At 62.4% G+C, this 57671-nt stretch carries 45 protein-coding genes, 2 tRNA genes, 3 rRNA genes and 4 pseudogenes (1 of these 54 running past the window's edge); 20 read left to right on the forward strand and 34 right to left on the reverse strand.

The genetic code is table 11. The features are described from left to right. Positions 1-48: 48 nt before the first annotated feature. The 5 genes from rrf to WJU18_RS00025 all read right to left on the reverse strand — a co-directional run bounded on the left by rrf (position 49) and on the right by WJU18_RS00025 (position 5311). Positions 49-161, reverse strand: a 5S ribosomal RNA gene (gene rrf / locus WJU18_RS00005). Positions 162-278: 117 nt separating this feature from the next. Then, positions 279-3148 (reverse strand): 23S ribosomal RNA (locus WJU18_RS00010). Positions 3149-3497: 349 nt separating this feature from the next. Beyond that, positions 3498-3573: transfer RNA gene (locus WJU18_RS00015), tRNA-Ala, on the reverse strand. Positions 3574-3596: 23 nt separating this feature from the next. After that, a tRNA-Ile gene (locus tag WJU18_RS00020) sits at positions 3597-3673 on the reverse strand. 109 nt (positions 3674-3782) lie between these two features. Further along, a 16S ribosomal RNA gene (locus WJU18_RS00025) occupies positions 3783-5311 on the reverse strand. Together the 16S, 23S and 5S rRNA genes with 2 tRNA genes alongside form the textbook arrangement of a ribosomal RNA operon. Before the next feature lie 747 nt (positions 5312-6058). Here WJU18_RS00025 and WJU18_RS00030 point away from each other — a divergent pair. Both WJU18_RS00030 and WJU18_RS00035 read left to right on the forward strand, forming a co-directional pair. Beyond that, positions 6059-7345, forward strand: coding sequence for a solute carrier family 23 protein (locus WJU18_RS00030; protein WP_423458141.1), 1287 nt, complete (start codon positions 6059-6061; stop codon positions 7343-7345). A 32-nt stretch (positions 7346-7377) separates the two neighbouring features. After that, positions 7378-7950 (forward strand): superoxide dismutase family protein, encoded by a 573-nt coding sequence (locus WJU18_RS00035; protein ID WP_423458142.1) that lies wholly within the window; start codon positions 7378-7380, stop codon positions 7948-7950. Positions 7951-8115: 165 nt separating this feature from the next. On the opposite strand, the gene WJU18_RS00040 is transcribed toward WJU18_RS00035, so the two are convergent. Continuing rightward, the gene (locus WJU18_RS00040; protein WP_423458143.1) at positions 8116-8694 is read right to left on the reverse strand and encodes a cob(I)yrinic acid a,c-diamide adenosyltransferase; all 579 of its coding nucleotides are present in this window, start codon (positions 8692-8694) and stop codon (positions 8116-8118) included. A 13-nt stretch (positions 8695-8707) separates the two neighbouring features. Next, entirely contained in the window at positions 8708-9544 is an 837-nt protein-coding gene (aroE, locus tag WJU18_RS00045) for a shikimate dehydrogenase (RefSeq protein WP_423458144.1), read from the reverse strand. Positions 9545-9693: 149 nt separating this feature from the next. On the opposite strand from aroE, the gene WJU18_RS00050 reads away from it, so the two are divergent. After that, entirely contained in the window at positions 9694-11133 is a 1440-nt protein-coding gene (locus WJU18_RS00050) for an FAD-binding oxidoreductase (protein ID WP_423458145.1), read from the forward strand. A 73-nt stretch (positions 11134-11206) separates the two neighbouring features. Here the strand turns inward: WJU18_RS00050 and WJU18_RS00055 are convergent, their stop codons facing one another. From WJU18_RS00055 to WJU18_RS00080, 6 genes are all read right to left on the reverse strand, one after another. Continuing rightward, entirely contained in the window at positions 11207-12112 is a 906-nt protein-coding gene (locus WJU18_RS00055; protein ID WP_423458146.1) for a CsgG/HfaB family protein, read from the reverse strand. Between the two features lie 273 nt (positions 12113-12385). Next, complete coding sequence (locus WJU18_RS00060) at positions 12386-14608, reverse strand: prolyl oligopeptidase family serine peptidase (RefSeq protein ID WP_423458147.1); 2223 nt, start codon at positions 14606-14608, stop codon at positions 12386-12388. A 115-nt stretch (positions 14609-14723) separates the two neighbouring features. After that, positions 14724-15698 carry an NAD(P)H-dependent flavin oxidoreductase gene (locus tag WJU18_RS00065; protein WP_423458148.1) on the reverse strand — a complete coding sequence of 325 codons (975 nt, stop codon included), beginning with the start codon at positions 15696-15698 and terminating at the stop codon, positions 14724-14726. A 37-nt stretch (positions 15699-15735) separates the two neighbouring features. Continuing rightward, entirely contained in the window at positions 15736-16380 is a 645-nt protein-coding gene (locus WJU18_RS00070; RefSeq protein WP_423458149.1) for a TetR/AcrR family transcriptional regulator, read from the reverse strand. Between the two features lie 23 nt (positions 16381-16403). Continuing rightward, positions 16404-17558 (reverse strand): aromatic ring-hydroxylating oxygenase subunit alpha, encoded by a 1155-nt coding sequence (locus WJU18_RS00075; protein ID WP_423458150.1) that lies wholly within the window; start codon positions 17556-17558, stop codon positions 16404-16406. Between the two features lie 179 nt (positions 17559-17737). Further along, the gene (locus WJU18_RS00080; RefSeq protein ID WP_423458151.1) at positions 17738-18934 is read right to left on the reverse strand and encodes an MFS transporter; all 1197 of its coding nucleotides are present in this window, start codon (positions 18932-18934) and stop codon (positions 17738-17740) included. 166 nt (positions 18935-19100) lie between these two features. Here WJU18_RS00080 and WJU18_RS00085 point away from each other — a divergent pair, with 166 nt between their 5' ends. Then, on the forward strand, positions 19101-19868 hold the full coding sequence (locus tag WJU18_RS00085; protein WP_423458152.1) for an AraC family transcriptional regulator: 768 nt from the start codon (positions 19101-19103) through the stop codon (positions 19866-19868). 83 nt (positions 19869-19951) lie between these two features. Here the strand turns inward: WJU18_RS00085 and WJU18_RS00090 are convergent, their stop codons facing one another. Next, positions 19952-22006: a peptidoglycan-binding domain-containing protein gene (locus tag WJU18_RS00090; RefSeq protein ID WP_423458153.1), complete on the reverse strand. Its 2055-nt coding sequence runs from the start codon at positions 22004-22006 to the stop codon at positions 19952-19954. Positions 22007-22199: 193 nt separating this feature from the next. On the opposite strand from WJU18_RS00090, the gene WJU18_RS00095 reads away from it, so the two are divergent. Both WJU18_RS00095 and WJU18_RS00100 read left to right on the forward strand, forming a co-directional pair. Then, the gene (locus WJU18_RS00095; RefSeq protein ID WP_423458154.1) at positions 22200-22649 is read left to right on the forward strand and encodes a MarR family winged helix-turn-helix transcriptional regulator; all 450 of its coding nucleotides are present in this window, start codon (positions 22200-22202) and stop codon (positions 22647-22649) included. Between the two features lie 94 nt (positions 22650-22743). Continuing rightward, the gene (locus tag WJU18_RS00100; RefSeq protein WP_423458155.1) at positions 22744-23169 is read left to right on the forward strand and encodes an organic hydroperoxide resistance protein; all 426 of its coding nucleotides are present in this window, start codon (positions 22744-22746) and stop codon (positions 23167-23169) included. Between the two features lie 60 nt (positions 23170-23229). Here the strand turns inward: WJU18_RS00100 and WJU18_RS00105 are convergent, their stop codons facing one another. The 9 genes and pseudogenes from WJU18_RS00105 to mnmG form a co-directional block, all read right to left on the reverse strand. After that, positions 23230-23541, reverse strand: a complete 312-nt coding sequence (locus tag WJU18_RS00105) for a type II toxin-antitoxin system RelE/ParE family toxin (RefSeq protein WP_423458156.1) — start codon at positions 23539-23541, stop codon at positions 23230-23232. Continuing rightward, positions 23538-23828, reverse strand: a complete 291-nt coding sequence (locus tag WJU18_RS00110) for a YlcI/YnfO family protein (protein WP_423458157.1) — start codon at positions 23826-23828, stop codon at positions 23538-23540. The genes WJU18_RS00105 and WJU18_RS00110 overlap by 4 nt, the downstream gene beginning before the upstream one ends. A gap of 36 nt (positions 23829-23864) precedes the next feature. After that, positions 23865-24838, reverse strand: a pseudogene (locus WJU18_RS00115) (ParB/RepB/Spo0J family partition protein). Positions 24839-24944: 106 nt separating this feature from the next. Beyond that, positions 24945-25496: a cysteine hydrolase family protein gene (locus WJU18_RS00120; RefSeq protein WP_423458158.1), complete on the reverse strand. Its 552-nt coding sequence runs from the start codon at positions 25494-25496 to the stop codon at positions 24945-24947. Positions 25497-25516: 20 nt separating this feature from the next. Then, positions 25517-26135 (reverse strand): annotated as a pseudogene (locus WJU18_RS00125) (RBBP9/YdeN family alpha/beta hydrolase). 22 nt (positions 26136-26157) lie between these two features. Further along, positions 26158-26943: a ParA family protein gene (locus WJU18_RS00130; RefSeq protein ID WP_423458159.1), complete on the reverse strand. Its 786-nt coding sequence runs from the start codon at positions 26941-26943 to the stop codon at positions 26158-26160. 22 nt (positions 26944-26965) lie between these two features. Then, complete coding sequence (locus WJU18_RS00135) at positions 26966-27580, reverse strand: LysE family transporter (protein WP_423458160.1); 615 nt, start codon at positions 27578-27580, stop codon at positions 26966-26968. A 1321-nt stretch (positions 27581-28901) separates the two neighbouring features. Continuing rightward, positions 28902-29546 (reverse strand): 16S rRNA (guanine(527)-N(7))-methyltransferase RsmG, encoded by a 645-nt coding sequence (rsmG, locus tag WJU18_RS00140; RefSeq protein WP_423458161.1) that lies wholly within the window; start codon positions 29544-29546, stop codon positions 28902-28904. Beyond that, positions 29543-31492, reverse strand: coding sequence for a tRNA uridine-5-carboxymethylaminomethyl(34) synthesis enzyme MnmG (gene mnmG, locus WJU18_RS00145; RefSeq protein ID WP_423458162.1), 1950 nt, complete (start codon positions 31490-31492; stop codon positions 29543-29545). The genes rsmG and mnmG overlap by 4 nt, the downstream gene beginning before the upstream one ends. A 264-nt stretch (positions 31493-31756) precedes the next feature. Here mnmG and WJU18_RS00150 point away from each other — a divergent pair, with 264 nt between their 5' ends. Further along, entirely contained in the window at positions 31757-33082 is a 1326-nt protein-coding gene (locus WJU18_RS00150) for a Glu/Leu/Phe/Val family dehydrogenase (RefSeq protein ID WP_423458163.1), read from the forward strand. 205 nt (positions 33083-33287) lie between these two features. Beyond that, entirely contained in the window at positions 33288-33569 is a 282-nt protein-coding gene (locus WJU18_RS00155) for a YkgJ family cysteine cluster protein (protein WP_423458164.1), read from the forward strand. A gap of 59 nt (positions 33570-33628) precedes the next feature. Here WJU18_RS00155 and WJU18_RS00160 read toward each other — a convergent pair whose 3' ends face one another. Further along, positions 33629-35914 (reverse strand): nitric-oxide reductase large subunit, encoded by a 2286-nt coding sequence (locus WJU18_RS00160; protein WP_423458165.1) that lies wholly within the window; start codon positions 35912-35914, stop codon positions 33629-33631. A gap of 9 nt (positions 35915-35923) precedes the next feature. Beyond that, positions 35924-36601 (reverse strand): iron-sulfur cluster repair protein YtfE, encoded by a 678-nt coding sequence (gene ytfE / locus WJU18_RS00165; RefSeq protein WP_423458166.1) that lies wholly within the window; start codon positions 36599-36601, stop codon positions 35924-35926. A 159-nt stretch (positions 36602-36760) separates the two neighbouring features. Between ytfE and norR the strand changes: the two genes are divergently transcribed. From norR to WJU18_RS00180, 3 genes are all read left to right on the forward strand, one after another. Continuing rightward, on the forward strand, positions 36761-38335 hold the full coding sequence (gene norR, locus WJU18_RS00170; protein WP_423458167.1) for a nitric oxide reductase transcriptional regulator NorR: 1575 nt from the start codon (positions 36761-36763) through the stop codon (positions 38333-38335). A gap of 64 nt (positions 38336-38399) precedes the next feature. Next, on the forward strand, positions 38400-39005 hold the full coding sequence (gene gstA, locus WJU18_RS00175; protein WP_423458168.1) for a glutathione transferase GstA: 606 nt from the start codon (positions 38400-38402) through the stop codon (positions 39003-39005). 43 nt (positions 39006-39048) lie between these two features. Further along, positions 39049-40146 (forward strand): hypothetical protein, encoded by a 1098-nt coding sequence (locus tag WJU18_RS00180; RefSeq protein WP_423458169.1) that lies wholly within the window; start codon positions 39049-39051, stop codon positions 40144-40146. Between the two features lie 5 nt (positions 40147-40151). Here WJU18_RS00180 and WJU18_RS00185 read toward each other — a convergent pair whose 3' ends face one another. The 4 genes from WJU18_RS00185 to WJU18_RS00200 form a co-directional block, all read right to left on the reverse strand. Then, positions 40152-40943, reverse strand: a complete 792-nt coding sequence (locus WJU18_RS00185; RefSeq protein WP_423458170.1) for a MetQ/NlpA family ABC transporter substrate-binding protein — start codon at positions 40941-40943, stop codon at positions 40152-40154. A gap of 48 nt (positions 40944-40991) precedes the next feature. Beyond that, positions 40992-41657: a methionine ABC transporter permease gene (locus WJU18_RS00190; RefSeq protein ID WP_423458171.1), complete on the reverse strand. Its 666-nt coding sequence runs from the start codon at positions 41655-41657 to the stop codon at positions 40992-40994. Then, positions 41650-42723: a methionine ABC transporter ATP-binding protein gene (locus tag WJU18_RS00195; RefSeq protein WP_423458172.1), complete on the reverse strand. Its 1074-nt coding sequence runs from the start codon at positions 42721-42723 to the stop codon at positions 41650-41652. The genes WJU18_RS00190 and WJU18_RS00195 overlap by 8 nt, the downstream gene beginning before the upstream one ends. Before the next feature lie 158 nt (positions 42724-42881). Further along, positions 42882-44108 carry a YbfB/YjiJ family MFS transporter gene (locus tag WJU18_RS00200; RefSeq protein ID WP_423458173.1) on the reverse strand — a complete coding sequence of 409 codons (1227 nt, stop codon included), beginning with the start codon at positions 44106-44108 and terminating at the stop codon, positions 42882-42884. A gap of 121 nt (positions 44109-44229) precedes the next feature. Between WJU18_RS00200 and WJU18_RS00205 the strand changes: the two are divergent. The 4 genes and pseudogenes from WJU18_RS00205 to WJU18_RS00220 all read left to right on the forward strand — a co-directional run bounded on the left by WJU18_RS00205 (position 44230) and on the right by WJU18_RS00220 (position 47942). Beyond that, a pseudogene (locus WJU18_RS00205) lies at positions 44230-45356 on the forward strand (alkene reductase). Next, positions 45356-46762: an MFS transporter gene (locus WJU18_RS00210; protein ID WP_423458174.1), complete on the forward strand. Its 1407-nt coding sequence runs from the start codon at positions 45356-45358 to the stop codon at positions 46760-46762. The pseudogene WJU18_RS00205 and the gene WJU18_RS00210 overlap by 1 nt, the downstream one beginning before the upstream one ends. Positions 46763-46769: 7 nt before the next feature. Then, positions 46770-47018, forward strand: a complete 249-nt coding sequence (locus WJU18_RS00215; RefSeq protein ID WP_423458175.1) for an ATP-binding protein — start codon at positions 46770-46772, stop codon at positions 47016-47018. Beyond that, positions 47019-47942 (forward strand): LysR substrate-binding domain-containing protein, encoded by a 924-nt coding sequence (locus WJU18_RS00220; protein ID WP_423458176.1) that lies wholly within the window; start codon positions 47019-47021, stop codon positions 47940-47942. It begins immediately after the preceding gene. Between the two features lie 3 nt (positions 47943-47945). Here WJU18_RS00220 and WJU18_RS00225 read toward each other — a convergent pair whose 3' ends face one another. The 5 genes from WJU18_RS00225 to WJU18_RS00245 form a co-directional block, all read right to left on the reverse strand. Beyond that, complete coding sequence (locus tag WJU18_RS00225) at positions 47946-48941, reverse strand: Bug family tripartite tricarboxylate transporter substrate binding protein (RefSeq protein WP_423458177.1); 996 nt, start codon at positions 48939-48941, stop codon at positions 47946-47948. Positions 48942-48965: 24 nt separating this feature from the next. Then, complete coding sequence (gene argH / locus WJU18_RS00230) at positions 48966-50525, reverse strand: argininosuccinate lyase (protein ID WP_423458178.1); 1560 nt, start codon at positions 50523-50525, stop codon at positions 48966-48968. Between the two features lie 216 nt (positions 50526-50741). Next, positions 50742-50960: a hypothetical protein gene (locus WJU18_RS00235; RefSeq protein WP_423458179.1), complete on the reverse strand. Its 219-nt coding sequence runs from the start codon at positions 50958-50960 to the stop codon at positions 50742-50744. Positions 50961-51094: 134 nt separating this feature from the next. Further along, positions 51095-51928: an S-formylglutathione hydrolase gene (gene fghA, locus WJU18_RS00240; protein WP_423458180.1), complete on the reverse strand. Its 834-nt coding sequence runs from the start codon at positions 51926-51928 to the stop codon at positions 51095-51097. Between the two features lie 73 nt (positions 51929-52001). Next, a complete protein-coding gene (locus WJU18_RS00245) occupies positions 52002-52808 on the reverse strand; it encodes an IclR family transcriptional regulator (protein WP_423458181.1) in 807 nt (268 codons plus the stop codon). A gap of 93 nt (positions 52809-52901) precedes the next feature. Between WJU18_RS00245 and WJU18_RS00250 the strand changes: the two genes are divergently transcribed. From WJU18_RS00250 to WJU18_RS00270, 5 genes and pseudogenes are all read left to right on the forward strand, one after another. Then, positions 52902-54014 (forward strand): nitronate monooxygenase, encoded by a 1113-nt coding sequence (locus WJU18_RS00250; RefSeq protein WP_423458182.1) that lies wholly within the window; start codon positions 52902-52904, stop codon positions 54012-54014. Next, positions 54011-54622: pseudogene (locus WJU18_RS00255) on the forward strand (HpcH/HpaI aldolase/citrate lyase family protein); the annotation flags it as partial. The gene WJU18_RS00250 and the pseudogene WJU18_RS00255, both read left to right, overlap by 4 nt. A 262-nt stretch (positions 54623-54884) precedes the next feature. Next, positions 54885-56156, forward strand: a complete 1272-nt coding sequence (locus WJU18_RS00260; RefSeq protein ID WP_423458183.1) for an acetyl-CoA hydrolase/transferase family protein — start codon at positions 54885-54887, stop codon at positions 56154-56156. 33 nt (positions 56157-56189) lie between these two features. After that, complete coding sequence (locus WJU18_RS00265; RefSeq protein WP_423458184.1) at positions 56190-56957, forward strand: enoyl-CoA hydratase/isomerase family protein; 768 nt, start codon at positions 56190-56192, stop codon at positions 56955-56957. Positions 56958-56982: 25 nt separating this feature from the next. Beyond that, on the forward strand, positions 56983-57671 hold the 5' portion of the coding sequence (locus WJU18_RS00270) for a Bug family tripartite tricarboxylate transporter substrate binding protein (protein ID WP_423458185.1). 289 nt of this gene lie beyond the right edge of the window; the window shows 689 of its 978 coding nt (coding positions 1-689); its start codon is at positions 56983-56985; its stop codon lies off the right edge, out of view.

Consider the following 57671-nt stretch of genomic DNA (forward strand, 5'->3'; position numbering starts at 1 on the left):
CAAAACCCCCAGTCACTTGAATGACTGAGGGTTTTGAGGGCTGTAGAAGCCTGACGATGACCTACTTTCACACGGGAATCCGCACTATCATCGGCGCTAAGGCGTTTCACTGTCCTGTTCGGGATGGGAAGGAGTGGTACCACCTTGCTATGGTCATCAGGCATAACTTGTTGTCGGCGAGTTTTTTGAACTTGCTGACGAATTCATAGAGGTTGAATCAGTGTGAATTTGATTGCGTCTTGGCATAACTGCTTTGATGGTATTTACATCAAAGTTATAGGGTCAAGCCGCACGAGCAATTAGTACTGGTTAGCTTAACGCATTACTGCGCTTCCACACCCAGCCTATCAACGTCCTGGTCTAGAACGACTCTTCAGGGGCTCAAGGCCCCGGCAGATCTTATCTTGAAACGAGTTTCCCGCTTAGATGCTTTCAGCGGTTATCTCTTCCATACTTAGCTACCCTGCGATGCCACGGGCGTGACAACAGGTACACCAGAGGTATGTCCACTCCGGTCCTCTCGTACTAGGAGCAGGCTTTCTCAAATCTGCAGCGCCCACGGAAGATAGGGACCAAACTGTCTCACGACGTTTTAAACCCAGCTCACGTACCTCTTTAAATGGCGAACAGCCATACCCTTGGGACCGGCTACAGCCCCAGGATGAGATGAGCCGACATCGAGGTGCCAAACACCGCCGTCGATATGAACTCTTGGGCGGTATCAGCCTGTTATCCCCAGAGTACCTTTTATCCGTTGAGCGATGGCCCTTCCATACAGAACCACCGGATCACTATGTCCTGCTTTCGCATCTGCTCGACTTGTCAGTCTCGCAGTTAAGCACGCTTATGCCATTGCACTATCGTCACGATGTCCGACCGTAACTAGCGTACCTTCGAACTCCTCCGTTACGCTTTGGGAGGAGACCGCCCCAGTCAAACTGCCTACCATGCACTGTCCCCGATCCCGATAAGGGACCTAGGTTAGAACCTCAAACACACCAGGGTGGTATTTCAACGTTGGCTCCATATGATCTAGCGACCATACTTCAAAGCCTCCCACCTATCCTACACAGATCTGTTCAAAGTCCAATACAAAGCTACAGTAAAGGTTCATGGGGTCTTTCCGTCTTTCCGCGGGGAGATTGCATCATCACAAACATTTCAACTTCGCTGAGTCTCAGGAGGAGACAGTGTGGCCATCGTTACGCCATTCGTGCAGGTCGGAACTTACCCGACAAGGAATTTCGCTACCTTAGGACCGTTATAGTTACGGCCGCCGTTTACTGGGACTTCGATCAAGAGCTTGCACCCCATCAATTAATCTTCCAGCACCGGGCAGGCGTCACACCCTATACGTCCACTTTCGTGTTTGCAGAGTGCTGTGTTTTTAATAAACAGTCGCAGCCACCTATTTTTTGCAACCCGTTCATGCTCAGTTGTTCACCTCACACTAAAAGGGCACACCTTCTTCCGAAGTTACGGTGTCAATTTGCCGAGTTCCTTCTCCTGAGTTCTCTCAAGCGCCTTAGAATACTCATCTCGCGCACCAGTGTCGGTTTGCGGTACGGTCGTGTATAGCTGAAGCTTAGTGGCTTTTCCTGGAACCCCGTTCAGTCACTTCATGGGCAAGCCCACTCGATCGGCAGCCTCGGTATATGACAGGCGGATTTGCCTACCTGTCGCCTACTTCTGCCTAAACCAGAATCCAATAACTGGATGACCTATTAGAATCCGTCCCCACATCGCACTATACATCGGTACAGGAATATTGACCTGTTTCCCATCAGCTACGCATCTCTGCCTCGCCTTAGGGGCCGACTCACTCTACGCCGATGAACGTTGCGTAGAAAACCTTGCGCTTACGGCGAGCGGGCTTTTCACCCGCTTTAACGCTACTCATGTCAGCATTCGCACTTCTGATACCTCCAGCAGCCTTTACAAGCTACCTTCACAGGCTTACAGAACGCTCTCCTACCACGCACAGTAAACTGTGCATCCGCAGCTTCGGTAACTGGCTTAGCCCCGTTACATCTTCCGCGCAAGACGACTCGATCAGTGAGCTATTACGCTTTCTTTAAATGGTGGCTGCTTCTAAGCCAACATCCTGACTGTTTTAGCCTTCTCACTTCGTTTCCCACTTAGCCAATTTTAGGGACCTTAGCTGGCGGTCTGGGTTGTTTCCCTCTTGAGTCCGGACGTTAGCACCCGGTGCTCTGTCTCCCAAGCTCTACTCTTCGGTATTCGGAGTTTGCCTTGGTTTGGTAAGTCGCCATGACCCCCTAGCCAAAACAGTGCTCTACCCCCGAAGGTAATACTTGAGGCACTACCTAAATAGTTTTCGGAGAGAACCAGCTATTTCCAAGTTTGTTTAGCCTTTCACCCCTATCCACAGCTCATCCGCTAGTTTTGCAACACTAGTCGGTTCGGACCTCCAGTACCTGTTACGGCACCTTCATCCTGGCCATGGATAGATCACTTGGTTTCGGGTCTACACCCAGCGACTAATTTCGCCCTATTCGGACTCGATTTCTCTTCGGCTTCCCTATTCGGTTAACCTCGCCACTGAATGTAAGTCGCTGACCCATTATACAAAAGGTACGCCGTCACCCCGAAGGGCTCCGACTTTTTGTAAGCATGCGGTTTCAGGATCTATTTCACTCCCCTCCCGGGGTTCTTTTCGCCTTTCCCTCACGGTACTAGTTCACTATCGGTCGATGATGAGTATTTAGCCTTGGAGGATGGTCCCCCCATGTTCAGACAGGATTACACGTGTCCCGCCCTACTTGTCTCTAGCCTAGTACCACACGGGCGCTTTCGCATACAGGGCTATCACCTGCTATGGCCGGGCTTTCCATCCCGTTTTGCTAACACTCGTGCTATCACTAGAAGGCTTCTCCGATTTCGCTCGCCACTACTTTCGGAATCTCGGTTGATGTCTTTTCCTCGAGCTACTGAGATGTTTCAGTTCACCCGGTTCGCCTCTGCAACCTATGTATTCAGCTGCAGATACCTTTCGGTGGGTTTCCCCATTCGGAAATCTCCGGATCAAAGCTTATTTGCCAGCTCCCCGAAGCTTATCGCAGGCTATCACGTCCTTCGTCGCCTATCATCGCCAAGGCATCCACCACATGCTCTTAGTCACTTGACCCTATAACTTTGACGTTTCTCACGAAACTCAAAATCCATCAAGGACCTGTCAGGTCTCTCACCTGACGCGTTATGCCGTACCCAAGAATTAATAAATTAACCTCGGAATACTCGAATTCAACAAGCTAGTTGTATTCGTTTTGACGCAATCAAAAATTCTTGTTGCTAGCGGCACGGTGAGCTAAAACCTTGTACGTTTTGCTCTTTCCGCTAACAACGCTGATTCGACTCTATGAATTTTTAAAGAACAGCCGTGAGCCTTTCGACTCATTATTGACGTTATCGCCAATATCAAAACACCTGAAGTCTCTCCAGATGCTTTGATATGAACGCTAACTCGATAAGATGCGTGGTGGAGGATGACGGGATCGAACCGACGACCCCCTGCTTGCAAAGCAGGTGCTCTCCCAGCTGAGCTAATCCCCCGGGTATCCGTAGATGAAAGGGAATGGTGGGTCTGGTTGGTCTCGAACCAACGACCCCCGCCTTATCAAGACGGTGCTCTAACCAACTGAGCTACAGACCCGGCCGGTCGCTTCGGTTTCACTAAAGCTTTGCGCCTCAGCGTCGCTGGCGACATCCTTCCAACAACCGATAAGTGTGGACGTTTAAATTCGGAATAGCTTTTCTTCCAGAAAGGAGGTGATCCAGCCGCACCTTCCGATACGGCTACCTTGTTACGACTTCACCCCAGTCACGAACCCTGCCGTGGTAATCGCCCTCCTTGCGGTTAAGCTAACTACTTCTGGCAGAACCCGCTCCCATGGTGTGACGGGCGGTGTGTACAAGACCCGGGAACGTATTCACCGCGACATTCTGATCCGCGATTACTAGCGATTCCGACTTCACGCAGTCGAGTTGCAGACTGCGATCCGGACTACGACTGGCTTTATGGGATTAGCTCCCCCTCGCGGGTTGGCAACCCTCTGTACCAGCCATTGTATGACGTGTGTAGCCCCACCTATAAGGGCCATGAGGACTTGACGTCATCCCCACCTTCCTCCGGTTTGTCACCGGCAGTCCCATTAGAGTGCCCTTTCGTAGCAACTAATGGCAAGGGTTGCGCTCGTTGCGGGACTTAACCCAACATCTCACGACACGAGCTGACGACAGCCATGCAGCACCTGTGTTACGGCTCTCTTTCGAGCACTCCTCTATCTCTAAAGGATTCCGTACATGTCAAAGGTGGGTAAGGTTCTTCGCGTTGCATCGAATTAAACCACATCATCCACCGCTTGTGCGGGTCCCCGTCAATTCCTTTGAGTTTCAACCTTGCGGCCGTACTCCCCAGGCGGTCAACTTCACGCGTTAGCTTCGTTACTGAGAAAGTGAATTCCCAACAACCAGTTGACATCGTTTAGGGCGTGGACTACCAGGGTATCTAATCCTGTTTGCTCCCCACGCTTTCGTGCATGAGCGTCAGTGCAGGCCCAGGGGATTGCCTTCGCCATCGGTGTTCCTCCGCATATCTACGCATTTCACTGCTACACGCGGAATTCCATCCCCCTCTGCCGCACTCCAGCAATGCAGTCACAGATGCAGTTCCCAGGTTGAGCCCGGGGATTTCACAACTGTCTTACATCACCGCCTGCGCACGCTTTACGCCCAGTAATTCCGATTAACGCTTGCACCCTACGTATTACCGCGGCTGCTGGCACGTAGTTAGCCGGTGCTTATTCTTACGGTACCGTCATGAGCCCTCTGTATTAGAGAAAGCCTTTTCGTTCCGTACAAAAGCAGTTTACAACCCGAGGGCCTTCATCCTGCACGCGGAATGGCTGGATCAGGCTTGCGCCCATTGTCCAAAATTCCCCACTGCTGCCTCCCGTAGGAGTCTGGGCCGTGTCTCAGTCCCAGTGTGGCTGGTCGTCCTCTCAGACCAGCTACAGATCGCAGGCTTGGTGAGCCTTTACCCCACCAACTACCTAATCTGCCATCGGCCGCTCCAAATGCGCGAGGCCCGAAGGTCCCCCGCTTTCATCCTCAGATCTCATGCGGTATTAGCTACTCTTTCAAGTAGTTATCCCCCACATCTGGGCACGTTCCGATGTATTACTCACCCGTTCGCCGCTCGCCGCCAGGTTGCCCCGCGCTGCCGCTCGACTTGCATGTGTAAAGCATTCCGCCAGCGTTCAATCTGAGCCAGGATCAAACTCTACAGTTCGATCTTGAAAATTTATACTCTTTCGAGTTCACTCATAAAAACGGAATTGAAGTGAACTTCACTTCTATTTCCATGAGCGTTTGATAGTCTAAAAGACTTGGCTATTCACCTTTCAAACGCCCACGCTTATCGGCTGTATATTTTTAATGATCACGCAAAATAATCCCTTATTCCGCTCAGCTCGCTGCGATCAGCGAAGCCTTTGATTGTAGCACAGATTTTTAAGATCTGGCAAACTTTGTGGCTATTTTTGATTTTATCGATTACCTCGGCAATCAACTCAACCAACCCACTTGCAGCGAATTCTCAAACAAATCAAGAACTTACTGCCTTCACCGAGAACATTGATATTAATCAGCGAAGCCCTCGATTATGACACAGATTTTAAAGACCTGGCAAACTTTTTTCGATTTTGTCGAACCAGCTGAATAGCCAACCCAACACTATCTGCAGCGAGCCCTGGGAATCCCCAAAGAACCTGCCGCCGTCTCCGATCAACCAACTTGTTGTTGGCAGTGATCAGCGAAGCCCGCAACTATAGCACGGCTTTTTAAGCCGCATGGTGGATCATTGGGAAATTTTTGGTGGTTCTTGGCGTCCGGGGGAGGACGCGCGGTGAAAGCCCTCACCCCAACCCTCTCCCAGCGCGAGAGGGGGCAAGAGGGGCTCTTCTTTATAGAGGGGTGATCAGAAATGGCTAAACAGCCCTACTATCTCGCTACCGTCATAAAGAAGGAGTGAGAGGATATGAGCTTGTTCAGCTGGCAGGAGAGGCCTGCGACCGCTTTGAAGGATGCGGGGGTCATTGGTCCCGAGGAACGCTTGCCCTGGCCGCAGACGACCGCCATGGGGTTGCAGCACGTGGTGGCCATGTTCGGCTCTACCGTGTTGGCGCCGATCTTGATGGGGTTTGATCCCAATGTGGCCGTTCTCATGAGCGGCATCGGCACGCTGATCTTCTTTCTGCTCACTGGCGGCCGGGTGCCAAGCTATCTGGGCTCCTCTTTCGCCTTCATCGGAGTGGTGATTGCCGCCACTGCCTACGCGGGCAAGGGGCCGAACACGCAGATCGGCCTCGCGCTGGGCGGCATCATCGCTTGCGGGTTGCTTTACTTTCTGATTGGCGCGGTGGTACAAGCCATTGGTGCGAATTGGGTGGAGCGGTTGATGCCGCCCGTGGTCACCGGGGGCGTGGTGGCGGTGATCGGGTTGAATCTGGCGTCGATTCCCGTGAAGAACATGGCGGCCAGCAGTTTCGACAGCTGGATGCAGGCCGTGACTTTCGTCTGCGTGGCCTTGGTGGCGGTGTTCACGCGCGGAATGGTGCAGCGGCTATTGATCCTGGTGGGGCTGGCGCTGGCTTCCATCATTTACCTGATCCTCACCAACGGCATGGGAATGGGCAAGCCCATGGATTTCTCGGGTATCGCGAATGCGCCCTGGATCGGCCTGCCGAAGTTCACCGCGCCCGTGTTCGAAGCCAATGTCATGCTCATGATGGCCCCGGTGGCACTGATTCTGGTGGCGGAAAACCTCGGCCACCTGAAGGCGGTGACGGCCATGACTGGCCGCAACCTGGACCCTTACATCGGCCGCGCTTTCATGGGCGACGGCATCGCCACCATGGTCAGCGGGGCAGCGGGCGGCGGCGGCATGACCACTTATGCGGAAAACATCGGGGTCATGGCGGCCACGCGCATCTATTCCACCGCGGTGTTCGTGGTGGCGGCTGTTGTGGCGCTGGCCCTGGGTTTTTCACCCAAGTTCGGCGCGCTGATTCAGGCCATTCCGCTGCCGGTGATGGGAGGGGTGTCGATCGTGGTGTTCGGCCTGATTGCGATCGCGGGCGCCAAGATCTGGGTGGACAACAAGGTTGATTTCACCGATCCGGCCAACTTGCTGATCGCCGCGATCACGCTGGTATTGGGTACGGGCGATTTCACGCTGAAGTTCGGCAGCTTTGCGCTAGGCGGTATCGGAACGGCCACATTTGGGGCCGTTCTCCTACACGCGATGCTGCGCCGACGCTCCTAATATACGAAATGAAATCCAAGCAGGAGGTTTCCATGAGAACGATATCGCACACTCACCGATTAGCTGGCGTGTTAGCCGCTGCTTCTATCCTGGGGCTGGTAGCCACCGGTTGCTCAATCAATCCGGCCACCGGCTCTCTGCCTGAACAATCGGCGCAGGTTCAGTTGCGCGCCACTCGGGTGGATCAGCCGCTGGCAGCCAAGCCGGTGGAGGGAATGATCCGATTCGCCGAAATGAAGGATGGCTCCACCCGCATCACGGGTGAAGTGAAAAACCTCAAGCCGAACTCAATAGTCGGATTTCATATCCATGAGAAGGGCGATTGCTCTGCGCCCGATGGCATGAGCGCTGGGGCCCACTTCAACCCCACGGGCATGCAGCATGGAGCGCCCGGACACGGCCATATAGGCGATCTGCCCGCCTTGCAGGCCGACGCCATGGGAACGGCGAAGGTACAGTATGTCAGCCAGGGCATCAAGCTCGCCGGGCCGAACGGCGTGGTCGGCAAGGCGGTCATCGTGCACCGGGATCCGGATGACATCAATGCGCAACCGGCCGGGAATTCCGGGCCACGGCTGGCTTGCGGGGTGATCTCGGCGTCTTGAGCGCGGCGGTGCTGGGCGGGTTCTGTCGAGCGCGCTCAGGCCGTTGCCCCCTCGCTTCAAGCCTATTGCAAACACTGAGGTATCCGCGCTGGCTATCCCTGGATTCCGGCTTTCGCCGGAATGACGATACCGGGGCGGTTCAGCGGAAAAACGCGGATGCGTGCTTTATTCCTGGGCCGATTGGGATAGCCGTTCGCTTTTCCAGTAGACGTCGTCACCGGCGCGGCCATCCGCGCGGTGGCGGTTGAGAACCCGGGCCAGCACGAACATCAGGTCCGAGAGGCGGTTCAGGTACTGGCGCGGCGCATCGCGCAGCGTTTCAGCCTGCCCGAGCGCCACCACAGCGCGCTCGGCCCGCCGGGCCACGGTACGGCAGACGTGTGCCTGCGCGGCCGCGCGTGTGCCGGCCGGCAAAATGAATTCCTGCAAGCGCGGCAGCTGGCTGTTGTGGATTTCCAGAGCCTGGTCAACCGCCAGGAGTGCGTCGGCCTTGAGCAACTCGAAGCCGGGGATCGAGAGTTCGCCCCCCAGATTGAAAAGCTGGTGCTGGATATCGATCAGCAGTTCACGCACGTCGCCGGGCATGTCTTCGCACAGGAGCAGGCCGATATGGCTGTTGAGTTCGTCCACATCGCCCATGGCGTGCACCCGGAGGCTGTCTTTTGACACCCGCGTGTTGTTGCCCAGCCCTGTGGTGCCATCGTCACCGGTGCGGGTGGCGATTTGCGTCAAACGTTTTCCCATTTCAAACTTTCTTTCAGGCCAGGGGCACGGTCAGGCGCGCGATGACTTGGCGTGTGTCGGGGCGCACGCCGCGCCACCATTCAAAGGCCTCGGCCGCTTGCTCGGCCAGCATGCCGACACCGTCGACCACTTGGGCGCAGCCGGCGCTGCGCGCCAGGCGCAGGAACGGCGTGAGCCCCTTGCCGTAGACCAGATCGTAGGCCAACGCGCCAGGCGCAAAGACCGAGGGAGAGAGGACAGGCAGCTCGGCGCTCAAGGATGCCGACGTGGCATTGAACACGACATCGAACACCTGATCGTCCAATGCGTGGAGGCCGCAGCCCTGGACAGCCACGCTGCCCGCGTGCGGGCCGAAGGCCTGAGCCAGCGCATGGGCCTTCTCTGCCGTGCGGTTGGCGATGACGATCGCGGCGGCACCGGCGCGTGCCAGAGGCAGCAAGGCGCCGCGCGTGGCACCGCCTGCCCCGAGCAACAGCACCCGGCGGCCGGAGAGAGAGACGCCCAGGTTGCGCTGCACATCGCGCACCAGGCCAATGCCGTCGAAGTTCTGGCCCAGCACCCTGCCTCCCTCGAACTTCAGGGCATTCACGGCGCCGGCCAGTTGCGCATCGGGAGAGAGCTCGGTGGCGTAGGCGAAGGCCTCGGTCTTGAAAGGCACCGTGACATTCAAGCCGCGCCCGCCGGCCGCCCGAAAATCATCCACCGCGCGCGCAAAACCACCGGGCGTGGTTTCGCCCAGGAGTGTGGTGTAGTCCATGTCCTGGCCAGAAGCCTCTGCGAACAGGCTATGGATCAGCGGCGATTTGCTGTGGCTGATGGGGTTGCCGATGACGGCATAGCGGTCAATCATGGCGGAACTTTAGCGTACTGTTCGTGAGGCGGGAGATGTAGAGGGCGCGCGCGCCATGCGTGCGCACTTCGTGCACGTCCTACGGGGGTCGGGTTTGGCGGGTGCTTCTTGTTGGTCGTAAACTGGGCTCATACAAGGAGATGCTGTCCATGAACGCCCCCACCCAACTTGCCCACGTGGCCCCCGAAATCAAGCCGCGCGAGGCACCGCATGCACTGCTTGACGCGCTCAGTCAGCGCTTTGGTGCCCAGCTTTCCACGGCCATGGCGGTGCGCGAGCAGCATGGCCGCGATGAATCCGCTTTCACCACAGTGCCTCCGCCGGCGGCCGTGGTGTTTGCGGAGAACATGCAGGATGTGCGGGATGCGGTGAAACTGTGCGCCGCACATCAAGTGCCGGTGATTCCGTATGGCGTCGGCTCCTCGCTCGAAGGGCATCTGCTGGCGGTACAGGGGGGCGTGAGCATCGATCTGACACGCATGAACAAGGTGCTTTCCGTGAACGCCGAGGATCTCACCGTGACGGTGCAGCCGGGCGTCACGCGAAAGCAGCTCAATGAAGAAATCAAAAGCACGGGGTTGTTCTTTCCCATCGATCCGGGGGCCGACGCGAGCATTGGCGGCATGACGGCCACACGCGCCAGCGGCACCAACGCCGTGCGCTACGGCACCATGCGCGAGAACGTGCTGGCGCTGGAAGTCGTGACCGCCAGTGGCGAGGTGATCCGCACCGGCACACGCGCGCGCAAGAGCAGCGCGGGCTACGATCTGACGCGCCTGTTCGTGGGCAGCGAAGGCACGCTGGGCGTGGTGACCGAGATCACGCTGCGCATCTACCCCTTGCCCGAAGCCGTGTCGGCCGCGATCTGCAGTTTCCCCAGCATCGCGGAGGCGGTGAACACGGTGATTGCAACCATCCAGCTCGGCGTGCCGATCGCACGCGTGGAGCTGATCGATGCCAACAGCGTGCGCGCCGTCAACCGGCACAGCAAACTGACCCTGCGCGAGGAACCCATGCTGTTGATGGAGTTCCATGGCTCTCCGGCCAGCGTGAAGGAGCAGGCCGAGACGGTGCAGGAGCTCGCGCGCGACAATGGCGGGGCCGACTTTGAATGGGCCGACACGCCCGAGGAGCGCACGCGCCTGTGGACCGCCCGGCACAACGCCTATTTCGCGGCCGTACAGAGCCGCCCGGGCTGCCGCTGCATCACCACCGATACCTGCGTGCCAATCTCACGCCTGGCCGATGCGCTGCTTGACACTGTGCGCGAGGCGGATGAAAGCGGTATCCCCTATTTCCTCGTGGGGCACGTGGGCGATGGCAATTTCCACATGGGTTACCTCATCGACCCTGATGACGATGCCGAGCGCGCCCGCGCGGAGCAGCTCAATCATCAGGTGGTGACGCGGGCGCTGCAGCTGGGCGGCACATGCACCGGCGAGCATGGCGTGGGCCTGCACAAGATGGGCTTCCTGGTGGAGGAAGCCGGCGACGGTGCAATCGCCGTGATGCGCACGATCAAGCAGGCGCTGGACCCGGACAACATCATGAATCCGGGGAAGGTGTTCGCGGGGGTTGACGGCGGCTAGCCCTCACCCCTGCCCTCTCCCGCGTACGGGAGAGGGAGAAAAACAAGCCAGCGCTGAGACCAAGAGCGCGCGCTCAGCGCTTTTTCTTCCTGGTGGTGGTCTTGGGTGCGGTCTGCGGCGTGTAGGTCTGCTGCGGTGCAGCAGCGCCATCGACGCCCAGCCGGCCACCGCCGCCCAGGCCCTGCCCTTGCACGCTTTGCGCCTTGTAGTTGCGCAGGGCGCGCACCATCTGGTTGTAGGCGTCCATGAAGGCGGCGGTAATGACCTTGCCCTGCGGGGTGTTCTGGTAGCCGCCCAGGCCGGCCCCCACGCCCAGGGCGCTGCCGAGGCCACCGAACAGGTTCATGTCGGTCTTGGAAGCGCTGCCTTCCGAAGCAGCCACCTGGACGCCTGAACGGTTGTCGACCAGCGTCAGCATGGTGCTGGCTTCACGGGTCTTCATGCTGCCGCCCACGCCCGCCAGCACCGCACCACGGCCGCCGCCGATCAGCCCGCCCAGCGCGGCGATGCCGCCGCCGGTGTTGCCTTCACTGAAAATGATCTCGGGCGACATGCCGTAGTCGGACGCCACCATCTGGCCGCCGCCGAAGTTGCTGCCCTGGCGCATCTGGCCGGACCCCATGAGTTCACGCTCGCGGTTCATGGCGCGCATGCCGGCGGCGCTGCGCTCCACCACCACGAAACAGTTCGATTGCTGCACCATCAAGCGCAGCAGATTGGATGTGGGCGGCAGGCGGTATTCGTTGCGCAAAATGGTGTACCAGCCGGCGGTTTCGTTTTCCACCAGCGACACCGTGCCGAGCGGCGAGGCGCATTTCTCGAGCTGGGAGTTTTCTCCGGAGGTGGCGCTGCCGCCAGCCGCGCCCGTGGCCACGGTCTTGGCGTCCGGGCTGCCCATCTTCATGTTGGTGGTTTCGCAGCCCGCCAGGAGAACGGCCACGCCAGCGGCCGCCAGAACGGCCAAATTCCTCTTAAACATCTCTGATGACTCCATTGGTCGGCCGGATTGCTGCACTTGGCGATCCAGTCCGATAGTGCTTCTATCCCGGCTTATGGATTGCTTTTGACACCTGAAGCATGCGTAAGCCAGTTCCCTCCCACCCGGACACGGATGCCTGGCGAGTGTGCGGATGATAGCGTCTGAGACCGGCCTGCCGCGCTATTTCTTATGGCTAGGCCGTCCACCCTGAGGCGCGTCAGGGTGCGTGCACATGGAGAGCGAGTTCATGGCCCGAGTCCCTTCCGGGCGGCCTCAGTTCATAGCGTAGCGTGTGCCGGTATGGTGAAAAAACGCGGTCCACATATAGGTCAGATACTGCCGCCGATTGCTCTCCAGGGAGTGGCCATCCTTGGAGAACGAGTAGAGCAGGTAAGGTTGGTGGCCGGTCGCCGTGTTCTGCAGCGTGGCAGCATACTTGTAGCTGTGCGCCGGCATGACCCGTCCATCGGTCTTGCCGGTGAACACATAGGTCGGCGGATAAGGCTTCGGCTTCACATTGTGCAAAGGCGAGAATTTCATCAAGTTCTCGAATTGCGGCTGATCGGTGATCTGGCCGTAGTCGTCGTGCCAGCCAAAGCCGGACGAAAACAGGTCGTATCGCACCAGATCCAGCACGCCGACGGTGGGAAAGACGACTGCGAACAGGTCCGGCCGTTGCAGCCCGAGCACCGCCGTACTCAACCCGCCGTTGGATTCGCCCTGCATGGCCAGCTTGCCCGGTTGCGTGAGCCCTTCAGCGATCAGGCGTTCGGCCGCCGCCGCGATGTCGTCATACGTATTTTGCTTGTTCAGCAGGCGGCCGCCCTCCCACCAGGCAGTGCCGAACTCGGCGCCGCCGCGTACCTGGGCAATGGCATAGATGCCTCCGCTTTCCAGCAGGGGGATGTGTTTGGAACCAAAGGTTGGAAGAATGGGTACGTCGAACCCGCCATAGGCGTACAGCATGGCGGGTGCCTCCCCGTTGGGTTTCAGCCCCTTTTTGTGCGCGATGTAAACAGGGAATGAAGTGCCGTCCTTGCTGGTGGCCGTCAGGCGCCGCATTTCATATTGACTGGGATCGTAGCCCGCGTAGCCGATGGTGGACCCCTGAGTGGTCTCGTGTGTCGCGGGGTCGTATTGGTACATGGTGTAAGGCTGGACCAGCGACGAGTAGTCATAGATCAGCCCGTTTGTCTGCGGATCGCAGCTCATCGAGACGCTGCCTTCACCTGGCAGCGGGATTTCCTGCTTTCCACCGCGGCCGTAGTGAAACAGCTTGCTGCTGCCCTGAACCAGATGTTCGGCGTAATAGTGCGGGCCGCAATTGATGATGCTGTTGACGTATTCCGTGACGCCAGGCGGGCTGTTGGGCAGGATCTCCCGCCAGTTGCCGGATGCGGGGTGCTCGGGGTCGACTTCGATCAGGCGATTGAACGCAGCGCCTTGCGAAGTGCTGATCAGCATCTTGTCCGGATTGTCCGGGCTCAGTGCGACGGGAGAGAAGCTTTTGTTTTGCGCGCGGGCATCGAGGATCATCTCGGCGCTGCCCTGGGGATGCGCCAGGCTCAGGCGTCCCAGGGCAGCGCTGTTGCCCGTCGAAAGCGTGTAGTAGAGGTAGCCCTTGTGGACGAATCCCGGCGCGAGCTGGTCAAATGGCGCACCGTGCACCCACGCTTCGGCGGTTCCGCCGGAAAAGCGCTGGAAATACAGTGTCTGATCGGTATGCGGCGAGACGTGGGGATCGGTAGTGACGCGGGGGGTAGCGTAGGCGATGCCCTGATCGACCAGAGTGAATGCCCCGGTCCAGACGTTGGGAATGATCAGCACCGGACCATACGCAGGCTGTAGCAGATCAATGATATGCAGCTCCGCGAGATCGGCGTAATTACGCACCATGGCGTAGACCAGATAGCGGCCATCCTCGGAAATCTGGTGGTTCAGCAGCTGGATATGGTCGTCTGGATCGGTGCGCCATTCGTCGGCCTTTACCAGTGCCGTACCCTTTCCTGCCGCGCCGGCACTCTCGGCCACGTAGATGACGTTGTCTGCGGAAGCGAAGCCCTGCGACTGCTCCGGGCGCATGAAGTTTTGCTTGAGCTGCCGCTTCTGGATCTGGTAGTAGTACTTGCCACCCCGACCTTGCACCCCTTCGATGCGCTGCTCCTGTTGGCCCGAGCCGCCCTGCTTGGTGGACACCAACCCCGCCAGAGCGGCCACACGTTTGGAAAGCGCCGCGTAGTCCGCCATGCCGGTGATATAGCCATCCGTCAACTGGTTTTGCGCGCGCACCCAGTCGTCGGTTTCCGTGCTGGTGATGTTTTCAAGCCAGCGGTAGGGATCGGCGACAGTGCGGCCGAAGTAGACGTCGCTGTCGGTGCCGCTGCGGGTCTGGGGATACACCGGCCTGGAAGGCTCGGGAGCGGAGTCGTCTGAACCGCCGCATCCGGCAAGCGCAGCCAGCGCAAGGAGCGCCCAGGTAAAACGCACATTCGGCATGAATTCCCTCTGTAGTGGTTGACTTGAGTAACCGTGCGGCGCAAAAGGTTCCACTGCGGAGGGGCCGGCGCATAGCTGCCGGCCTGGGCGTCAGAGCGGATTCAAGGAAAGCCCCTTACTGGATTAGCCCAGCGAGGCGCTTGGCGATGAGTTCGTGGGCCTGCGCCATGATGCGGTCGATGAGTTCAGCGCAGCTCGGCACGTCGTGGATCAGCCCGGCGACCATGCCGCAGCTCCAGGCACCGGCGTCCATGGCGCCCTCGGTCATCACTTTCGGGTAGATGCCGGCGACCTGTTCCATGATGTCTTCGATCTTCAGCGCGTCGCCCTTTTCCTTTTCGATCTCGATCAGGCGCTCGACGCCGGCGTTGTTGATCACGCGCTCGGTGTTGCGCAGCGAACGCATGATCAGGCGCGTGTCGAGCTCGGAGGCATTGACGATGGCTTGCTTGACGTTGGCGTGTACCGGCGCCTCCTTGGTGGCGATGAAGCGGGTGCCCATGTTCATGCCTTCGGCGCCCAGCGCGAGCGCGGCCACGAGGCTGCGGCCGTCGGCCATGCCGCCCGAGGCCACAAAGGGCACCTTGAGCTCCTCGGCCGCGCGCGGCAGCAGGATCATGTTGGGTACGTCGTCTTCGCCAGGGTGGCCGCCGCATTCAAAGCCGTCCACGCTGACCGCATCACAGCCGATGCGCTCGGCCTTGAGCGCGTGGCGCACGGAGGTGCACTTGTGGATCACCTTGATGCCCGCGGCCTTCAGGGCGGGCATGTAGGCCTCGGGGCTGCGGCCTGCGGTTTCCACGGCCTTGATGCCGCCTTCGATGATGGCGGCGATGTACTCGGGATAGGGTGGCGAGGTAAAGGTCGGGAGGAAGGTCAGGTTCACGCCGAAGGGCTGGTCGGTCATCTCGCGGCAGCGCGCGATTTCACGGGCCAGCAGTTCGGGGGTTTTCTGTGTGAGGCCGGTAATGATGCCTAAGCCGCCGGCATTGGACACAGCGGCTGCCAGCTCGGCGAAACCGACATAGTGCATGCCGCCCTGGATGATCGGGTGGCGGATGCCGAAGAGTTCAGTGATGCGGGTTTTCAAAGCAGCCTTCCTTGGGTTGGAGTGGAGAGAAAAAAATTCATTCGGACAACGCGCCGTCAACGGTCACCACGCTCAGCACATCTCGCGCGACCATGGTCATCCAGGCCGGATCGCTCTTCAGCGCCGGCTCGGGGAAGGCCATGCTGAAAGTGGGTCGTGCGATCTTGGCGTAGTTCAGGGTCCCGAGAATGATCGTGAGGATGACGGTGGCGGAGAGCTCGCGGCGCATCACGCCGGCTGCCTGCGCTTCTTCGATCAGCGCCAGGCTGGCGCGCAAGGAGCCTTCGAGCGGACGGATTTGCGCGCGCTGGATGCGCTCGGCGTTGTCCATCATTTCACGCAGGAGGAGCTTGGCCCCTGCGGGGCGGGCGTGCATCCATTCGACCTGGAGTGTCACGAAAGTCAGCAGGCGGGCACGCAGGTGGCGGGTCTCGCGCGCTTCGTCGTCCGCCCATTGGCGCATGTGCGCCGCCAGTTCATCGGCATGTCTCTCCAGGACGGCACCGTACAGCGCTTGCTTGCTTGGAAAATGATGCAGCAGCCCAGGATTGCCGACTTCGCAATCGCGCGCGATAGCCGAGAGCGATGCCCCCTGGAAGCCATGCTCGGCGAAGTGCCATTCGGCCCGCTCCAGAATGAGTTCCTTGCGGGGAATGGGCTTGGACAGGGATTTGTCTGGCATCCGGAATCTTGGGGAAGAGACGGTCAATGGGCAGGCGGCACCGCAGCCATCTGCTGGCGCAATTGCGCATGAAAACGCGGCGCGCTGTACTCGAACGTGCCAAAGGTGAGCGCGTCGTTCGCGCCCGACGCGAAGCCGGCCTGGATGGATTCGGACAACGCATAATCTTCCTCCAAGGTACGCCGGTACAGCGCGACATTGGCCTCCCAATACGCCAGGGCTTTGTCCGTGGCGGGGGCCTCGGGAATCAAGGTGATTTCGTGCACGCGCGTGCGGTGAGCACCCAGTGGCTCCAGGCTGCTCAGTTGCGCATGGTCCGGCTGCACAAGGATGGTCGTGCTGGGAAAGAAGAAATAGAGCAGATTGCCGTAGCGCCGCGGTTCAAAGCCATCAGCGCCTGGCTCATCTCTCGAAAAATTGGATTTGACGAGATAGAGGCGCCGGTTCAGATCCTGCTCATCAATGATCTGGGTGTTGTTCTCGAACATGTGCGCGATGGTCTCGCGGTGAGCCACCTTGAAGTGATAGGCCTCGAAGGAACCGTCGATCAGCAGCTTCCAGTTGGCCTCGATCTCGTACGAACGCGGCGCGAAGCCGACGGGGTTGCGCAGCCCGGCCAATGATTCCAGGTGCGTCATCAGCGAGCCCAGGTGGGCATCGGGATCACTGCCTGACAGCAACGGATCGAGCATCACCCAGACCAGCCCGGCGCGCTCGGTAGCTGCCAACCGGCGCAGCCCCGACTCTTCCTGTTGCAAGGACGGGAAGCCGAAGGATTCCGGTACGCCCCGCAGCGCGCCATCAGGCCGATAGGTCCACGCGTGATAAGGGCAGACAAAAGCGTGGGCACCGCTGCCGCTCCCCTCGGCCACCACGCGCGCGCCGCGGTGGCGGCAGACGTTCAGGAAAGCCTGGATTTGCCCGTTCTCCTGACGCACCAGCAGCAGGGGCGTGCCGAGGTGGTTGAGCGACAGCCAGGCGCCGGGCAATCCCAACGATGCGCTGGCGGCCACGGGCTGGGGATACCGGCGTAACAGGCGCAGCTCCTGGCGCGCCATAGCCTCATCGGTGTACTGGCCAATGGGTATCCGCTCGCTCTGGCCCGAGGCATCCCCGCGCCCCGCCTTCAGGGCTGCGGTGGCCCGGCGATGGAGTTCAGTGGCGAATTCGTCGGTCATATGGATCTTCTGCTGGCTGCCGCACAGGCCCCCATGGGGCTTGGGCTTTCAGATTCATACTACCGACTGACTAGTCAGTATGTCAATGAGGTCGAATACGAATACCCTCTCGCACATGCCATATGCCGGCCGTGCGGAGGGAGAATGCCGAGCTGGAGCTCGGCGGTCTCAGGGAGGCCTCAGGCCTTTTTGTCGATCTTGGGCAGCAGCGCCGCGACCATGCCCAGCAGCGGCAGGAACGCGATGACCTTGTAGACGTAGTCGATGCTGGTGTGGTCGGCGAGCACGCCGAGCACCGCAGCGCCGAGGCCGCCCATGCCGAAAGCGAAGCCGAAGAACAGGCCGGAGACCATGCCGATCTTGCCGGGGATCAACTCCTGCGCGTAGACCAGGATGGCGGAGAACGCCGAGGAGAGGATCAGGCCGATCACGATGGTGAGCGCGACGGTCCAGAACAGGTTGGCGTAGGGAAGCATCAGCGCGAACGGCGCCACGCCCAGGATGGACGCCCAGATCACCGGCTTGCGGCCGATGCGGTCGCCCACCGGCCCACCCAACAGTGTGCCTAGGGCGGATGCGAACAGGAATGCGAAAAGCAGGACCTGTGCGTTCTGCACCGACACATCGAAATGGTGAATCAGGTAGAAGGTATAGAAGCTGGAAAGACCGGCGACATAGAAGTACTTCGAGAAGATCAGCACCAGCAGGACCGCCACCGCGCCCAGCACCGTGCGGCGCGGCAAGGGCGAAACGGCCGTGGAAGCAGCCTTGGCGATGCGGTGCTGCTGCGCATACCAGCGGCTGACTTTCGACAGCAGGAAGATGCCCAGCAGCGCTGCCAGCGCGAACCACGCCGCGCTATGCTGCCCGAAGGGCACCACCACGGCCGCCGCGAGCAAAGGCCCCAACGCGGTGCCGGTATTGCCCCCGACCTGGAACAGTGATTGCGCCAATCCATGCCGTCCGCCCGAGGCCATGCGGGCTACACGCGAGGACTCAGGGTGAAACACGGAAGAGCCCGTGCCCACCAATGCCGCCGCCAGCAGCACGGTGTGGAAATTGGGCGCAAATGCCAGCAGGATCAAGCCGCACAGCGTAAAGCACATGCCGATGGGCAGCGAATACGGCGTGCTGCGCTTGTCGGTGTACAAGCCCACCAGCGGTTGGAACAGCGAGGCCGTGAGCTGGTAGGTGAGCGTGATCAGGCCGATCTGGGTAAAGCTCAGCTTGAAGTTGCCTTGCAGGACAGGATACATCGCCAGAATCAGCGACTGCATCATGTCATTGATGAGGTGTGAGGCGCTGATCGCGCCCAACACGCCGAACGAGGCCTGCGGTTTGGCTGGCGCGCCGGATGGAACAGTGATGGTGGACATGCGAAGAAAGATTGAAAGGAAAACAGCGGCCTGATCCGGAGGTCGGGCGCGTGAACATTCCGTTCGCGCCCTGGTGCTTCACCTCTTGACAAGCGAAGAGCCGATGTTAGGCATAAGATGGGAACCCGTCTTGCGCCATTCAGTCCCCCACTTCCGCGAAAAGGACATGTCCATCTCCCCTCATCCGGACATTGATGCCAGCTTGCTGCCAGTGACCACCCGTGCCACCGATTACGCCGGGGGCACCTCCACAGGCGAGCATCACCATCCGAACCACCATCAGTTGATTCACAGCATGCATGGCGTGATGGCGGTCACGGCCGAAGCAGGCCGCTGGATCGTGCCGCCCACGCGTGCGCTCTGGATGCCGGCGGGCATGACGCACAGGGTCAGCTACCTGGGCGAGGTGCAGATGCGCAGCCTGTTCGTGCGGCCCGACGCCGCGCCTGGCCTTGCCAGCCACGCACAGGTGGTGGGTATTTCACCGCTGTTGCGCGAGCTCATCCGGGCCGCCATGGGCATTCCCCTGCCCTACGAAGCGGATTCCCGCGATGGCCGTCTCATGCGCCTGTTGCTCGATGAGTTGCGCGTCCTGCCCGTGCTGCCCATGCACCTTCCGCATCCGGCGGACCCGCGCCTGCAGCGGATCTCGCAACGGCTGGAGCAGCGGCCTGACGATCCGTCCACACTGGAGGACTGGGCAGAACGCATCCACGTGAACCCCAAGACCTTGCAGCGCCTGTTCGCGCGCGACACCGGCATGAGTTTCGGCCGCTGGCGGCAGCAGGCGCGCCTGCTGCATGCGCTGGAGCGGCTGGCGCAAGGCGAGCGCGTGATCGACGTCGCCCTGGCCGCGGGCTACGACAGCCCCGGGGCTTTCGCCACCATGTTCAAGCGGCACTTCGGGCAGTCGCCGAGCGCGTTTTTCAGGTGACGGATAAGACCGATGAAAGCCGCACACAGATCAACCGCCGTGAAAGCCCTCATCCCCACCCTCTCCCAGAGGGAGAAAGAAAATTACCTGGACACCCCCAGGGCCTGCACCGTGTCGACGTCCAGATAGCCATGGACCGGTAGGCCGCGCGCCTGCTGGTAGCGGGCCACAGCCTGGAGTGTCAGATTGCCCAGGACGCCATTGGCCTCCAGGGAATGGAAGCCGGCTCGTTGCAGCGCACGCTGGATTTCGGCAATCTTGCCTGGCGAGGTGTTCGTTTCGCACAGCACCGAACGGCGCTCCTCACGCGCCTCGGCGACCTTCACCTGCCAGGTGAGCGTGTCGTATACCGCGGGCACCTCCACCCAGCGCTTGCCGGCAGGCTGATCGACCACCTGCCGCGTCTCCGCACGGTAGACCGCCGGCACGATCTCTTCGCGCAGGCTGGCAGGCTGATCGACGACCTGGCGCTCGAATGCCTGCGTCAGCGCCGGCACTTCGATCTGGCGCAGGCTGGCGGGTTGGTCCAGGGTGCGCCTGGTCACGGCTTGCACCAGGGCCGGCTCCGCCACCTGGCGCGTGCTCTCGGGGCGCTCAAGCACCTGCCGGGACACCGTCTTGTAGGTGGCGGGCACCAGAACCGCCTCCGTCCTGGCCGGCGCCACCTCGACGCGGCGCTTGATGGTGCGGTAGACCGCCGGCACGTCGACCACGCGCACACCGGCTTCTTGCTCAGGCACATAGCGGTTGACGTTGCGGTAGACCGCGGGAATGCGCACTTCGCGCACCCAGCTGTCAGGCCCTGCGGCGCGGCTGGCCTGCATGCCCGGTTGGTCGGCCACCGCAGCGGCACGGATCAGGCGCTCGCCCTTGGGGGTGGCGATGGGCTCGCCAGCACTGTCGAACTGGTAGCCCTGCGCGCGGGCACGCTCGAAATCGACCTCCAGCCGGTGCACGGTCTGGTAGAGGGCCGGGACCGGCACGACGCGCTCTGTGGCGGGACGCTCGATCACTTGGCGGCTCACGTTCCTGTACTCGGCCGGGACGACGATCTCGCTGGTGGTGGCCGCGGCCTTGAGCACCTGCCGCGTCACGCTCTGGTATTGCGCCGGGATTTCAACCAGGCACATCACGTCGTCCTCGAGATGGCTGTTGTCCGAAGGCGTGGCCCCCGTATCGATCACGCCACGCGAGACACCGCCGCGGGCCGCGGCCACCGGCGCGCGCCCCTCCGCCACGGGATGGCCTTGAAAACGCCCCTCTGCATCCACCACGAAGCCGCGCAGCGGCACGACCTGGACCGCCTGGCCCACCCAGGCACGCCCGCGCCGCCATTCGCGATAGGACTCGCTGACCTTCACCTGGTCTGTGACGACCTCATAAACCGCCGGAATTTCCATCCGGCGCGTGGTGGCCGCGCGCACCTCCATCGGCTCGGTGACCGTGCGGGTAATCGCCGGCAAGGCCTCAATGCGTGTGGTGGCCTCACTGCGCAGATGTTGCCCGGCTACCTGTTTCATCGGCAGGCGTACCGGCACATATTGCACGATCTCAGGGCGCACCATGACGCGCTCCACCTCGGTCCGGTAGCGAGGGGGCACGGTCTCGGTCCGGGTGGTGGCGGAGCTGATCAGCACCTGCTCTTCCACTTCCTTGTAGACCGCCGGCACCGCGCGGGAGATGGTGTGCTCGGGCACGTCGACGACCTGGACCCGCTCGGTACGGTAAATGGCGGGCACCACCTCCACCCGGGTCGCCGCCTCGCGTGTGACGATCTGCTCGGTGGTGCTCTTGAAAGTAGCGGGCACGGGTTCGTCGCGCATGCCGGCCGGGCGCAGCACCACGTCTTCGGTGACAGTACGCAGGGTAGCGGGCACGGGCACCTGCCGGCGCATTTCAGGGCTGACCAGCACCTGCTCCGTGACAGTTTTGTAGGTGGCAGGCACCACCTCTTCGCGCCGTGTGGCGGGCGTCACCAGCACCTGTTCACTGCGGGTTTCGAAACGTGCGGGTATCAGGATAGTGGCCAGGCACTCATCGGGCGCGGCGGCATGGGCGCCGGCCGCCAGAGCCAGACCGCCGCCACACAGCAGCGCGGCATGCGCGAAGTTTCGAGTTTTGGGAGTGGGCTTGCTCATGGCGTCACGGTTTTTAGGCGGCTGGAATACGCGAAGGTTACGATAATTTGCATCTTTGAACACGTTCTCCTCTGCAGATGGCTTGTTGACCGAGTCTTCATGGAGCGTGGCTGGCCGCAATTTCCATTTCGCTGTTCCTCTTCATTTTCCATTTAAATTGCACACAATTAAATTGTTAGCTACAATTTATGTCATGCCAAACTCATTGCCCGCCAACGATCTGCTCAAGCTGGACAACCAGCTGTGCTTCGCCTTGTATTCGGCGTCGCTGGCCATGACCAAGCTCTACAAACCCTTGCTGGGCAAACTGGGGCTGACCTACCCGCAGTACCTGGTGATGCTGGCCTTGTGGGAAGAAGACGCTCAGATGGTCTCGGCCCTGGGCCAGCGGCTTTCCCTGGATTCGGGCACGCTCACGCCATTGCTCAAGCGCCTGGAAACGGCGGGCTTCGTGTCACGCATGCGCGATACCGCCGACGAGCGCCGCGTGCACATCATGCTCACCGCCGCCGGCCGCCGGCTCAAGGCCCGCGCCGCGCAGGTGCCTGAATGCCTGTTGGCCGCCAGCCAATGCTCCATCGACGAGCTGGTCGCGCTCACGCAACAGTTGCGCGGGTTGCGGGATCGGCTCAAGATGGCTTGAACCTGAAAACGGCCATTGACCATCCCGCAAGCGCTGCCTACTTTTCTCCCCGCTTCATCCCGAAGCACTTTCCACCACCACCGAAGGAACGACCATGACCACGCAACTCGACAAAGTCCTCTACACCGCGCAAGCCCACACCACGGGCGGCCGCGACGGCGCCGGCAAGACCAGCGACGGCGCGCTGGAAGTGACGCTCAGCTCGCCTGGCTCGAACAAGCCCGGCACCAACCCCGAGCAGCTCTTTGCCGTTGGCTATGCCGCTTGCTTCATCGGAGCGATGAAGGCGGTCGGCCCCAAGGTCGGCGTGAAGGTGCCCGATGATGTCGCCATCGATTCCAACGTTTCCCTGGGCCCGACCAATGGCGGCGCCGCCTACGGGATCGCCGTGAAACTGACGATCACCCTGCCCGGCCTGGATGCAGATGCCAAGAAGAAACTGGTGGAAACCGCCCACCAGGTTTGCCCCTACTCCAACGCCACACGCGGCAACATCCCGGTCGAGCTGGTGATTGCTTAACGGCCCGGCGCTTGGGGTGCATCAAAGGGCCGTGAACATTCACTATGTGTAGCCTTCAAGCTAATCGTAGCCATCTTCTCGCTGGTGACGAATAGCCGATATCACGACCTCCGTTTCGCTTAGGATGCGAAACAGCGCCACATACCCAGTAGAACCGAACGGGATCACCAGCTCCCGTTCAAACCGGTCATCAAGGGCAATACGGCAAGTAAACGGATTGCGCTCGAGGATCCTGAACTCTTGCCTGATAGCCCTCATCGCTCGGCTTGGCAAGTCCCAATCTCCTCGCTCGGCTGCCGCATCCAGAAGAAAGCTTTCCAGCCTTCCCAAGTCCTCTACCGCTTCTCGCGTGAGGCTGACCACATAAGTCACACTGCTTTGCGCTGGCGCCGCTGCGAAGAGGCCAAGCGTAAGTCGAGACGTTTCTGCATCGCGTCCAGGACATCCTTCGCGGTATAGAGCTCACCCGTGTCCAGTGCGCGGGCCAATGATGCCCGTCCGCGCGCAATGAACTCCGCCTGCCTTGTTCTCCGCTCGGCCTCCTCCGTAGCAGCTTGCTCGATGAATTGCGAAAGGGTTTCCCCTTGATGAAGGACGCCTTCGATCTGCCTGCGGACCAAAGGCGTGACGCGTACAGGAGGAAGCTGGGCTGTCTTCATGTGGCGATTGTAGTGCAATTGCTATGCAAATATAGCTTACCCGCGCAACCGCTCGATCAGGCCATTCAGCTCCTCCAGTGAGCCGAACTGCACGGCCAGTTCGCCCGCCTCCTCCAGCTTGCCGCCGCGCTTGGTCTTCTTCTTCACCCGCACTTCGACTTGCGCCATCAGCAGATCGGACAGCTCCTCCTCGACACGGCGGACATCGCCTGATTTTTCGTCCGCGTGGGAAGATTTCCGCGAAGCCGTGAGGTTGAATTCGGCGGCGAGGCGCTTGACCAGACTCTCGGTTTCACGCACCGACAGTTTCCTGGCGCTGACCTGGTTGGCCGCCGTGATCTGCGCCGCGCCTTCCAGTACCAGTAGCGCACGCGCATGTCCCATGTCGATGTCGCCAGCCATGAGCATGGTCTGGACCGGTTCGGCCAACTGCAGCAGGCGCAACAGGTTGCTGGCGGCACTGCGGCTGCGGCCCACAGCCTGGGCCGCCTGCTCATGGGTCAACTCGAACTCCTTCACCAGGCGCTGCAGGCCCTGGGCCTCTTCCAGCGGATTAAGATCCTCGCGCTGGATGTTCTCGATCAGCGACATCGCCGCGGCAGCTTCGTCGGGTACTTCTCGCACCAGCACCGGCACATCGGCCAGCCCCGCCAGCCGGGCAGCACGGAAACGGCGCTCGCCCGCGATGATTTCGTAGTGGGCGCCGGTATTGACCGTGCCCAGCGGACTGCTGGCCGGGGGGAAGAACGGTTGCCATCCAGGCGCCGGACCAGGATCGGCTGCATGATGCCTTGCGACTTGATGGACTCGGCCAGCTCGTAGAGCGCGCCCTCGTCCATGCGCGTGCGAGGCTGGTACTGGCCCGGGCGCAGGTCGTCGAGCGGCAGCATCATCGGCGTGCCGGCAGGCGTGTTGGGCTGGGGGTTGCTGTCTGAGGCTGTCGCGGACAGGCTGGGGCCAAGCAGCGCATCGAGGCCGCGGCCGAGGCCTTTGGGTTTCTTGGTGACCATTGGGATCAGGTTCTGGTTTTATGAGGCGCACGCATGGTCATGCTTGGCGCGGGTAGGAGGTGATGTGCCCCCATCGGATGCGGAAAAGTGGCAGTCCAGGAAAGCGTCATGCGTGCACTTTCGCCAATGCGTGCAGCAGCGCTTCGGTCGGCCAGGTCTGCACGCGCGGGCCGAAACTGCTGATGGCGGTGAGCGTGGCATTGTGGTGCGCAATCACCTGCTCCGGTGTGAGCACGGAGTTGCCGGCGGAGGTATGCGCATCCTGCGCCAGCAGCACCGGCCAGCCAAGGGCCAGTGCACGGCGGCAGGTGGTGTCCACGCAAAATTCGGTGTGCATGCCGCAGACGATCAGGGTGTCGACGGCGTGCTCTTTCAGCATCGCCTCCAGCGAGGTGCGGTTGAAGCTGTCAGGTGTGGTTTTGGACAGGCGCAAATCGGCCGCCTCTACCTCCAGGCCCTTCGCAAGCTCCCAACCGGGCGTTCCGGCCCGTAGCCGGCTTGAATCCTCGTGCTGCACCCAGATGACTGGCGCCTGGGCCACGCGCGCGGCACGCGCGAGTGCATTGATGCGCCGGATGACGCCACGGCTGTCGAAAGCTGCTCCAGGGCCTTGGCACAGGGCTTCCTGGACGTCGATGATGAGCAGAGCGGGTTTCATGAGCGTCTCCACCAAGCTGATCAAGAATGGCTCAAGTTTGCCAACAATGCATGCCCCTCTTCCCAATCACCCAAGCCTGAGTCGGCATTGATGTGCCCCTTGGCGCCCAGCCGATAGAAGCTGGCGCCCCAGTCGGCGGCGAGGCGGCTGGCATGGTCCAGGCTGCAGAAGGGATCATCGCTGCTGGCCACCAGCACGCTCTTGAAAGGCAAGCGCTGGCGCTGCACGGGTGTCCAACCGGGAATGGCCTGGCGGTTGTCGTCGCGCTCAATGTCAGGCGGCGCCACCAGCAGCGCCCCTGCCACACGATCCGTGTGCCGCGAATGTGCGGCCCACCAGGCCACGAGGATGCACCCCAGGCTATGCGCCACTAAAAAAAGACCCCCACGCTCCCCCGCTTCGCGAGGTCCGCTGCCCCCAGGGGGCGTCTTTTGTCTTGGGGCTGGCCGGCGACAAAAGAGGATCTCCGCCCTTCAACACCTCTTCTTCCAGGCGCAGCATCCAGTCGCCACGCAGCGGGCGCATCCAATCGTGCTGTTCGACGCGCTGATAGCCATACAGCACTTCCCAGCGGCTTTGCCAGTGCCCGGCGCCACTCCCCTGCCAACCGGGAAGTATCAGAACTTGTGGAATGGCCATCAGCTATCTATTTAATAGCAAATCAATCTCTCAGGCCCCGCGCCACCATCTCTTTGGCGAACGACAGGAATGCCTGACTGCCTTTGGCGGAGGGATCGAACACCAGGCCGGGCATTCCATAGCTGGGCGCTTCGGCCAGGCGCACATTGCGCGGGATGACGGTATCGAACACCTTGGAGCCATAGTGGCTCTTGAGTTGCTCGCTGACTTGCTGCTGCAAGGTGATGCGCGGATCGAACATGACACGCAGCAAGCCGATCAGCCGAAGGTCCCGGTTCAAATTGGCGTGCACCTGCTTGATGGTGTTGGTGAGGTCGGCCAAGCCTTCCAGGGCAAAGTATTCGCACTGCATGGGCACGATCACGCCTTGTGCGGCGCACAGGCCGTTGAGGGTCAGCATGCTCAAGGATGGCGGGCAATCGATCAGCACGAAATCGTAGTCGGCCTCCACCTTGGCCAGCGCGTCCTTCAGGCGGCGGTCACGGCGCTCCTCGCTCACCAGCTCCACCTCTGCGCCGGCCAGTTCGCGGTTGGCCCCGAGCACGCCGTAAGCGGCTCCGGCCTCCTGCAGTCTGGGCGGCACGATGACGGCTTCGGCTACGGTGGCGGATTCCAGCAGTACGTCGTACACCGAGAGCTCCATCGACCGCTTGTCGACGCCTGACCCCATGGTGGCGTTGCCCTGCGGGTCGAGATCGACCAACAGCACCCGCTGGCCGATCATGGCCAGGCCAGCCGCCAGATTGACAGTTGTGGTGGTCTTGCCGACGCCGCCTTTTTGGTTTGCGATGCAGAAGATTTGCGCCATGGGATATCCGGAAAGTGTTCGCTTACTTCGTCAAGGCCAGCCGTACACCGAACCCGATCAAGAAGATGCCTGCCAGCTTGGTGAAGATGCTTGAAATACGGGGGTTGGCGCGTACACGCTCGGCCATGTGGTGTGAAATTAGGGTCGCGGCCAGGCCGTAGAGAAAAGTCAGGGCGGCCACGGTCACCGCCATGGCTGCGAAGGTCAGCAGGCCTGGTTGCCGGGCAGGGTTGATGAACAGCGGGAAGAAAGCCATGTAGAAAACAATGGCCTTCGGATTCAGCAAGGTGATGAAAAAGGCCTGCTTGGCGAAATGATGAGGTGCCAGCTTGAGGACGCTGCCCTGCCCCGGCTTGGCCATCAACATCCGCCATCCAAGCCACGCCAGATAAGCCGCACCCAGCCACTGCACGGCCGCGAAGGCAGTGGGATACGCCTTGAGCAATGCCGCCACGCCGGCGACCGCGCACCACATCAGAATCTGATCACCCGCGATGACCCCCAGAGTGGCGGCCAAACCGCCTCGAATACCGCCTTGTGTTGTGCTTGAGATCAACGCCAGGTTGCCTGGACCGGGAATAGCCAGGAATAACAGAATGGCGATGACGAAGGCTGGGTAATCGGTGATGGCGAGCATGAGTGAGGAGTGTACCGGGCTTGAAGGGCTAAACCTTGGTTTGGCGCAATTAGTACCTCGGCGCGGGCGTTTTCGGGGCCGAAAACCTTCTATTTGTTCCACGTGAAACATGAGGTTGAAGGAATTGTGGAGTTTGGCCTTGAAGGGATGCATGGTGGGGTTGGAATCGGCGCCTTTCGGGGTCTTTGTCATGCGGGAGGGCTTGAGTGGGGGTTTCATAGCGGTTGGTCTGAATGGCATTCTGCTGTTGACCTACGGTCGGAGGCCGGGATTGCCCCCGGCGGTGCACCTACCTTTCTTTGCGTCGCCAAAGAAACGTAGGCCAAAGAAAGGCGACCCCACTGGACGTGTCCCTTCGCTTCGCTACGGGCAACCTGCGGTGCTCAATCGAGGGGTGGTGCTGCAGAACTCGCTACGATCGCTTCGCTCACTCCGCTCAAACAGCTGCAGCAAGTCAGAGCACGAAGCAAGGGCATCTTGCAGTGCCCTTGCCCACCCCTCGCTCTGCGCTCCTCGGCACGCCCAGAGGGGACCCGCGGCTCGGGCCATTGCTGCGCTCGGCCTGCGAATCAATAGACCTCGCACTGCTTGATGGTCTTGCTCCCTCCCCCTCTGGGGGAGGGTTGGGGGGCAGGCCATCCTGTGGGGGCTTTCACTGCAGTATCTGCACAACAAAAGCCCATTCGGATCAACCGCCGTGAAAGCCCCCATCCCTGCCTTCCCCCAGCGGGGGAAGGAGTAAATACAGCGAAGCCTGATCATCCGAGGGCCGAGCGAAGCAATGGCCCGACTCAGGCTCCTTGCCCCTCTGGCCGTGCCGAGGAGCGCAGCGCATGGGGCGGGCAGGAGCACTGCAAGATGCTCCTGCTTCGTGCTCTAGCTTGCCGGCGTTGTTCGAGCGACGTGAACGTAGTGAACATAGCGAGTTCGACGGCACCGCCCCATGCGTGAGCACCTCAGGTTGCCCGGAGCGTAGCGAAGGGACACGTCCAGTGGGGTCGCCTTTTCTTTGGTGTCTTTCTTTTGGCGACGCAAAAGAAAGATACTGCGCCGCCGGGCGCACATCCCGGCCAACCGACCGTAGGTCAACAGCTGAAGGCTATTAGAAGGCGCGGAGAACAAACACTCCCACTGCCCTCGCCCTCCCGGACTGCCGTACCCCGCAATCGGGAGAGGGAGAAAAAGACCCACACAAAAATCCAACAACGGCAAACAAAGCCACTTCAGCACCTTGATTGGTTTCACGTGAAACACTCAAGGTAAAAGACAAAAGGCCGCCTGTACCCGCGCATTAAGGACAAGGGCAGGCTTCACCCCTGCCCTAACCCCGCCTCATCCAAACAATACACCTCTCCGCCCCCAACCCTGGCACCCCAATGTGTTCCACGTGAAACACATCCACCTCAGATGAGAGGGCAGTCAATTCCTCATCCGGACGCTTACCCTTCATAGCCACCCAAACGCCCTGCTCCGCCAAAGCCCCTTTTGACCACTGAGTGAAATCCACCAGCGAGGCAAAAGCACGGGAAGTCACCACATCAAACTGCTGAGTGATGGATTCGACACGCGCATGCACGCCACGCAGATTAGGCAACGCCAATGCTCCTGCCGACTGCTGAATGAAGGCCGCCTTCTTGGCCACCGCATCGACGCAAGTCACATTCACCTCGGGACAACAGATGGCCACGACCACACCGGGCAAGCCACCGCCCGAGCCGACGTCCAGCAACTCGATCGCCCTGCCCTCCGTGTGCCGGCGCAAAGGTGCGATGACCGCAAGGCTGTCGAGCAGATGGTGCGTGAGCATCTCCTCCGGATCGCGCACAGCCGTCAGGTTGTAGACCTTGTTCCACTTCCCCAGCAAGCTGAGATAGTTGAGCAGTTGGTCTTGCTGCTGAGGGCTCAAGCTCAAGCCGAGTTCCGCAATGCCGCCGGCCAGCCTGGTACTCAGGGCAGGTTCGCTCACGCTTCCACCCGCTGCTTGGGTGCCGTTCCAGCAAAGCCTTTGAAGCCACTCTTCTTCAAGTGAATCAGCAGTAAGGACACCGCGGCTGGGGTGACGCCCGATATGCGTGAAGCCTGGCCCAGGGTTTCGGGCCGGTGTTTTTCCAGCTTTTGCCGGACTTCAATCGACAAAGCCGTCACTCCAAGGTAGTCCAGGTCTGCAGGCAGCCGCAGCCCCTCGTAGTGCGCAGCCCGCTCTACTTCGTCCTTCTGACGGTCGATGTAGCCCGAGTACTTGGCAGCAATCTCGACCTGCTCGATCACAGGGCCAGCCAAATCACCGAGTGTTTCACGTGAAACATCGGCACTGGCGTGCTTGCCGCCGTCGAGAGAGATCAATGCGGAATAGCCTACATCTGGCCGGCGCAGCAAATCAAACAGGTTATGTTCATGCTCGATTGCCTTGCCCAATACACGCTCGGACTCCGTCGCGGGCAGATTCCGAGGATTCACCCACGTGCTCTTCAGGCGCTCTGTTTCACGTGAAACAGCGTCGCGTTTACGGCTGAAGGCGTCCCAGCGGGCGTCGTCCACCAGTCCCAAGCGGCGGCCTGTCTCCGTCAAACGCATATCGGCGTTGTCTTCCCGCAGTTGCAGGCGGTATTCGGCGCGGCTGGTGAACATACGGTAAGGCTCGGTCACCCCCTTCGTGATCAGATCGTCCACCAATACGCCCAGATAGGCTTCGTCCCGCCGAGGTAGCCAAGCTTCCTCGCCCCTGCACTGCAGGGCGGCATTGATGCCGGCAAACAAACCTTGGGCCGCGGCTTCTTCGTAGCCTGTGGTGCCGTTGATCTGGCCGGCGAAGAACAATCCGGAGATCTGCTTGGTTTCGAAACTGCTCTTGAGCGAGCGCGGATCGAAATAGTCGTATTCGATGGCGTAACCAGGGCGCAGGATATGGGCGTTCTCCAGCCCCTTCATCGAGCGCACCAACTGGTATTGCACATCGAACGGCAGGCTGGTGGAAATCCCATTGGGATAGACCTCATGCGTGTCCAGCCCTTCGGGCTCCAGGAAAATCTGATGGCTTTCCTTGTCGGCAAAGCGATTGATTTTGTCTTCCACGCTCGGGCAGTAGCGAGGGCCGACGCCTTCGATCTTGCCGGTGAACATAGGGCTGCGGTCAAAACCGCTGCGGATGATCTCGTGCGTGCGCGCGTTGGTATGGGTGATCCAGCACGGCACCTGGCGCGGGTGCATGTCAGCCCGGCCCATGAAACTGAACACGGGCACGGGATCCAGATCGCCTGGCTGCTCTTCGCATTGGCTGAAGTCAATGGTGCGCCCGTCCAATCGGGGCGGCGTCCCTGTCTTGAGGCGGCCTTGAGGAAGCGTCAGCTCCTTCAAGCGGGCCGAGAGCGATACGGCGGGCGGATCCCCTGCCCTTCCGGCCTGGTAGTTGTCCAGCCCGACATGGATGCGCCCATCGAGAAAAGTACCTGCGGTGAGCACTACCGTGCGGCTGCGGAAGGCAATACCCACCTGGGTAACGGCGCCGACCACCTTGTCGCCTTCCACCATGAGGTCATCCACGGCCTGCTGGAACAACCAGAGGTTGGGCTGATTTTCCAGGCGGCGGCGGATGGCGGCCTTGTAGCGAATGCGGTCTGCCTGCGCGCGTGTGGCCCTGACGGCAGGACCTTTACTGCCATTGAGAATGCGGAACTGAATGCCGCCTTCGTCGGTGGCGATCGCCATGGCGCCACCCAGTGCATCCACCTCCTTCACCAAGTGGCCCTTGCCGATACCGCCGATGCTGGGGTTGCAGCTCATCTGCCCCAGGGTTTCAATATTGTGGGTGAGCAGCAGCGTGGCCGCGCCCATGCGTGCAGCGGCCAGGGCGGCTTCGGTGCCCGCATGGCCACCGCCGACGACAATGACGTCGAAAGTTTGAGGGTAGATCATGATCGGATGAATCCATCCCTCAATCAAGCGATCGTGCCTGCACCCGAAAGGCGGACACGAAGTACGCATAAAGGCATCTTCGGAGGCTTGTGCGTATGCACCTCGTGCACACCCGACAAGGATGCGTACATACGCGGGCCGAGGGAAGGAGAAAACCTGCGTAAGTACCCGAATTTTAACGGGTTAGCACATTTATAGGGGCTAAGGTGGTTTTCGTGGCGGACGAGAGTAAGCTCATGCTTTTGATACTCACGAGGAGACTCCATGGCCATCAAGAAAGCTGCCGCCAAAACCGCAGCACCGCCCGCTGCCACCACGCATGCGCTGCCTTCTTACCTCGATCCCGAGCATCTGGGTCCCTGGGGTATCTATCTGAAGCAGGTGGACCGGGTCACGCCGTACCTCGGCCCGCTGGCGCGATGGGTAGAGACGCTCAAGCGGCCCAAGCGCGCCCTGATCGTCGATGTGCCGATCGAGCTGGACAACGGCACCATCGCCCACTTCGAAGGCTACCGGGTGCAGCACAACGTGAGCCGCGGGCCGGGCAAGGGCGGTGTGCGCTTTCACCAGGACGTAACGCTCTCGGAGGTGATGGCCTTGGCCGCCTGGATGTCGGTGAAGAACGCCGCCGTGAACGTGCCCTATGGGGGCGCCAAGGGCGGCATCCGTGTGGACCCCCGAACGCTATCAAAAGGAGAGCTAGAAAGACTTACCAGGCGCTACACATCAGAGATCGGCATCATCATCGGCCCCCACAAGGATATTCCCGCGCCTGACGTCAACACCAACGAGAAGGTAATGGCGTGGATGATGGACACCTACTCCATGAACGTGGGCGCCACGGCCACCGGTGTGGTGACAGGCAAGCCTGTTGACATGGGCGGCTCCCTGGGGCGCCGCGAAGCCACCGGGCGCGGGGTGTTCACCGTCGCCGTGGAGGCCGCTGCGCAGATTGGCCTCACCATAGAGGGCGCGCGTGTGGCGGTGCAGGGCTTTGGCAACGTCGGCGGAACCGCCGGCAAACTGTTCTCCGATGCGGGCGCGTTGGTGGTGGCCGTGCAGGACCACACCGGCGCCATCGCCAACGACAAGGGCCTGAACGTGGCCAAGCTTCTGGAGCATGTGGCCAAGACCGGCGGCGTGGCCGGCTTCAAGGGGGCCGAAGTCTCCACGCCCGCCGAGTTCTGGGCATGCAAGTGCGACATCCTCATTCCCGCCGCGCTGGAAGGCCAGCTGACCAAGGACAACGCCGGCAAGGTGAAGGCCAGGATGGTGATCGAAGGTGCCAACGGCCCTACCACCCCCGAGGCTGACGACATCCTGCAGGACAAGGGGGTGCTGGTGGTGCCCGACGTGATCGCCAATGCCGGCGGCGTCACCGTGAGCTACTTCGAATGGGTGCAGGATTTCTCCAGCTTCTTCTGGAGCGAGGATGAGATCAACCAGCGCCTCGTGAAGATCATGAAAGACGCGTTCGCCACCGTATGGCAGACGGCCCAGCAGCACAAGGTGAGCCTGCGCACGGCGACGTTCATCGTGGCCTGCACGCGCATTCTGAATGCTCGGGAGCTGCGCGGGCTGTATCCTTGAGCCCCCCTGAGGCGCTTACGCGCCTTCCCCCCGTGGGGGGACGCACCCGGCGGCCTGGCGGAGCCAGCTCCGCGGGTGCCCTGGTAAGGCGCCGTGCTCCGGTGAGGGCGTGTTTACGATCTCCTCGCGAGGGGGTTAGCTCGCGGCGAGATCGTAAACACGTTCTATCGCTACCTCGCGGGTTTTGGGAAATTCAAGCTTTTAGATGATGGCTGCTTTCGATCTTTCTTGCCGGTCTGGCTGCGGAGCATGCTGTATTGCGCCTTCGATCAGTTCCCCCATTCCGGGCATGCCGCAGGGTAAACCGGCGGGAGTACCCTGTGTGCAGTTGGATGAGCATCTGGGCTGCCGCTTGTTCGGGCGGCCGGAACGCCCCGCGGTCTGCGGCGGGTTGCGTCCCTCGTTGGAGATGTGTGGCCCGCAGGAGGATGGCGGTGTGTATGCCATGCGCTACCTTCATGCGCTGGAGCGGGCCACGGCCAGCTAAATGCCTATGCGGAAGAAGGCATAGCCTCATTCCGCATAGGTGCCACACGCGGCTCGGAACTAGCCTACCGGCTTGTAGGGACGGGCTTCAAACCCGCCCACACCCCTGCCGCGGCCAGCCAGGCCCTTCACGACCTGTAGCGCCATGGCCACCGCACCGACGATGAACACCACGTCGCCGAAGGTGCGTATCCAACGCAGCGTCTGCAGCAGAGGCTGTTGCATGAAGGCCTCGCTGCGGGCGTACCAGAGGCCCTCGGTGACGCTGGCGTGGAACTGGATGAAGCCTATGGGCAGCAAGCTGGTGGCGATCATCAGTACCAGGCCGCCGTTGAGACACCAGAATGCCGTCTTCATCAGCCCTTCGCTGAATACAAGCTGAGGACGCACATAACGCAGCACCATCAGCGTGAAGCCCAGTGCCAGGAATCCATATACGCCGAACAGCGCGGCGTGCGCATGCACGGGCGTGGTGTTCAGGCCCTGGATGTAGTAGAGCGAGATGGGCGGGTTGATCATGAAGCCGAAGACGCCCGCGCCCAGCATGTTCCAGAACGCCACGGCCACGAAGCACGCCAGTGGCCACTTCAGGTTGGCCATCCAGGGCGCACGGGTCTTGAGACGCCAGTTCTCCCATGCTTCATGGCCGAGCACGATCAGCGGCACGACCTCGAGCGCGCTGAAGGCCGCGCCGACCGCCATCACCGGGGTGGTCGTGCCCGCGAAGTACAGGTGATGGAAGGTGCCCGGGATGCCGCCCAGCAGGAACAGCGAGGCCGACGCCAGGCTGGCCGAGGTGGCCATGCCGCGCGAGACCAACCCCATGCTGCTGAATACGAACGCCAGCGCCGTGGTGGCAAAAACCTCGAAGAAGCCTTCCACCCACAGGTGCACGACCCACCAGCGCCAGTACTCCATGACCGACAGGTTGGTGCGTTCGCCATAGAAAAGACCCGCGCCATAGAACAAGCCGATGGCGCCCACCGAAGCCGTGAGCAGCGCGAGCAGGTTCTTGTCCTCCTTGCTGCGCGCGAAGAGCGCGGGCAGGACGCCACGCAGCATCAGCACCAGCCACAACAGGATGCCGACCCACTTGAGAATCTGCCAGAGCCGGCCCAGATCGACGTATTCATAGCCTTGGTGCCCCAGCCAGAAACTCCACTCTGCCGGCATCTTCTGAGCGATGGCCAGGTAGTTGCCCACGAATGACCCCACGCAGACAAACACCAGCGCCCAGAACAGCACATCCACGCCGAGCTTCTGGAACTTGGGGTCCTTGCCGCCATTGATGACGGGGGCGAGGAAAAGGCCCACGGCCAGGAAGCCGGTAGCGATCCAGAAGAGCGCGCTCTGGATGTGCCAGGTGCGCGTGAGCGCATAAGGAAACCACTGCGACACATCGATGCCGTAGAACTTCTGGCCCTCGATGGTGTAGTGGGCGGTAAAGCCGCCGATGAAGACCTGGAACACAAACAGCGCCACCACCAGGAACAGGTACTTGCCCAAGGCGCGCTGCGAAGGCGTGAGCGCAAAGCTGGTCAACGGGTCCCGCGCGGGTGCGGCGGGCAGCGGCTCATCGTGCCGGCGCAAGAACGACCAGCCCCAGATGAGAAAGCCCACGCCCGCGAGCAGCACCACCACGCTGGCAATCGACCAGACCACGTTCTCGCTGCTGGGCGTGTTGCCGATCAGCGGCTCATGCGGCCAGTTGTTGGTGTAGGTCACCCGGCTGTCCGGACGCGCGGTGGCGGCCGCCCAGGCGGTCCAGAAGAAGAAGTGCGTGAGTTGCTGCCGGCGCTCGGCGCTGGGCAGCGTGTTCTCCTTCATCGCGAAACTCTCCCGGCTTTTCTGGAATGCGGGGGCGTCCGAAAAAAGCTGGTCGTAATAGGCGGCGGTCTGGGCCATGGCCTGGGCGCGGCGCTCGCTTACGACGAGGTCCCCTTTTGCATCGACGCCATTGCCGCGGTACTCGGCCTTGAGCTCCGCGCGCAATGCGCCTTGCTGGCTTTCAGTCAGATCGGCATAGGGCTTGCCGTGGCGCTCCCGCGCGGCCAGATCGAGCCAGGCGGAGAGTTCGCGGTGCAGCCAATCGGCCGTCCAGTCGGGCGCCTGGTAGGCGCCGTGGCCCCAGATGGAGCCGAGCTGCATACCCCCCACCGACTGCCATGCTGTCTGGCCGTCGAGGATGTCGTCCTTGCTGAAAAGTGCCTTGCCATCACTGCTTGCCACCTGCACGGGTATCGGCGGCGCCGAACGGTAGATGTCCGCGCCAAGGTAGCCCAGCAGCGAGAACATCACGATGCACAAGGCGATCAACGTGAACCAGTGTTTCCTGTACTGTCCCATGATGCGCTCCTAGTGGATCCGTGCGGGCGCGAAGCGCTCGAACAGGATGTTGTTCTCGGTGTGGATATGCGCCATCAGATCCTCCCTGAACGTGCGCAGGCCCAGGTACAGCGCGCGCCATGTCGTGCAGGCGTCGCGCGGTGCGGTGATGCCGTTCGTGAGTTCCTCCAGCCGGCGCAGCTCGGTCCCATGGCTGTCATGTTCCATGCGCATCACGCCGATCGGCATGCTGGCCGCGCCGCCCTGGCCGTGCGCGATCATCGGGAACAGTATCAGCTCCTCCTTGCGCATATGGCTGTCCAGTTCCTGGGCCATGGCCTCCAGGTGATCGGCCAGGCCGTGCGGACAATCGGCACGCTCGCCATGCACGTGCTCCACCCGGCGGGCCAGGCGCGCCAACTCCGGCAGCTGCTCGCGATGTACCGCGTGATAGCGCACGAGGATGTGATCGACCAGCTCGGTATCGGTGGCCAGGCTCCAGTCGCGCTCCGCGTCGTTGCCGGAGCGCTGCTGCAATACCTGCAGCTCCTCGGCGATAGGCTCGGCATCGATGCCCGCCTCCTGCGCCGCGGTGCGCAACGTCCGGTTGCCCGCACAGCAGAAATCCAGGCGGTGCTGATCGAACAGCCGGGTGGCACCGGGGATCCGGCGTGCCAGCTGGCCCAACGATTGATCCAGATAGGTCATGGCGATGTACTCCTTGCAAATGAATGGTGGATCGATGCCAGAGTCAATGCAATCGCTATGCCAATAAAAATCCCTTCACAATCAATAGCTTGAAAATGAAAAGGTAAAAATACCCTTCATAATCAGGGTTCAATCTACCTTTATTGGGTATTTTTAACCATGAATACCATCAACGCCTTGCTCATGGCCGATCTGGCGGCCGAACTCCCCATGGCCGTGCGCCAGCAGCGGCTGGTCGAAACCTTGCGCCTGCACTTCCACTGCGGCGCCGTGGCCCTGCTGCGCCTGGATGGCGAAGGCGAACTGCTGCGGCCTGTCGCGGTCGATGGATTGAGCGCCGATGCACTGGGCCGGCGCTTCGCGATCAAGGAGCATCCGCGGCTGGCGGCCATCTTGCAGCAGCGCGAAGTCACGTGCTTTCACCATGACAGCGGATTGCCGGATCCCTACGATGGGCTGGTGATCGAACGCCCCGGCGAGCCGCTGCATGTGCACGACTGCATGGGCGTGGCACTGGATCTGGAGGGGCAGCGCTTTGGCGTGCTTACGCTGGATGCGTTGACCGTGGGCACCTTCGATTCCGCAGCGCAACGCGAACTGGCGCAACTGCGGCCGCTTATCGAGGCGGCCGTGCGCGTCTCACGGCTGGAGGTGGCGCTGCGCGCGGCCCAACAATCCGCAGGCGTGGCGGCGGGCGGCTCGCCCTCGCGCGAGGACAGCGAGATCGTCGGCCACAGCGAAGCCATGGCCCGCCTGCTGCACGAGCTGCGCGTGGTGGCCGATACGGAACTGCCGGTGCTTCTGCTGGGGGAGACTGGCGTGGGCAAGGAAATGTTCGCCCACCGTCTTCACCGGTTGTCGCGGCGCGGCACACGGCCGCTGGTGCATGTGAACTGCGCCGCCCTGCCGGAGTCGCTTGCCGAGAGCGAGCTGTTCGGCCACGCGCGTGGCGCCTTCTCCGGGGCCATGAGCGACCGGCCCGGCCGCTTCGAGGCGGCGGAGGGCGGCACACTGTTTCTTGACGAGGTGGGCGAGCTGCCGCTCGCCATCCAGGCCAAGCTGCTGCGCACGCTGCAGAACGGTGAAATCCAGCGCCTGGGCGCTGACCGGCCGCGCAAGGTGGATGTGCGTGTGATCGCGGCCACCAACCGCAATCTGCGCAACCGGGTAGCGGAAGGCAGCTTCCGCGCCGACCTGTATCACCGGTTGTCGGTGTACCCGATCCCGATTCCGCCGCTGCGCGAGCGGGGCAACGACGTGCTGCTGCTCGCGGGGCGCTTTCTGGAACAGAACCGGGCGCGCCTGGGCCTGCGCAGCCTGCGCCTGTCGGCCGCCGCCGACGAAGCGCTGCGCCGCTACCGCTGGCCGGGCAACGTGCGCGAGCTGGAGCACGTGATCAGCCGTGCCGCCCTCAAGGCCCTGAGCCGTGGGGCGCGGCGCAGCGACATCGTGACACTCGAGGCCGACCTGCTGGATCTTGATGACAGCATGGAGCAGCTCCCTGCAGCGAAGGAAGCGTTATCGGCTACTCCAACGGACCAGGAAACGTCGCTGCACGACGCAGTGGATGCCTGCCAGCGCGAATGCATCCGTGCTGCCCTGCAGCGCCACGGCGGCAACTGGGCCCGCGCAGCCCGGGCGCTGGGCGTAGATGCGAGCAATCTGCACAAGCTGGGACGGCGGCTGGGGCTCAAGCAGAGCCAGGAGAATCCAGAGGGCGGGCTGCAAGGTTGATCGACCTTTGCTACGCTGGAGGATGCGGCATTTTTTTCCGCATCCTCACCTAAGAAAGCAACAGATGAAACTCTACTATTCCGCTGGCGCCTGTTCACTCTCGCCGCATATCGCACTGGAAGAAGCGGGCCTGAAGTACGAGGCTATCTCCGCCCCCACCAAGACCAAGGTGCTGCCCGACGGCAGCGACTTCCGCAAGGTGAACCCGCTGGGGTATGTGCCCTACCTGGTTCTGGATGACGGCACCGGTTTCAGTGAAGGCCCCGCCATCGTTCAATACATTGCCGACCAGGCGCCCGCCAAGAAGCTCGCACCACCCAATGGCACTGTGGCACGCTATCAACTACAAAGCCTGCTCAATTTCATCGGCACCGAAATCCACAAGGGCTTCGGTCCCCTGTTCAACCCCGGCATCCCTGATGAAGTCAAGCAGGTCTTCAAGGCCAAGCTGCTGGAACGCCTGCAATATGTGGATGGCCTGTTGGCTGGCAAGCAATACCTGATGGGTGACGATTTCACCGTGGCCGATGGCTACCTGTTCACGGTCACGAACTGGGCCAAGCCCATGAACATCGATCTGTCGGGATTCAAGAACCTCGTGGCCTACCGCGAGCGTGTGGCCGCACGGCCGGCCGTGCAGGCGGCCATGAAGGCAGAAGGACTGATCTGATTCGCTTAACATCCTCCTCATGCAGAGGAGGAGTCTTCTGGTTTTGACCTATATGAGAGCGCTGCCATGGCAGCGCTTTGCCCGATGGGCCATGCTGGCGGGAGCCGCCATGGCCCTTTGTTCCTGCGCAACCGCGCCGGCACCGGGCTCGGCCACGGCCGAACGCTCTCCCAAACTGGCGAACATGGGTGTGCGCGATATGCGTGCCGAATTTCGGCACGCCTTTTGCGCGCGGCTATCCAGCAAGCTTGATTGCACGGGCATTCTGCGGCGCCTGCCCGGAGAGCCGGTACGCGCGACCACCGCCCGAAACTCCACCATCACGGAGACGTCTGCCACATTGGCAGGCCAATACAGGCTCGCGTTTGTGCCCGGGCTGCTGGCCGGCTGCGCGGGTTCGACGATCATGCCGTTTGCGGATACGAAGGAGACGCTCCGTGCCACAGGATTCGACGCCCGGATCCTGTCGATTGAAGGCCGTGGCTCCACCGAGCACAACGCCGATCTGATTGCCCGCCAGATCATAGGTGCGGACCCCGATCCACGCCCATGGATCGTCTTTGGTTACTCCAAGGGCTTGCCCGATGTGCTGGAAGCGCTGATTAGGCACCCTGAGATCTCCGGCAGCATCGCCGCCGTTGTCAGCTACGCTGGCGCCGTGGGCGGCAGCCCCCTGGCCGATGACTCGGACAACCTGCCCGCGGCCCTGCTGGAGCACGTACCTATGCCCGGCTGCGACCGCGGCGATGGCTCCAGCATCGCCTCATTGCGCCGCGACGTCCGCCACGCCTGGTGGCAGGCCCATCACACGAAACTGAGGCTGCCGTTCTACTCCCTCGTGACCACAGCGCGGGCCGATCGCGTATCACGTCCGCTGCAAGGTTCATACGCCACGCTGTCGCAAACGGATACGCTCAACGACGGCCAGCTCATTGCGGCTGACGCCGTGGTCCCTGGCAGCGCACTGCTGGGCTACGTGAATGCCGATCATTGGGCCATAGCGATGCCGCTGTCGGAGCAGCTCCCCGTCATCAGCGGCATGTTCGTTGACGACGTACCGCGGGCCGACCTGGTGCTGGCGGCTGTACAGGTCATTTCCCGGCACACTGCCCGCTCTCATGGGCAGGCTGATCGCCCCTGAAAGGCTCAGAAGCTCGGAATGACCGCGCCCTTGAACTCGCTCTGAATGTACTGGCGCACGGGTTCGGACTGGTAGGCCTTGAGCAGCTTGGCGACCCAAGGCTGATTCTTGTCCTGCTCGCGCACCACCAGGATGTTGGCGTACGGGCCTTGCGGGCCTTCCTGGGCGATTGCATCGCGTTGCGGGTTCAGGCCTGCCTGCAGCGCGAAATTGGTGTTGATGGCGGCGGCGTCCAGATCCTGCAGGGCGCGTGAAAGCTGGGCGGCGTCCAGCTCCACGAAGCGCAGCTTCTTGGGGTTGTCCACCACATCGAGCGGCGTGGCTTTCAAGCCGGCATCCGGCTTGAGCTTGATGAGGCCTTTGGCCTGCAGCAGCAGCAGCACACGGCCGCCATTGGTGGGGTCATTGGGCAAGCCGAAGCGGGCGCCATTCTTCAGCTCGGACAGGTTCTTGATTTTCTTGGAATAGACGCCGATCGGCTCGGTGATGGTGGTGCCGATGATGGCGAACTTGTAGCCCCGGTCCTTGACCTGTTGGTCGAGATAGGGCTTGTGCTGGAAGCTGTTGACCTGCAGATCGCCGGCGGCCAACGCGGCATTGGGCTGCACGTAGTCGCTGAACTCGACAATCTGGATGTCCAGGCCGTCCTTGGCCGCGACCTTCTTGGCCTGCTCCATGATCTGGGCGTGCGACCCGCCCGTCACACCGATCTTCAGCGTCTGGGCTTGTGCGTGCGCCACGCCTGCGAGGGAGATGGCAGCGGCCAGCAGCGTTTGCAGCAGAGTGCGTTTTTTCATGAGGAAACTCCTTGTGGGAAATGAATAGAGAAAAAGAGGAAGCAGGCTCTACTTGTGGCTGAGCCTGCGCACCGTCCAGTCGCCCAGGCTCTGCACGATCTGCACAAAGACAATGAGCACCAGCACCACGGCCAGCATCACATCGGGCAGAAAGCGCTGGTAGCCGTAGCGGATGCCCAGATCGCCCAGGCCGCCGCCACCGATGGCGCCCGCCATGGCGGAGTAGCCGGTCAAGGTGACCAGCGTGATCGTCAGCCCCCCAACGATGCCGGGCAGCGCCTCGGGCAGCAGCACCTTGAACACGATTTGCGATGTACTGGCCCCCATGGCCTGCGCGGCTTCGACCAGGCCGGCATCCACCTCGCGCAGCGAGGCCTCCACCAGCCGGGCAACGAAGGGCGCGGCCGCCAATGTCAGCGGCACTACGGCTGCCGCGGTCCCGATGGATGAGCCTGTGATGAAACGCGTGAACGGGATGATGGCTACCAGCAGGATGATGAAAGGCGTGGAGCGTACGGCATTGACCACGACGCCCATGATCCTGTTGAGCGGCGCGTTTTCCAGCACGCCGCCCCGGTCGGTCAGGCGCAGGAACACTCCCAGCGGGATGCCGATGGCCGCGCCCGCCAAGCCGGAAATGGCCACCATGAACAGCGTTTCCCACAACGAAGTGGCAAACAGCTCCAGCATGGCGGCGGAGAAGTTTTCAAACATGGGTGGCGTCCTTTCCGTCGGTCTCCTGCGTCAGGTCCTGCACTTGCACGCCGTTGGCGGCCAGGCCGTCCGACACGGCTTGCACGGCGGGGGCCGGGCCGCTGACGTAGATCGCCAGCGCGCCGAAGGTCTGGCCCTGGATTTCGTCCATCTGCCCGTGCAGGACGCTCACGTCCACGCCGTGCTCGCGGATCAGGCGCGAGAGCAAGGGTTGCTCGGCCCGTGCGCTGGCATACACCAGCCGCAGCAGGCGCCCGTCCTGCCCGGCGGGCAAGGCCGCTTGCAGCTGAGCCATGTGCCTGCGCACGCTGGCCGGCAGGCTTTGCGGCATCACCTCGTCGATCAGGCTTCGCGTGATGGCCTCGCGCGGGCGGGTGAACACATCGAGCACCGTACCCTCTTCCACCACCCGGCCGGCTTCCATGACGGCCACGCGGTGCGCAATCTGCTTGATGACCTGCATCTGATGCGTGATCAGCACGATGGTCAATCCCAGCTCACGGTTGATTTTTTGCAGCAGCGCCAGAATGGCACGCGTGGTTTCCGGGTCGAGCGCCGACGTCGCCTCGTCGCTCAGCAGCACTTTCGGGCGGCTCGCCAGCGCGCGCGCAATGCCCACGCGCTGCTTTTGCCCGCCACTGATCTGGGCCGGATAACGATCAGCCAGCGCGGCCAGACCCACCAACTCCAGCAGTGGCTCCACGCGTGCGCGAATGGCTGCCTTGTCCATACCCGCCAATTCCAGCGGCAGGGCTACATTGCCATACACGGTGCGCGAGGACAGCAGGTTGAAATGCTGGAACACCATGCCGATGTCCCGCCGCGCCGCGCGCAATCCGGCGGCGCCCAACGATGTCAGCTCGGTGCCTGCCACCGAGACCTTTCCTGCCGTGGGGCGATTGAGCAGGTTGATGCACCGCACGAGCGAGCTCTTGCCCGCCCCGCTGCGGCCGATGATGCCAAATATCTCGCCGGGCTGAATATGCAGGTCCACCCCGCGCAGCGCATGGACGACGCCTCCCCCGGGACCGGGATAGTCGAGTGTGATGCCCTCCAGCGCGATCATGGGCGGAGGGCCGTGCGCGCCAGCGCGGTTGAATGGGTTTGAGCTTGCATGGACGAATCGGCAATCATCAAAAAAGACAAAGCCGCCTGGACAAGGGCGGCAGGCCACGAATCTTAGGGTATACCCCTAATTCCGTCTACGAATAAAAAACTCTAATCTTATACCTGAAATGCGGAAAGCCGCTTCTGACGCCAAGCCAGAAGCGCGCCGACCCAGAGCGCACCGGCCGAATACAGCAGGCCGCGCGCCAAGCCGCCCGGACCGTCGGCGACCCATCCGACGATCGTGGGACCAACGATCTGGCCCAGCGCGAACACGATGGTGAAAGTGCTGATGCCGGCCGCCCACTGCGGTTCGGGCAGGTTGTGGCGCACGAAAGCCGTGGTGGAGGCCACCACCGACAGGAACACGCCGCCGAACAGCAGACCGGACGCCAGCACCACGGGCCACGCGCCCGTGAGCGCGGGCAGGATGGTGGCCACCCCCAGCACGGCATTCAGAAGCGCCAGCGCGCCCCCGCCCTTGGCGCGATCCAGCAGGCCCGCCCAGATACGCCCCGAAGCCACCACGGCCAGCCCCAGGAACGTATAGAAGGCCGTGATCGCGCCATCGCTCACACCCTGCTCGCGCAGGAGAGCAATGACGAAGGTCATGTAGCCGATGTATCCGACACCGAAAAGCGTGTAGCCTGCCAGCATGGCGCCCATCGCCCGCCAGGGCACAGCCGCCGGCTTCGAGGGGGCCGTGGAGGCTTTTGCCGGCGAGGGCGGGGGCTCCTGGCGGGCGATCGCCCGCGCAGGCCAGACAAGCACCGCCGTACCGGCCAGGCAGGCCAGCGCCAGGCCCCACCAGGCCCAGGACCAGCCATGGGGGACGCCCTGGGCGGCCTCCAGCAGGGCCGGAACCCCCAGCGCTGATACCGCGATCCCCCAGCCGGTACCGCCATAGCACAGGCCGATCAGCAATCCTGACTGCGCGGGCGCCTGCGCACCCAGCCGCGCGGCCATCAAACCGCCAGCCACGAACACGAAGGCGCTGGCCATGCCCGCCAGCAAGCGCTGCAGCAGCAGCGGCCAGGCGCCCGTGAAAAATCCGGAGGCTGCCATGAAGGCACTGGCCAGCACCGCGCCCCACAGCAAGACGGCCGACGCCCCGAAGCGCCGCAGCAGCCAGGGCGTGAGCAGCGCGCCCAACAGATAGCCGGCCGCGTTGGCGGTGTTCATGCCACCTGCCAGCGTGTAGCTCCAGCCGAGGTCGTCGCGCATCACGGGCAGCAGCAGACCGTAGGCAAAGCGTGTGATGCCCAGAGACACCGCGGGACCAAGCGACAGCGCGAGTGCGATCAGCAGGAGGCGGCGCAGAGGTGGAGAAGCAGTGGTCGGCATGCGTGCATTGTCATGCAGCGGGCCCGGTCAGGCTTTGATTCAGCGCCAAGCAACCGATCCTCAAGTGGCGCAAAATGCAGTGTCCCGGCCCAGGCCACCCCTTTTTCTTCGCAGACCCGGCATGAAGTCCTCGCTGTTTTCTCCCGCGCGAGTTGGCGCGATTGAAGTTGCCAACCGCCTCGTCATGGCACCGCTCACGCGCAACCGGGCGCCCCAGGCGATTCCTACGCCGATGATGGCGGAGTATTACGCCCAGCGCGCCGATCCGGCCACCGGCGCCGGGCTGATCGTCAGCGAGGGTACGGCCATCACGGCCCAGGCCCAGGGGTATGCCGATGTGCCCGGCCTGTATGGCACGGAGCAGCTCGACGGCTGGAAGAAAGTCACGCAGGCCGTCCATGCCGTGGGCGGCAAGATCGTGTGCCAGCTGTGGCACGTGGGCCGTGTTTCCCATACCGCGCTCCAGCCGCACAATGAGCTGCCGGTGGCACCATCGGCCATACGCGCCAACACCAAGACCTACTTGATCGACTGCGAGGGCAAAGGCGGCTTCGCGCTCACCAGCGAGCCGCGTGCGCTGCACCGCCACGAGATCCCCGTCATCGTCCACGAATTCGCTGCCGCCGCGCGCAATGCCGTCAAATCCGCCGGCTTCGACGGCGTAGAGATCCACGGCGCCAACGGCTATCTGCTCGATCAGTTTCTCAAGACCGGCGCCAACCAGCGCAAGGATGACTACGGCGGCAGCATCGAAGCCCGGGCCCGCCTGATGCTGGAGGTGACCCGCGCCGTGGCCGATGCCGTCGGCCACGACCGGGTCGGCCTGCGCATCTCCCCCGTCACGCCGGCCAACGATATCCATGATGACGATCCCCAACCGCTGTTCGACTACCTGATGCGCCAGCTGGCCCCCTGGGACTGGCCTATGTACACGTGATCGAAGGTGCGACAGGCGGCCCGCGCGAGGTGGAAGGCCGCCCGTTCGACTACGCCGCGCTGAAGGCCGCCTACCGCCAAGCCGGGGGCCATGGCGCCTGGATGGTCAACAACGGTTATGACCCGGTCACGGCCGAGGCGGCCATCACCAGCGGTGAAGCCGATCTGGTGGCGTTCGGCAAGGCCTTCATCAGCATGCCCGATCTGGCAGAACGCCTGCGCCGCGGAGGTCCGTACGCCGGCGTCGACAAGGCCACCATGTACGGAGGCGGGGCACACGGCTATACCGACTATCCGTCGCTAGCCGTTTGATGCGGAGCAGCGCTCCGCCAGTGGCCCAAGACGGCCTGCCCAGTCCGCAGCGCCTGCGCGCGGTGCTGGTGATGATGCTGGGACTCATCGTGTCGGTGCTCGACGGCACCATCATGAACCTGGCCCTGCCCGCCATCGCGCGCGATCTGAATGCCAGCGCCGCCCACTCCATCTGGGTGGTCAATGCCTACCAGATCGCCACGCTCGCCCTGCTGCTGCCGCTGGCCAATCTGGGCGACCTGCTGGGTTACCGGCGCGTGTACCTGGCCGGCATGGCCTTGTTCTCCGCGGCTTCCCTGGCAGCCATGCTGGCGCCGAGCCTGGGCGTGCTGATTGCCGCTCGGGCACTGCAAGGCGTGGGCGCGGCCGGCATCATGAGCGTCAATTCGGCCCTGGTGCGGTCCATCTATCCGGCTTCCCAACTGGGGCGGGGGGTGGCGCTCAATTCCATGGTGGTGGCAACCGCCTCGGTCGCGGGGCCTTCGCTGTCGGCGGCCATTCTTTCGGTAGCCACATGGCCCTGGTTGCTGGCCTTGAATGTGCCGCTGGGCATTCTGGTACTTGTGCTCGGCCGGCGCACGCTGCCGGCCAACCCTACCGCTGCCGCGGAGGGCGCCCGCATCGCGCCGATGGATGTGCTGCTGAACATGCTGATGTTCTCGCTGGTGTTCGTGGGGGTCGACCGCCTGGGGGTTGTCAGCGGTGGCGGCGGACCAGTACCGCGTGATGCCCTTGCGATGCTGGCCGCCGGCGTGGCGGTGGGCGTGCTCTACATTTTGCGGCAGCGCAACCGCGTGGCCCCGCTTTTCCCGGTGGATCTGCTGCGCATACCAGTGTTCGCGCTCTCGATGGGCAGCTCGGTCAGCGCCTTCTGTGCTCAGATGCTGACCTATGTCGCCTTGCCCTTCCTGCTGCTCGAAAGCTATGGCTTCACACCCTTGAAAGCCGGTTTGCTGATCTCGGCCTGGCCGCTGTCGATCGTGGTGGTCGCGCCGCTGGCGGGCCGGCTGATCGGCCGCATTCCCGCCGGTTTGCTGGGCGGTATCGGCATGGCCCTCATGGCCATCGGGCTGGTACTTCTGGCGGTGCTGCCACATGCGCCCTCCGAAGCCAACATCGCTTGGCGCATGGCGCTGTGCGGTTTCGGGTTCGGCCTGTTCCAATCGCCCAACAACCACACCATTGTCACCACGGCCCCACGTGAGCGCAGCGGCGCCGCCAGCGGCATGCTGGGCAGCGCGCGGTTGACCGGCCAGACCCTGGGCGCCGTGCTGGTGGCTTCCATGTTCAGCATCTGGCCGCCGCACGACAGCACGCAGGGCCCCGTCATCGCCATTTTGATGGGGGCGGTTTGCGCGGTGGTGGCTGGCATTTGCAGTGTGTTGCGCGTGAAGCGGATGAATTGAGTGAGGCATGCCGCCGCCCGCACGCCGCGCCCTGCCCGCCATTGATCCTGGCCGCTGCACCGGTTGCGGCTGGTGCGTGGCGGTGTGCGGGCCTCATGTGCTGTCGCTGCATGCCGTGAATGGCAGCAAGACTTCCACTCTCGACGATACGGCGGGCTGTACCGGGTGCGCGCTCTGTGCGGTTCGGTGCCCGTTCGATGCCATTCGCATGGTGCGCGCCAAGGCGGCGCCAAACCACTTACCGGCGGAGGACTGAGTGCGAATACGCGGTGTCAAGCTCCGCCACCTGCGGTTGGTAGAAACGCTGAGCAACGCTCAGAGCCTATCACAGGCTGCACAGCGGCTGCATGTTTCAGCGGCTGCGGTATCCAAGGCGGCAGCGGAATTGGAGGAGGTCTTTCAGGGGCCTGTGTTTGAGCGCGGCCGTGGCTGGCTGCGGCTCACGCCGCTGGGTGAAACGATCCTGGCCAGCGCCCGCGCTGTCAACATCGAACTCGACAACCTTTCCGATGCGGTGGACGGCCTGCATGGGGGCTATCGCGGCGAGTTGGTGATTGGCACCAAGGCCGTTTCCCTCCACCCCTTCTTGGCAGCCACGATTGCCGCATTCGCGCAGCTGCATCCGCTGGTACGAATCCGTCTCGTGGACGGCAGCGCTGAACACCTGCAGGATCAGTTGAAGAAAGGGCACATCCAGCTACTCTTCGCGCGCCTGAGCACCGATATCGTCCAATCCGGATTGCGCACGGCCGCGGTATTGAGCGACGAGGTGGTGCTGGTGGCCAGCCAGTGCCATCCTCTGGTGGGCCAACGCAGGATCAATTGGCGCGAGCTGGTCACGCAGCGCTGGTGCCTACCGGCACCTGGCACGTTGATGCGCGATCATCTGGAACAGATTCTTCATGCCCGGCGCCTGGGTTTACCGCGTGAGTATGTCGAAACCAGCGATATGACCATGGTGGGGCCGCTGTTCACGCTGGGACACTATGTGACGATCGTGCCCCGCAGAGTGGCTGGGCAATACCTCATGCCACCGGTCGGCACCATTCTTCCCATGACCCTGCCGCCGGTACACGATGCCGTAGGGATCATCTGGAACGATATCTTGCCGCTGCGGCCTGCTGCCCGGCATTTCTGCCGCCTGGCCCTGGAGCGCGCGAAGGCAGCACAGAAGGGGTGAGCGTCACTCGAAGCTGATCTTCTTTTCCCGGATCAGCTTGCCCCATTTGGCAAAGTCGTCGCGCACCCGCTTTTGCTGAATCTCCACACCCCCCAGGATCGGCTCATATCCCTGGCGGCGCAGCGCCTGCTGCACCGTGGTATCACTCAACGCGCCTTGCAAGGCGCCATGGAACCTGCTGACGATAGCAGGCGGCAAGCGAGCAGGCCCGACCATCGAGAACCACACCATGGCGTCATAGCCCGGATACCCCTGCTCGGCCACGGTGGGCACGTTCGGCAATGAAGCCGAGCGCTTGGGCGAAGTAACGGCCAAGGCACGCATGCGGCCGTTCTCGATGAACGGCAATGCTGTTCCGGTAGAAGCGAACAGCATGGGAATCTGACCACCCACCAGATCCGTCGCTGCCGGCGCGCCGCCCCGGTAAGGCACGTGTACAAGTTCAGTGCCGGTCATCACCTGGAACAACTCGCCAGCCAGGTGGGCTGAACCGCCCATTCCGGAAGTGCCGAATGTCAGCGTTCCCGGCTTGGCCCGAGCCATCTTCACCAAGTCGGTCAGGTTTTCCACCGGCAGCGATGGATGTACTGCTATGACCGAACAGCCTTCGCACACCATGCCGAGCGAGCTGAAGGCCGTCAGAGGGTCGTAGCCGACCGCTTTTCCGTTGGGAAGGATGGTCATGGGGCCGCTGTCCGTGACATGCAGCGTATACCCGTCCGGAGTTGCCTTAGCTGCCAGGGCGGCAGCCACCGTGGCGCCAGCGCCTGGCTTGTATTCGAACACGATGGGCTGGCCCAGCGCTGCTTGCAGCCTGGCCTCCACCGGGCGGGCCACGCCGTCTGTGGCACCTCCCGTGTTATAGCCCACCAACATGCGGATGGGACGCTCGGGCCAGGCGGCTGCCTGAGCCGCTCGTGCCATTCCCGGCACACTAGTTCCCAGCAGCGGGACGCAGGTCGATGCGCGCAGCAAACTGCGACGAGATAGGGTGAACATGAAAAGTCTCCTTGGTCTGTTGAATCAGTGATGCGCAGCTTGCGCGGGTACTGTCGAGCGCTGGGGCGAAAGAAGTGCATCGATGCCTTGCTCCAGTGCCACCCGTGCCTGCCGAAGCCGCTCCAGCGACTCCTCCAGCCACTGCTCGTCGCCGGCAAGTACCGCCTCATGCATCGCGAGCGCCTCTCCCACACGCGCGGCTGCTGGGCCGCCTGGCATGTCGTGCCGCTCCACGGATGCCGACGGGTCCATGGCCGAAGCCAGCACTTCCGGCGGCAGCCCGATGTTCTGCCCGGAGTGCGTCCGCGCTGCCCGATCCACGAATGCTGAGTCGATCTGCTCAGGCGAAAGTCCAGCATCCAGGGCAAGCCGCACCGTGATGCCCGTAATCTGGTGCGCCGCGCGCCACGGGAGGCCTGCGTGTTTGACGATCGCAGCTGCAAGATCTGTCGCTGTCGCCCAGAACGCACCCGCCCGCTCTCGCATCCGCTCCTCGTGCACGCTCAGGCTTTGCAGCACTGCGGTCATCAGCGGAAGCGCGGAAGCCATCTCGTCATAGCCACGCCACGCATCTGACATGGAGCGAACCCACTCGAACACCGGAACAGTCGAGGGATTCTTGTGCACCATCGCCGTACTGACCAAATGACCGGTACAGATCGCCACCGTGCCCTTCAGGCACTCCAGCGCATTGGGATTTTTCTTCTGCGGCATGATGCTGCTCGTTCCGCAAAACCCGTCGGCGCATTCGACAAGACCGAACTCCGGCGAAGACCAGAGCATCAGGTCCTCTGCCAGACGATTGAAGTTTCCAGCCAGCAGCACCGTGAGAGTGTGAGCCTCGATTTCAAGGTCACGCCCCCATACAGCGTCGCGCGTGTTGAGTGCCAGCCCATCGAAGCCCAGCAACCTGGCCGTACGCTCACGGTTCAAAGCGAACTCGGAACCATTCAAGATAGCGGCACCAGCAGGGCTCAAATTAAGGCGCGCATGGTACTGCCTCACGCGCTGCGCGTCGCGCTCGAACGCACTTGCCCATGCTAACAGGTAGTGCCCGAAGGTATCCGGCTGAGCGTGCTGCAGATGGGTGCTGCCAGGCATGACGGTGTGCAAATGCTGCCCCGCCAGTTCGTGCACGACTCGGCGCAGTTCATTCAATTGCCCAGCGATGCGCAGCAACTTGTCGCGCAAGGTATAGCGGAACGACACCGCCAGCAGATCCCCTGAACTGCGGCCCAGGTGCATCTTGCCGGCAATCTCCCGGCCCAGGGCACCGGTCAGTAGCGCTTCGCCGGAATGCATATGCTCCTCAGTGGCCGCGCGCGCAGCCACTGCACCGCCATCCTGCCCTTCGATGTCGCGCAGCACACGCAACATCGCCCCGGCGTCTTCGCGTGGCAGCAACCCGGCCTCAGCCAGCATGACGATATGAGCTTTGTCGAAAGCATGAAATGCCTGCAGCTGAGGGCGCATCCGCGCATACTGACCCAGCACGGACTCGTCTGGGCCCGGTAGGCACACTTCCGCCAATTCAGGACGCACGGCTTCGCTCAAGCGTACGTTGGCGGCACGGTAAACAGACATCGAACTTCCTTTGGATTGGATGAAAACGAAGGGAAGTCTAGAAAGGCCTCGATCAAATCAAAAGCGAAATAAATTCGATCTGGATTAACCAAAGGTTAATTTTCTGTTGCGCCACTCCTCTCGCGCACGTGAAGTGCGGCGCGGCCGGTCACCATGAAAGCCGCTCATGGCCACCACAACGCGGAGGATCAGCGCTTGGTATGCAATGGTGGAGATTCAGGCTCGCCCGCGGTGGCAGCAACCCTGGCCACGCGCCCCGATCTGATGGCCCATGGCCATGTTGACCATGTAGCCGGTACGTACGATGTCGCAGGCCTTCCAATCGTTGGCCGACAGCGCCGAGGTAAGTGCGCCGTCGATCACCTTTCGTTCCAGCGCCGGAACCACTTCGGCCGAGGTGATCGAGATGGTGCTACCAGCCAAACGCTGCATCATGTCGACTTGCTCGGGATTTCAGGCGTGCACCTTCAGACCTTTGAGACTGCCGATCCCATTCACCTCGCGGTTGAGCCAGACGTTCTGCGGCAGCACCGGCTAGGAAGCTGCCTTCTTCAAAAGCGGCTTTCCGGTCAACCAGCGAGCGCCCGCGCATGGTGCGCGATGTGCTCACCCATGAAGCTGGCGATGAAGTAATAGCTGTGGTCGTAGCCCGGGCGCAGGTTCAGCGTGAGAGGATGACCCGCTTTCTCGCAGGCGGCACGCAGAAGCTCGGGCTTGAGTTGGCCGCTCAGAAATTCATCGGCCTCGCCCTGATCGACCAGCAAAGGCAGGCGTTCGCGGGCGGCCTCGATGAGCTGGACGGCGTCGTGCGCCTTCCATGCCGCCTCATCTTCACCCAGATAGGCCGTGAACGCCTTGCGGCCCCACGGCACGCTGGCGGGCGCCACGATGGGTGAAAAGGCCGACACACTTCGGTAGCGGCCAGGATGGCGCAGCGCCAGCGTGAGCGCACCATGCCCGCCCATACTGTGGCCGAAGATCCCGCGCGCCTCGCCGGCGGGAAAATGCTGCTCGATCAGCTTGGGCAACTCACCTGTGATGTAGTCCTCCATGCGGAAGTGGCTCGCCCATGGCGCCTGTGTGGCATTGAGGTAAAAGCCCGCGCCCTGGCCCAGGTCATAGGCCTCATCATTGGGCACGCCCTCGCCGCGCGGGCTGGTATCCGGCGCTACCAGGATCAAGCCATGCGCTGCCGCATACTGCTGCGCGCCCGCCTTGGTGATGAAGTTCTGCTCGGTGCAGGTGAGCCCCGAAAGCCAATACAGAGCAGGGCACTTGCGCCCTTCCAGAGCGGCGGGAGGCAGATACACACCGACCTTCATTTCGGTGCCGGTGCTCGTGCTGGCGTGTTTCCACACTTCCTGGCTGCCGCCGAAGCTGGCGTGCTGTTCTATTCTCTGCATGAGTTTTCCTATTTCCATGAGGTAAAGAGCTGAATGTGCGATGCGCTCGGCGCGGGCACGCTCAACTTCAATGTCAGTGACCCAATGCGCGGCGCGCCTTGGAGGCCGCATCGGTCACGGCCTGCTCCAGCTTGCGAAGCGCCTGCTGCCCTTCTGCGCGGCTGACCGGCAGGGCAATGCCCATGGCGTAGCGCACGGGCTTCTCGCCTTCGATGATGGGGGCAGCGATGGCGCCGGCATCCCGTGTGTGTTCTTCCTGCGTGGAGGCCACGCCAGATGAACGGATGCCCTGGAGTATTTGCCTGAGCGCTCGCTCGCTGGTCACCGTGCGGTTCGTCACGCGCTGAAGCACCAGGCTGCCGAAGTAACGCGTGAGGAATTGCTCGTCCTGGCTGGCCAGCAAGGCCCGGCCAAAGGCGGTGCAATACAACGGCCTGCGCGCTCCGATCGAGGGAGAGAACCGCACGGCATGGATGCCTTCGCTGCGTGCGACATACACCGCTTCCATTTCTCTCTCATCAAGCATGGCCAGCATGGCGGTTTCGCCGGTGGCCTCCACCAATTCCTCGAGCAGGGGCCTGACCACCACCGGCACCGAAGCGCCTGCCGAAATGATCAACCCCATCCGGAGCGCCGCCGGGCCCAGCAGATAGCGCGCATCCTGCTGGGACAGGTACTGCGCTGCCAGCAGCACGCGCAGGTGGCTCAGCACGCTCGTTTTCGGGATCTCGAGCTGCTCGCTCAGTTGCGTGAGAGAGAGGCCGCGCGGCGATTCCGCCAACAGCTCCACGATCTGCATCACGCGCAGCGGCGAGCGTGGACCCGAATAGTCCACCTGCTCCTGGGACGCTTCTTTCGCGCCGGCCTGCACAGCTTTCATTCCCCAAATTGTAGGCTGCATATCGGAACCGGATTGACGACGCAAAGTTCAATTATTAGAATTTAATTTAAATATCGGAACTTTGAGGGAAAAATGGATAGCAAGATCTGTGAGATGTTCGGCATCGACGTGCCCATCCTGGCGTTCTCGCATTGCCGCGACGTCGTAGTGGAAGTGTCGAAAGCGGGAGGGCTGGGCGTGCTGGGCATGGCGCGCATGAGTCCCGAGCGGGTGCGGGAGGAGTTGCGCTGGATCGACGAGCACATCGATGGCAAGCCCTACGGCATTGACGTTCTCATGCCGACGACCTACACCGAAGCCGGCGATCTCAAGTACGACCCCGAACGGTTGTTCCCGCGCGAACAACTGGAGTTCGTACGGCACATGCTGGACGAAGCAGGCGTGCCGCAGTTGCCGGAAGCGGAAGCCCGTGAAATCGAGAAAGAGCTGGTCAGCCAGTTCAATTTCACCCGCGACGAAAGCATGCGGATGCTCGAGATCGCCATGGAGCATCCGATCAAGCTGATCGTGAATGCCCTGGGCACGCCGCCGGCCGAGATCATTGAGCGTGCGCATACGCGAGGTATCAAGATAGCGGCCCTGGCCGGGTCCCCCAAGCATGCGCTCAAGCACAAACAGGCCGGCTGCGATTTCGTGATCGCTGTCGGAACCGAGGCCGGCGGCCACACCGGATCCGTGACATCCATGGTACTGTGGCCCCGGATCGCCGATGCCGTGGCCCCCCTTCCCGTGCTGGGGGGCGGAGGCGTCGGGCGCGGGCGACAGATGGCCGCGGCCCTGGCGCTCGGGTGCGAGGGTGTGTGGTGCGGCTCCATCTGGCTGAAGACGGTTCAAAGCGAGGTCGTGCCCGAAATCAAGGCCAAGATGTTCGAGGCCGGCTCGGAAGATGCCGTGCTTACCCTCAGCGTGACCGGCAAGCCATGCAGAACGCTGCGCAGCAGCTTCACCGACGCCTGGGACCAGCCCGGCGCGCCCTCGACATTGCCCGCGCCTTTGCAGGCGATTCTCTGGTGGGGCCAAGGGCGTACCCGCGTGGAGCGCGCACGCGTCAAGGAATTCCTGACCTACCCGGTAGGCCAGCTGGTGGGCGACATGACCGAAGAAACCTCCGTGCGGCAAGTCGTGCAGGACATGCTCAGCGAACTCGTGGAAACCAAGGAGCGGCTCGACCGCGTGCTGGGATGAGCACACCCATCCGAAGCCTTTTGTTCGCCCCGGCCAATCGGCCTGACCTGCTGGCCAAGCTACCCCGCTTCCCCGCCGACTGCTATGTGCTGGATCTGGAAGACGGGACCCCTCCCGAAGAGAAAACGCGCGCACGGGAGCTGCTCGCGCAGACCATTCCATCGCTGCGTTCGGCAGGGCTGCCAGGCATGCTGACGGTGAGAGTGAACAAGCCCGATTCGGAACACCATCACGCAGATATCGAAGCCGCGCTCGCCGCCGATGCGGACGGGCTGGTCCTTCCCAAACTCGAGCAGGCAGGGCAACTAATCTCTCTGGTCAACCGGTTGCGGCAGCCGGGCACGGCAGTGAACCGGCAGCGCTTCGTGATCGGCGGCATCGAATCGGTACGCGGAGTGATCCACGCCGTAGACGTGTGCAGCTGCGCGCCCGAGATGGTGGCGGTCTACTTCGGCGCCGAGGATTTCATCGCCGACATCGGCGGACGCCGCACCCGTGCCGGACGAGAGGCTTTTCATGCCCGGTCGCAGGTGATCATGGCCGCAAAGGCCGCGGGTATTCAAGCCATCGATCAGGCGGTGGTGGACATCCGCGATGAAGCGCTGTTCCGCGAAGATTCCGAGCAAGGCCGCGACCTGGGTTACGACGGGAAGATCTGTGTCGCCCCCCGGCAGGCGCAATGGGCCAACGCCTTGTTCTCGCCCACTGCCGAGGAAATCCAGGAGGCCGAGCACATGCTGGCGGTCTATGACGAAGCCCTGGCGCGTGGTGTGGGCACTATCGAGTTCAAAGGGCGGATGATCGACCCCCGCTTCTGCAGCGTGCCCGCCATGTCCTGGCCTTGGCCGCATCGGGCAGCGGGGTCCGTGCATGAGAACCATCCCGCTCGATTCGCTCGATCTCGCCGAATTCATCCGCCCCGGCGACGGCATCGTAGTCGGCCAGGGAACCTCGGAGCCCATCGCGCTGACCCAGGCACTGGTCGCCCAACGGGAACGCCTGGGAAGCGCCCGGCTGTTCTTCGGTTCGGGCTTCTCCGATGTCTTCACCCCCGAAGCTTCGGACCGGCTGCACTACTCCGGCATCGGCGGCATTGGGACCCATCGGCGCCTCACGCAGGCAGGTTGCTTCAACGTGCTGCCTTGCCACATCTCCAGCGTATCCCCCTTGCTGCAAAGCGGCGCCATACCTTGCGATGTACTGCTCGTCCAGGTGAGCCCGCCCAACGAACGCGGGGAATACAGCTGGTCTCTGGCCAACGACTATCTTCGCGCCGCCTTGGGCAAGGCCCGCGTGGTCATCGCGGAAGTCAATGCACAGGCGCCCTGGACGCCTTGCGACGCGCCCCTGACCGAAGCGGAGATTACGGTGCGCGTGAACACCAACCGGCCGCTGCTGCAGCTTCCGTCCGTCCCATTCGGCGATCTCGAACGGCGCATCGCCACTTTCGCCTCACAGCTCATTCCAGACCGGGCCACCTTGCAGGTGGGCATCGGCGCCATCCCGGAGGCCATCATGGCCCAGCTGAAGGACAGGCGGGATCTCGGTATCCATTCCGGCATGATCGGCGATTCCGTGGCGGATCTGATGGAGGCTGGCGTCGTCACGAACGCATGCAAGGAAATCGACCAGGGAATCTCTGTCAGCGGAACCTTGTTCGGCACGGACCGGTTGTACCGCTTCGCGCACCGCAACACCGCGATTCGCCTGGCACCGACGAGCTACACGCACGGCGGCGCCTCCCTCGGCCGCCTGCGCCGCCTGGTATCGCTCAACTCCGCCCTCGAGGTCGATCTTTCCGGGCAGGTCAACGCCGAAGCACTGGGAAGTGCCCATATCGGCGCGGTGGGCGGACAGGTCGATTTCGTCCGTGCGGCACGGGCCTCCGAGGGTGGCGCATCGATCATTGCCTTGCCGAGCACGGCGCGGGGCGGGCAGGAGTCGCGCATCGTTGCCCATCTGCATGGCCCCGTCACCACCGCGCGCAGCGATATCGATTGGGTGATCACTGAACATGGCGCCGTGAGCTTGGCAGGCCTCGGGCTGCGCCAACGCGCGCAGGCGCTGGCGGGTATCGCCGACCCGTTGCACCGCGAGACGCTCTTGCGTACGGCGGCCGAGCTGTACGGAAGCGCTTCGTGAGGCCGGTTGTCAAAGCACCAAGGAAACCACATCGTGCAAGAAGAAGTGATCTTTGAAGTGATCGACGGACAGATCGCCGTCATCACGCTCAACCGCCCCGAACAGCTCAATGCACTCAACGAGCCCATGCGCGAAGGATTGCGCCAGGCATGGCAGCGCTACGAGGAAGATCCTTCCCTGCGAGCCGCCATTCTGACGGGCGCCGGCGAGAAGGCCTTCTGCGCGGGCATGGATCTCAAGGAGTTGGCCCGCCTGGGCCTCGGGGTGCTTCCAAAGGGGTTGATCCCCACATTGGGTGAGAACATCCATGTCAGCAAACCCGTGATCGCCGCAGTCAACGGCTCGGCCTTTGCCGGGGGCTGGCTGATGGCGCAGATGTGCGATCTGTGTGTGGCGGCGGATCACGCGCGCTTTGGCATTACCGAAGCCAAGGTGGGCCGGGGCATGCCCTGGGCCGCTCCCCTGGCGCACATGCTTCCCCAGCGCGTGGTGATGGAATTGCTGCTTACCGGTGACCCCCTGACGGCGCAGCGGGCGCATGCGCTGGGTTATGTCAACGCCGTGGTACCCGCAGCGCAGTTGCGCGATGAGGCGCTGAGCCTGGCCCGCCGCATCGCCGCCAATGCGCCCCTGACCGTCAAGGCCGCGCGCGAGCTGGTCTATCTCTCGGGCGAGATGGGCCGCTCCGCGGGCTTGCGCGCCGCTAACCATCTGTTCGAAAGCGTCTACCGCAGCGAGGACGCGCAGGAAGGGCCTCGGGCCTTCGCTGAAAAGCGGGCCCCGCGCTGGCAGGGCCGCTGATTCTTCAGACATAGGAGACAACAGAATGTTCAGAACATGGATCGCCGTGGCCCGCCTCGGCATATGCATACTGGCCGCGTGCATGGTAAGTACGGCACACGCGCAATCCATCTTCCCGAACAAGCCCTTGCGGCTGATCGTGCCCTTCCCTGCCGGCAGTGCCTCGGACAGCGCGGCCCGCATACTGGCCAAGGCCATGGGAGAAGAGTTGCAGCAGCCCGTCGTGGTCGAGAACAAACCCGGGGCAAGCGGCATCCTGGGCGTGGAAGCCGTCAAGAATGCCGCTGGTGATCCCTACACCCTGCTGGTCACTGCCAGCACCACCCATGCGGCCAATCTCAGCCTGTTCAAGAAGCTGCCCTACGATCCCGTCAAGGATTTCACGCCGTTGGCCAAGATGGGTGTCACGGCCTTCGTGCTGTCCGTGCGGCCCGGCTTTCCGGCCAAAACGACGCAGGAATTCCTGGCCCATGCGCGCAGCCAATCGGGCAAGCTGAGCTACGGCTTCGGTACGGCCGGCCAGCAGGCCTCTGGCGCCTTGCTGACCAAACTGGGCAACTTCCAGGCCACGCCCGTCCGGTACAAAGGAGGCCCGCCCACCATGACCGATCTCCTGGCTGGTGTGATTGACTTCGCCTTTGTAGACATCGGCAATGCCACCGTTCAGATGAAAGCCGGAAAACTCAAAGGCCTGGGCATCACCATGCCGCGCCG

Origin of the sequence: Ottowia sp. VDI28 (genome assembly GCF_049532675.1) — a bacterium.
In the GTDB taxonomy this organism is placed as follows: Bacteria; Pseudomonadota; Gammaproteobacteria; order Burkholderiales; family Burkholderiaceae_C; genus Ottowia.

Excerpts from the sequence above, each read along its gene's own strand:
- WJU18_RS00030 (WP_423458141.1), top strand. The coding sequence starts at position 6,059 with ATGAGCTTGTTCAGCTGGCAGGAGAGGCCTGCGACCGCTTTGAAGGAT.
- WJU18_RS00035 (WP_423458142.1), top strand. The coding sequence starts at position 7,378 with ATGAGAACGATATCGCACACTCACCGATTAGCTGGCGTGTTAGCCGCT.
- WJU18_RS00040 (WP_423458143.1), bottom strand. The coding sequence starts at position 8,694 with ATGGGAAAACGTTTGACGCAAATCGCCACCCGCACCGGTGACGATGGC.
- aroE (WP_423458144.1), bottom strand. The coding sequence starts at position 9,544 with ATGATTGACCGCTATGCCGTCATCGGCAACCCCATCAGCCACAGCAAA.
- WJU18_RS00050 (WP_423458145.1), top strand. The coding sequence starts at position 9,694 with ATGAACGCCCCCACCCAACTTGCCCACGTGGCCCCCGAAATCAAGCCG.
- WJU18_RS00055 (WP_423458146.1), bottom strand. The coding sequence starts at position 12,112 with ATGTTTAAGAGGAATTTGGCCGTTCTGGCGGCCGCTGGCGTGGCCGTT.
- WJU18_RS00060 (WP_423458147.1), bottom strand. The coding sequence starts at position 14,608 with ATGCCGAATGTGCGTTTTACCTGGGCGCTCCTTGCGCTGGCTGCGCTT.
- WJU18_RS00070 (WP_423458149.1), bottom strand. The coding sequence starts at position 16,380 with ATGCCAGACAAATCCCTGTCCAAGCCCATTCCCCGCAAGGAACTCATT.
- WJU18_RS00075 (WP_423458150.1), bottom strand. The coding sequence starts at position 17,558 with ATGACCGACGAATTCGCCACTGAACTCCATCGCCGGGCCACCGCAGCC.
- WJU18_RS00080 (WP_423458151.1), bottom strand. The coding sequence starts at position 18,934 with ATGTCCACCATCACTGTTCCATCCGGCGCGCCAGCCAAACCGCAGGCC.
- WJU18_RS00085 (WP_423458152.1), top strand. The coding sequence starts at position 19,101 with ATGTCCATCTCCCCTCATCCGGACATTGATGCCAGCTTGCTGCCAGTG.
- WJU18_RS00090 (WP_423458153.1), bottom strand. The coding sequence starts at position 22,006 with ATGAGCAAGCCCACTCCCAAAACTCGAAACTTCGCGCATGCCGCGCTG.
- WJU18_RS00095 (WP_423458154.1), top strand. The coding sequence starts at position 22,200 with ATGCCAAACTCATTGCCCGCCAACGATCTGCTCAAGCTGGACAACCAG.
- WJU18_RS00100 (WP_423458155.1), top strand. The coding sequence starts at position 22,744 with ATGACCACGCAACTCGACAAAGTCCTCTACACCGCGCAAGCCCACACC.
- WJU18_RS00110 (WP_423458157.1), bottom strand. The coding sequence starts at position 23,828 with ATGAAGACAGCCCAGCTTCCTCCTGTACGCGTCACGCCTTTGGTCCGC.
- WJU18_RS00120 (WP_423458158.1), bottom strand. The coding sequence starts at position 25,496 with ATGAAACCCGCTCTGCTCATCATCGACGTCCAGGAAGCCCTGTGCCAA.
- WJU18_RS00130 (WP_423458159.1), bottom strand. The coding sequence starts at position 26,943 with ATGGCGCAAATCTTCTGCATCGCAAACCAAAAAGGCGGCGTCGGCAAG.
- WJU18_RS00135 (WP_423458160.1), bottom strand. The coding sequence starts at position 27,580 with ATGCTCGCCATCACCGATTACCCAGCCTTCGTCATCGCCATTCTGTTA.
- mnmG (WP_423458162.1), bottom strand. The coding sequence starts at position 31,492 with ATGATCTACCCTCAAACTTTCGACGTCATTGTCGTCGGCGGTGGCCAT.
- WJU18_RS00150 (WP_423458163.1), top strand. The coding sequence starts at position 31,757 with ATGGCCATCAAGAAAGCTGCCGCCAAAACCGCAGCACCGCCCGCTGCC.
- WJU18_RS00155 (WP_423458164.1), top strand. The coding sequence starts at position 33,288 with ATGATGGCTGCTTTCGATCTTTCTTGCCGGTCTGGCTGCGGAGCATGC.
- WJU18_RS00160 (WP_423458165.1), bottom strand. The coding sequence starts at position 35,914 with ATGGGACAGTACAGGAAACACTGGTTCACGTTGATCGCCTTGTGCATC.
- ytfE (WP_423458166.1), bottom strand. The coding sequence starts at position 36,601 with ATGACCTATCTGGATCAATCGTTGGGCCAGCTGGCACGCCGGATCCCC.
- norR (WP_423458167.1), top strand. The coding sequence starts at position 36,761 with ATGAATACCATCAACGCCTTGCTCATGGCCGATCTGGCGGCCGAACTC.
- gstA (WP_423458168.1), top strand. The coding sequence starts at position 38,400 with ATGAAACTCTACTATTCCGCTGGCGCCTGTTCACTCTCGCCGCATATC.
- WJU18_RS00185 (WP_423458170.1), bottom strand. The coding sequence starts at position 40,943 with ATGAAAAAACGCACTCTGCTGCAAACGCTGCTGGCCGCTGCCATCTCC.
- WJU18_RS00190 (WP_423458171.1), bottom strand. The coding sequence starts at position 41,657 with ATGTTTGAAAACTTCTCCGCCGCCATGCTGGAGCTGTTTGCCACTTCG.
- WJU18_RS00195 (WP_423458172.1), bottom strand. The coding sequence starts at position 42,723 with ATGATCGCGCTGGAGGGCATCACACTCGACTATCCCGGTCCCGGGGGA.
- WJU18_RS00200 (WP_423458173.1), bottom strand. The coding sequence starts at position 44,108 with ATGCCGACCACTGCTTCTCCACCTCTGCGCCGCCTCCTGCTGATCGCA.
- WJU18_RS00210 (WP_423458174.1), top strand. The coding sequence starts at position 45,356 with ATGCGGAGCAGCGCTCCGCCAGTGGCCCAAGACGGCCTGCCCAGTCCG.
- WJU18_RS00215 (WP_423458175.1), top strand. The coding sequence starts at position 46,770 with ATGCCGCCGCCCGCACGCCGCGCCCTGCCCGCCATTGATCCTGGCCGC.
- WJU18_RS00225 (WP_423458177.1), bottom strand. The coding sequence starts at position 48,941 with ATGTTCACCCTATCTCGTCGCAGTTTGCTGCGCGCATCGACCTGCGTC.
- argH (WP_423458178.1), bottom strand. The coding sequence starts at position 50,525 with ATGTCTGTTTACCGTGCCGCCAACGTACGCTTGAGCGAAGCCGTGCGT.
- WJU18_RS00235 (WP_423458179.1), bottom strand. The coding sequence starts at position 50,960 with ATGATGCAGCGTTTGGCTGGTAGCACCATCTCGATCACCTCGGCCGAA.
- fghA (WP_423458180.1), bottom strand. The coding sequence starts at position 51,928 with ATGCAGAGAATAGAACAGCACGCCAGCTTCGGCGGCAGCCAGGAAGTG.
- WJU18_RS00245 (WP_423458181.1), bottom strand. The coding sequence starts at position 52,808 with ATGAAAGCTGTGCAGGCCGGCGCGAAAGAAGCGTCCCAGGAGCAGGTG.
- WJU18_RS00250 (WP_423458182.1), top strand. The coding sequence starts at position 52,902 with ATGGATAGCAAGATCTGTGAGATGTTCGGCATCGACGTGCCCATCCTG.
- WJU18_RS00260 (WP_423458183.1), top strand. The coding sequence starts at position 54,885 with ATGAGAACCATCCCGCTCGATTCGCTCGATCTCGCCGAATTCATCCGC.